General features: G+C 71.0%; 31 protein-coding genes and 1 tRNA gene (1 of these 32 cut by a window edge). 7 read left to right on the top strand and 25 right to left on the bottom strand.

The genetic code is table 11. The features are described 5' to 3' along the window. Positions 1-941: 941 nt before the first annotated feature. From ACIOC1_RS12040 to ACIOC1_RS12025, 4 genes are all read right to left on the bottom strand, one after another. Positions 942-1,538, bottom strand: a complete 597-nt coding sequence (locus tag ACIOC1_RS12040; protein ID WP_355336971.1) for a sigma-70 family RNA polymerase sigma factor — start codon at positions 1,536-1,538, stop codon at positions 942-944. A gap of 276 nt (positions 1,539-1,814) precedes the next feature. Then, the gene (locus ACIOC1_RS12035) at positions 1,815-2,969 is read right to left on the bottom strand and encodes an alpha-lytic protease prodomain-containing protein (protein WP_391160533.1); all 1,155 of its coding nucleotides are present in this window, start codon (positions 2,967-2,969) and stop codon (positions 1,815-1,817) included. A gap of 421 nt (positions 2,970-3,390) precedes the next feature. Continuing rightward, entirely contained in the window at positions 3,391-5,190 is a 1,800-nt protein-coding gene (locus tag ACIOC1_RS12030; protein ID WP_391046937.1) for a discoidin domain-containing protein, read from the bottom strand. 328 nt (positions 5,191-5,518) lie between these two features. Continuing rightward, positions 5,519-7,078 carry a cellulose binding domain-containing protein gene (locus ACIOC1_RS12025; RefSeq protein ID WP_391046934.1) on the bottom strand — a complete coding sequence of 520 codons (1,560 nt, stop codon included), beginning with the start codon at positions 7,076-7,078 and terminating at the stop codon, positions 5,519-5,521. A 264-nt stretch (positions 7,079-7,342) separates the two neighbouring features. Between ACIOC1_RS12025 and ACIOC1_RS12020 the strand changes: the two genes are divergently transcribed. Next, a complete protein-coding gene (locus tag ACIOC1_RS12020) occupies positions 7,343-10,270 on the top strand; it encodes a glycoside hydrolase family 48 protein (RefSeq protein ID WP_401304796.1) in 2,928 nt (975 codons plus the stop codon). Between the two features lie 78 nt (positions 10,271-10,348). Here ACIOC1_RS12020 and ACIOC1_RS12015 read toward each other — a convergent pair. From ACIOC1_RS12015 to ACIOC1_RS12005, 3 genes are all read right to left on the bottom strand, one after another. Continuing rightward, positions 10,349-10,424, bottom strand: a tRNA-His gene (locus tag ACIOC1_RS12015). Between the two features lie 136 nt (positions 10,425-10,560). Beyond that, positions 10,561-11,163: an oligoribonuclease gene (gene orn, locus ACIOC1_RS12010; protein WP_401853602.1), complete on the bottom strand. Its 603-nt coding sequence runs from the start codon at positions 11,161-11,163 to the stop codon at positions 10,561-10,563. Positions 11,164-11,168: 5 nt separating this feature from the next. Continuing rightward, positions 11,169-12,467: a helix-turn-helix domain-containing protein gene (locus ACIOC1_RS12005; protein WP_355336981.1), complete on the bottom strand. Its 1,299-nt coding sequence runs from the start codon at positions 12,465-12,467 to the stop codon at positions 11,169-11,171. An 831-nt stretch (positions 12,468-13,298) separates the two neighbouring features. On the opposite strand from ACIOC1_RS12005, the gene ACIOC1_RS12000 reads away from it, so the two are divergent. Beyond that, positions 13,299-13,820 (top strand): universal stress protein, encoded by a 522-nt coding sequence (locus tag ACIOC1_RS12000; RefSeq protein ID WP_355336983.1) that lies wholly within the window; start codon positions 13,299-13,301, stop codon positions 13,818-13,820. Between the two features lie 181 nt (positions 13,821-14,001). On the opposite strand, the gene glmS is transcribed toward ACIOC1_RS12000, so the two are convergent. The 10 genes from glmS to ACIOC1_RS11950 form a co-directional block, all read right to left on the bottom strand. Then, positions 14,002-15,816, bottom strand: a complete 1,815-nt coding sequence (gene glmS, locus ACIOC1_RS11995) for a glutamine--fructose-6-phosphate transaminase (isomerizing) (protein ID WP_401853599.1) — start codon at positions 15,814-15,816, stop codon at positions 14,002-14,004. Positions 15,817-15,935: 119 nt separating this feature from the next. Then, on the bottom strand, positions 15,936-16,211 hold the full coding sequence (locus ACIOC1_RS11990; protein WP_188280294.1) for a hypothetical protein: 276 nt from the start codon (positions 16,209-16,211) through the stop codon (positions 15,936-15,938). A 168-nt stretch (positions 16,212-16,379) separates the two neighbouring features. Next, positions 16,380-18,308 (bottom strand): IucA/IucC family protein, encoded by a 1,929-nt coding sequence (locus tag ACIOC1_RS11985; RefSeq protein ID WP_401853596.1) that lies wholly within the window; start codon positions 18,306-18,308, stop codon positions 16,380-16,382. Next, positions 18,305-18,907: a GNAT family N-acetyltransferase gene (locus tag ACIOC1_RS11980; protein ID WP_401853594.1), complete on the bottom strand. Its 603-nt coding sequence runs from the start codon at positions 18,905-18,907 to the stop codon at positions 18,305-18,307. Before ACIOC1_RS11980 ends, ACIOC1_RS11985 begins: the two co-directional genes overlap by 4 nt. Continuing rightward, the gene (locus ACIOC1_RS11975) at positions 18,904-20,238 is read right to left on the bottom strand and encodes a lysine N(6)-hydroxylase/L-ornithine N(5)-oxygenase family protein (RefSeq protein ID WP_401853592.1); all 1,335 of its coding nucleotides are present in this window, start codon (positions 20,236-20,238) and stop codon (positions 18,904-18,906) included. The genes ACIOC1_RS11980 and ACIOC1_RS11975 overlap by 4 nt, the downstream gene beginning before the upstream one ends. Further along, positions 20,222-21,670, bottom strand: coding sequence for a pyridoxal phosphate-dependent decarboxylase family protein (locus ACIOC1_RS11970; protein WP_401853590.1), 1,449 nt, complete (start codon positions 21,668-21,670; stop codon positions 20,222-20,224). The genes ACIOC1_RS11975 and ACIOC1_RS11970 overlap by 17 nt, the downstream gene beginning before the upstream one ends. 112 nt (positions 21,671-21,782) lie before the next feature. Continuing rightward, entirely contained in the window at positions 21,783-22,949 is a 1,167-nt protein-coding gene (locus ACIOC1_RS11965) for an acyl-CoA dehydrogenase family protein (RefSeq protein WP_401853589.1), read from the bottom strand. 2 nt (positions 22,950-22,951) lie between these two features. Then, positions 22,952-23,890, bottom strand: coding sequence for a hydroxymethylglutaryl-CoA lyase (locus ACIOC1_RS11960; protein WP_355337226.1), 939 nt, complete (start codon positions 23,888-23,890; stop codon positions 22,952-22,954). A 101-nt stretch (positions 23,891-23,991) separates the two neighbouring features. Continuing rightward, positions 23,992-26,112, bottom strand: coding sequence for an acetyl/propionyl/methylcrotonyl-CoA carboxylase subunit alpha (locus ACIOC1_RS11955; RefSeq protein WP_401853668.1), 2,121 nt, complete (start codon positions 26,110-26,112; stop codon positions 23,992-23,994). 47 nt (positions 26,113-26,159) lie between these two features. Next, entirely contained in the window at positions 26,160-27,788 is a 1,629-nt protein-coding gene (locus ACIOC1_RS11950) for a carboxyl transferase domain-containing protein (protein WP_355336998.1), read from the bottom strand. An 84-nt stretch (positions 27,789-27,872) separates the two neighbouring features. Here ACIOC1_RS11950 and ACIOC1_RS11945 point away from each other — a divergent pair, with 84 nt between their 5' ends. From ACIOC1_RS11945 to ACIOC1_RS11935, 3 genes are all read left to right on the top strand, one after another. After that, the gene (locus ACIOC1_RS11945; RefSeq protein ID WP_355337000.1) at positions 27,873-28,493 is read left to right on the top strand and encodes a TetR/AcrR family transcriptional regulator; all 621 of its coding nucleotides are present in this window, start codon (positions 27,873-27,875) and stop codon (positions 28,491-28,493) included. A 67-nt stretch (positions 28,494-28,560) separates the two neighbouring features. Next, positions 28,561-29,718 (top strand): acyl-CoA dehydrogenase family protein, encoded by a 1,158-nt coding sequence (locus ACIOC1_RS11940; RefSeq protein WP_355337002.1) that lies wholly within the window; start codon positions 28,561-28,563, stop codon positions 29,716-29,718. Between the two features lie 50 nt (positions 29,719-29,768). Continuing rightward, complete coding sequence (locus ACIOC1_RS11935) at positions 29,769-30,653, top strand: acyl-CoA thioesterase domain-containing protein (RefSeq protein WP_391160509.1); 885 nt, start codon at positions 29,769-29,771, stop codon at positions 30,651-30,653. Positions 30,654-30,764: 111 nt separating this feature from the next. On the opposite strand, the gene ACIOC1_RS11930 is transcribed toward ACIOC1_RS11935, so the two are convergent. The 3 genes from ACIOC1_RS11930 to ACIOC1_RS11920 form a co-directional block, all read right to left on the bottom strand. Then, complete coding sequence (locus ACIOC1_RS11930; protein ID WP_401853585.1) at positions 30,765-32,066, bottom strand: sensor histidine kinase; 1,302 nt, start codon at positions 32,064-32,066, stop codon at positions 30,765-30,767. Positions 32,067-32,068: 2 nt separating this feature from the next. Then, the gene (locus ACIOC1_RS11925; protein WP_355337008.1) at positions 32,069-32,758 is read right to left on the bottom strand and encodes a response regulator transcription factor; all 690 of its coding nucleotides are present in this window, start codon (positions 32,756-32,758) and stop codon (positions 32,069-32,071) included. Between the two features lie 90 nt (positions 32,759-32,848). After that, a complete protein-coding gene (locus ACIOC1_RS11920; protein ID WP_401853582.1) occupies positions 32,849-33,667 on the bottom strand; it encodes a phosphatase in 819 nt (272 codons plus the stop codon). 172 nt (positions 33,668-33,839) lie between these two features. On the opposite strand from ACIOC1_RS11920, the gene speB reads away from it, so the two are divergent. Then, positions 33,840-34,799: an agmatinase gene (speB, locus tag ACIOC1_RS11915; protein WP_355337012.1), complete on the top strand. Its 960-nt coding sequence runs from the start codon at positions 33,840-33,842 to the stop codon at positions 34,797-34,799. Between the two features lie 208 nt (positions 34,800-35,007). Further along, complete coding sequence (locus ACIOC1_RS11910) at positions 35,008-38,967, top strand: ABC transporter ATP-binding protein (protein ID WP_401853579.1); 3,960 nt, start codon at positions 35,008-35,010, stop codon at positions 38,965-38,967. Positions 38,968-39,063: 96 nt separating this feature from the next. Here ACIOC1_RS11910 and ACIOC1_RS11905 read toward each other — a convergent pair whose 3' ends face one another. The 5 genes from ACIOC1_RS11905 to ACIOC1_RS11885 all read right to left on the bottom strand — a co-directional run. Further along, complete coding sequence (locus ACIOC1_RS11905; protein ID WP_401853576.1) at positions 39,064-39,681, bottom strand: hypothetical protein; 618 nt, start codon at positions 39,679-39,681, stop codon at positions 39,064-39,066. 112 nt (positions 39,682-39,793) lie between these two features. After that, a complete protein-coding gene (locus ACIOC1_RS11900; protein WP_401853574.1) occupies positions 39,794-40,717 on the bottom strand; it encodes a LysR family transcriptional regulator in 924 nt (307 codons plus the stop codon). Between the two features lie 5 nt (positions 40,718-40,722). Then, positions 40,723-41,520 (bottom strand): sugar phosphate isomerase/epimerase, encoded by a 798-nt coding sequence (locus ACIOC1_RS11895; RefSeq protein WP_188280311.1) that lies wholly within the window; start codon positions 41,518-41,520, stop codon positions 40,723-40,725. Between the two features lie 85 nt (positions 41,521-41,605). Continuing rightward, positions 41,606-42,316, bottom strand: coding sequence for a VWA domain-containing protein (locus ACIOC1_RS11890; RefSeq protein WP_401853570.1), 711 nt, complete (start codon positions 42,314-42,316; stop codon positions 41,606-41,608). A gap of 54 nt (positions 42,317-42,370) precedes the next feature. Next, positions 42,371-43,227 carry the 3' portion of a GNAT family N-acetyltransferase gene (locus ACIOC1_RS11885; protein WP_401304758.1) on the bottom strand. It continues 109 nt past the right edge of the window, so only the last 857 of its 966 coding nucleotides appear in the window; its start codon lies off the right edge, out of view — the gene reads right to left on this strand; it ends in the stop codon at positions 42,371-42,373.

The following is a 43,227-nucleotide window of genomic DNA, read 5'->3' as shown; positions in this document are numbered from 1 at the left end:
ATTGAGACGTCAGACATCTCGATCAACAGCCCAGGGGCCTCGCTCGTTTCGCCTCATGACCGTCACCCGATCGGTGGCCGTCTCGAAGAAGCTCATTGAAATGTCTCGCCGAGAGGATTTCGATCAAGACGTCGTCCGAGGGATTCTCCGTGAGATGGAAACCTCTGAGGTGTTGTCCGTGCAGGTTCGGGATCAAGCGCGGTGCGCAATTGAATAGAATTTCCCTGTGAACGGCTCATCGGATTTCACTATCACGGGAATTCTGTAGCGTGGAACTGCTGCTCGGCGGGGTTGCGGGGGGCGTGGCCGAGGAGGCCGGTGCCGACGAGTTGGCCGTTCGACATGGCGTGAGTCGCTATGAGGTTACCAATAGGTGGGGACAGCGGTGATTGGAGCCGCCCATTGGATTCCCCGTCAACGGGTCTGAAGTACATTTGGCCCTTGCTGACACTTCGTGTCGTCACGTCTGACGTGAGCTCTGCCATCCGTCGATGTGCCCGTTGCTCGACGACCCCCTCGCGTCGGGCAACGGGCACGTTCGGGATACGGATCAGCGCCCCCGCGTGCCGCCGACCGGTACCCATTCCCCCTGGTGTTCCCCCGGGTGTTCCCGTGGTGCGCCGGCGACGTCCTCCCCGGTCGTCGGCGCGTCCGCCGTGGCCCCCGCCACGATCCGGACTGCCTCCGCGGTCGCCATGAGTCCCCCGTACAGCTCATGCCAACCGGTCGTGCCCCCAACGCCCTTGCCCCCCTCGGGCTCGGGCGGGTCGTTCATCGTGCGGTCACTCTCGTTCAGGTATGCCAGCATCCTTTCGTGCGGTGAATCCCCTCGATTCGGTTTCGACACGTGCATCCTCCCTGTCTCCCCCTGTTCTTCGTGTCGGGATTAGATCCCGACTCGGGACCACGGTGAAAGTGATCCGTGGTCCCGAGAAGCAGACCTATTCCGCGCGCCATTCCTCCTCCGGGCCGATGCCTAAGGCCAGTCGGGTGGCCTTCTTCAGGTCCTTGCTGACGGTCGCGGGCGAGACGCCCAGGTGGGCGGCGATCTCGACCCCGCTCAGGCCCCATACATGGGTCAATTCCCATATGGTGTACGGGCGTTCGTGGCCGATCGCGGCTCGTACGGCGGCGAGGAGTTCGATGAACTCCAGTGAGGCCGTGAGATGGTCCGCGGCGGGGCGGCCGGGAACGCCGGGCCACGGGACGCCTTCGGGGAGTTCCCCGGTCGGGTCCTCGTAGCGCGTACCGAGCCGGTTGTAGTGCGACTTGAGCTTGTTGCGGGCGACCACCGTCGCGAAGACGATCACCGGCTTCTCGAAGACGGTGCCCTTGCGGTACTCCAGGATGACGGCGATGCACGCCTCCTGCGTGATGTCCTCGGCGAGGACCGCGTCCCGGGTCAGTCGCCTGACCGCCCTGAGCAGGCGGGGATGTACCTCCTTCAGTTCTGCCTCGATGAGCCCTTCCAGCTCCTCCGACAGCCGTTTCGGCGGCGGTACGGCGCTCGTCGTCATGGCCCCCGAGCCTTGTCCCATGTCCTCCGCTCCATTCGATCTGCGGGTCGCCCCGCGTTGCCGGACATGGAGTAGGACGCGCGAGGCGCCGGATTCTTTCCACCGCCCCCGAAGGGGCTGGGCTTCAAGAATCCGGCGCCTCACACGCCCCTAGAGGCATGGACACACGACATGCGACCGACTCCGCCGACCCGGCCGAAGTCCTCGCCGACTTCGCACCAGGCGCAGCTGTCACGCATCACCTGTCACGCATCGCCTGTCACGCATCACCGGGACCGCGGCGGGTCCCGTATCCGGTCAGGCGGTGACCAGGGTCAGCCCGTAGCGGCTCAGGATCGGGTTGACCGGCTGGAACCAGGTCTGGCCGCCGCTGGTGCAGTTGCCCCAGCCGCCGGAGGTCACGCCCTGGGCCTGGTCGCCGGTGATGAACGAGCCGCCGGAGTCGCCCGGTTCGGCGCAGACGTTGGTGCCGGTCAGGCTGTAGACCGCGCCCTGGGCGTAGTTGACGGTGTCGCCCTGGGACAGGACAGTGCCGCAGTGCCAGTGGGTGGTGGAGCCGGAGCGGCAGATGGAGGAGCCGACCGGGGCGACGTTGGAGCCGCGGACCAGGACGTCGCTGACGGTGCCCCAGCCGAGGACGACCGGGACGGTCCACCAGCCGTTGCCGATGGAGATGTAGGAGTAGTCGTTGCCGGGGAAGGTGGAGCCGACGAAGGTGCCCATCGCCGAGCCGTCCCAGCCGGCCACGGAGCTGCCCGGCGTGCCGCAGTGCCCGGCGCTGACGAAGCCGCCGACCACCGAGAAGCCTATGGAGCAGCGGGTGTTGCCGTTGATGTAGTACGGGTCGCCGCCGACGGTCCCGGCCGAGAAGGTGCGGGGCGCGGGGGAGTTGTCGGCCTTGACGGTCAGCAGCCCGGCGGCGCGGGCGGGCGCGAGGAAGGCCGCCACGTCGGCGCGGTTCTCCGCCCCCGCCTGTACGTCGGCGACGACGCGGTTGGTCGTGACGTCGACGCGCCAGCTCCGCACCGCGGCGGGCGCACCGGCCGACGACTTGGCCGCGGTGTCGAGCCCGGCCTTGGCCGAGTCCAGCGCGGCCGCGGTGTGCGCGACCTTCACCGTCGAAGCGCCGGTCGCGCGTACGGCCTCGGTCGCGGCGCTGTCGGTCACCCCCACCACCAGCTTGCCGGAGGCGGCGTCGAACCACTCGCCGCCGAACGCCTTTCCGGCCGCGCGCCGGGCGGTGGGCGCCAGCGTGGTCGCTGTCGCCTCGGCCTTCAGTCGCGCGGTCGCCTGCGTCTGGGTCAGCCCCAGGTCCCGCTGCATGGCGCTCACCAGTCCCGGCGACAACGGCTCGGAGGCCGACGCCGAGGTCACCGGCGCCAGCCCCAACGCCCCTACTCCCAAAGCCACTACGGCGGACAGACACCAGCCCGTACGAGTCATACGTCGCATCGACGCGCTCCTTTGCACCTTCTCGCGAGCGAGAAATCGTGGGGGGACAACACACTCGAACAGCGCCCGGCAGTCCAGCGCGCCTCCACCGCACGAGAGCGCTCTCACCACCGGCCGTCCCCCACCATCAAACGATGTCGAGCACATGTCAACACCGCCTCACGCGTAACACCCGTTTCGTCCACGGATATCCGGAGGTAAAACGTCCGCCATGGCGAGATATCCGAGTCGCAAAGAAGCCGGACCCGCGCGCCGCCGGACCCGGACCCGCCACGGGCCCCGAACCGGCGCCGGACCCGACCCGCCGCCGGACCCGGACATGCCGCCGGGGGCGGCCGGCGGCCATGAACGGCCGCCGCCCGCCCCCGGCTTGTGGGGGGAGGAGAAAAGAACGGTGAGAAGGAAGGAGCGGCAGCGGGTGCTACCAGCCCACCGCGATCTCCATCCACTGCGGGTTCTGGAGCGAGGCGTACGCGGCCTGCCCGGCCACGTCGTCGTACGGGAACCCGTAGGCGAGGTGGTTGATCGCGTGGTCGTGCCAGAACTTGGCGTACCAGTTGGCCGGGTCGCCGCCCGTGTAGAACTTGGTCGGGTCCTCCCACTGGCTGGACGGGAGGTTGGCGGTGTGCCGGTTGAGCGCGGCGCACATGCCGGGGTTGCCCGCCAGCGAGCCCGCGCAGCCGAAGATGTTGGACGTGGGCTCGTTGACACCGACCGAATTGGCGTACGCCGTGAAGTAGTTGGCGTTCGCGCCGCCCGCGCGGAAGCTGGGGTCGCTGCCCGGCGCGATGATCCGGTACGGGGCCTGGGTCTGGGCCAGCACCTTGAACTGCTGCGGTACGGCGGCCTGGAACTGCGCGAAGGTCGCCTCCCGGCTCTGGTTGAACAGGTCCTGGCTGTCACCGAGTTGGACGTCCTGGCCGTCGTGCGTGTGCAGCCGGATGGCCAGCGGCAGGCCCCAGGCGTCGACCCGGGTGGTGTTCCCGTTGAAGACGTTGGCGCCGATGGTGAACTCGATGAAGTCGTAGTACTGGCTGTTCGGCGAGCCGAGGTAGAAGTACATCCGGCCCGAGGAGTTCGCCGGCATGTCGAAGTACGGCTGCTCGGCGATCGAGTGGACCGTGCCGTTGAAGCTCCAGTACACCTGGCTGTCCGGGTACTGGCCGTTGGTCCGGTTGAGGATCTTCAGTTCCATCACATTGTGCGCGGCCGGAATGTCGTCCGTCGTGCCCCAGAAGCTGTCACTGGGCGGTGTGGTGGGGGGAGTCGTGGTGCCGCCGCCGGTGGTGTTGACGGTCAGCTCCCACAGCGAGTAGCCGTACGCGGTGGCGCGGGCGGTGCCGTTGACCCGCAGGTAGCGGCCGGTGCCGGTGACGTTGAGCGCCTGGACGCCGCCGGTCCCGGTGGTGGTGGAGTAGATGTTCGTCCAGCCGCCGGTACCGCTGTCGGACACCTGGATCTGGAAGCCGGTGGCGTACGCCGCCTCCCAGTTGAGGCCGACCTTGCAGATGGTCTGCGAGGAGCCGAGGTCGACCTGGAGCCACTGCGGGTCGCCGAAGGCGCTGGACCAGCGGGTGCCGGTGTTGCCGTCGACCGCCGCCGAGGCGGGGGTGGTCGCGTTCTCGGTGGAGGACGCGGTGGCCGGGTGGTTCAGCGCGGCGTTGGCCGTGCCGCAGGCGGCGGGCGGCGTCGTACCGCCGTTGCCGTACACCTGGAACTCCCACAGGGAGTAGCCGTACTGGGTGGCGCGGACCGTGCCGTACACCCGGACATAGCGCCCGGAACCGTTTACGGTCAGCGTCTGGTTGCCGCCCGTTCCGGTCGTGGTGGAGTAGATGTCGGTCCAGGTCGTGCCGTTGGCCGACGTCTGGATCTTGAAGGATTTCGCGTACGCCGCCTCCCAGTTGAGGGCGACGGAGGTGATCGTCTGCGAGGAGCCGAGGTCGACCTGGAGCCACTGCGGATCGGCGGCGGCGCTCGACCAGCGGGTGCCGGTGTTGCCGTCCACGGCGGCCGACGCGGGGGTGCCCGCGTTCTCCGTCGAGGACGCGGTGGCCGGCTTGCCCTGGGAGAGCAGGGTGTCCGCCGCGCGGGCCGGGGACTGGGTCCAGACGAGCGCCAGGCTCGCCAGCAGGGCCGCGAGGACGGTGAAGATCAGAACCGGCCGGCGCCCGCCGCGCCATGGCCGTTGGCGCACCGACAGGGTAGTGCTGCCTGACATGTGTTCTCCTCAACCGGGTGGGGGTCCGTGATGGAGGCCGGAGGGAGCCGGAGTGCATTGAGAGCGCTCTCCCGGCGAGGTGATGTTTACAAGCGCCGAACAGCCGCGTCAATGAGTTGTTCAATAATGGTCAGTTGGCCCCGTGCCCGATTTCGAGAACCGAACGCGAGCGGACGCCGAACCCGCAGCTCACACCCCGCGCGCCGTCGTTCGCGCCTCGCACTCCCGCGCGCCGTCGTTCGCGCCTCGCACTCCCGCGCGGCGCGAAGGAGCGGCCCCGCACACGCCATCCATGCGCGGGACCGCTCCGGCTCGTCACGTCACCGGGCTACCCCAGCGACGCCAGGTGATCGCGCAGCCCGATCCCGTACGCCGTCGGCGTCCCGTCGTACGCCGAGATCAGCGACGGTCCCGAGGAGCAGTCCCAGGTGTTCCAGGTCCACCCCAGATACGACAGCTTGTGCGCGTCCAGCCAGCTCATGAACTGGTCGATGAAGCCGTGCGAGCAGGTGTTCTCGCCGATCTCACCGGCCACCAGCGGGACCTGCGCCGCGACCGGCGCGACCTGCGAATCCCAGCAGGCCGCCGAGGAGCAGGTGTTGAAGTTGTAGACGTGGAGCGAGGCGCCCAGATTGCCCGTCGGGTCCGTGGGCTTGTGCGCCAGCCAGCCGGTCAGGTCGTTGGAGTACGCCAGACCGCCCGCCAGGATCACGTTCTGCGCGCCGGTGCCGCGTACCGCGTTGATCATCGACTGCATGCCGGCCACCTGGTAGCCGATCCCCGGGCAGGTGCCGCCGTCCCGCCAGCAGGTCCACGCCTGCTCGGTGGTGGAGGTGGCGCGGTCCGGGTAGGGCTCGTTGAACAGGTCGAAGACCACCGAGGTGTTGTTCTTGAACGCGTTGGCCACGCCGGTCCAGAACGGGATCGCGTACTGCGCGTCCGGCATCGGCTTCTGGCAGGTCGCGTTGACGTCCGAGCAGCCCGCCGAGTTGCCGGTGTACGTGCCGTGGCTCCAGTGCAGCTCCACGATCGGCGTGATGCCGTGCGCGACCAGCCGGTTGACCCAGCCGGTGATCGCGGAGACGTAGTTGGCGCCGCCGTACGCGGCGGGCACGTACGAAAGGCCCTGCCAGCAGTCCTCGTTGAGCGGGACGCGGACCGCCGTGACGTGCCAGCTCTTGATCGCGTCGATCGCCGCGTCGTCCACCGGGCCGTCGAAGACGCCGTAGCCCTGCGCGCACATGAACTCGGTGCCGGAGCGGTTGACGCCGTGCAGCACGACGTTCTTGCCGGTGGAGTCGACGAGCTGGTTGCCGGAGACGTGCAGCTTGGGCGGCGCGGTGTCACCACCGGGCGGAGTCGTCGGCGGCGTTGTCGGTGGCGTTGTCGGTGGTGTCGTCGGGGGAGTGGTCGGGGGTGTCGTGGGCGGGGTCGTCGGGGGCGTGGTGGGCGGCGTCGTGCCGTTCACATTGCACGTGGTCCCGTTGAGTTTGAAGACCGTCGGCGCCGGGTTGGAGCCCGACCAGTTGGCCAGGAATCCGGCGCTCACCGAACCGCCCGTGGCGATCGTCCCGTTGTACGACATCGAGGCGACGCTGACGGTCTTGCCGGACTGGGTCCAGGTGCCGTTCCAGCCCTGGGTGACCTTCTGGCTGCCGGGGAAGTCGAAGCTCAGATTCCAACTGGTCGTCGCGGCGGCGTTGTTGGTGATCACCACATCGCCCTGGAATCCGGCGTCCCACTGGCTGGTCACCGAGTAGGCCACCGAACAGGCGGGGGCGGCACCCGACGCGGTCGCGCCGAGCGCGGCGGGTAGTAGCGCGGCGGCGGTCGCGGCCGTCGTGACGGCCGCGATCCCGAATGCCGCGGTGCGCGTGGGTCGTCGCATGTGCGACTCCTCGTAAGTGGGGGGATCGAGAAGTGGACGCGCTCCCACTGGTCCGCCGCAGACCATAGCGGCAAGTCGGCGAGGGCGGTAGGGGTTCGGTGACGACCGTGTCGACTTCTGTAGCGACTCCCCGGTGATAGCGGCATGAACATGCCGTTCTGCTTCACCTCTTGACAGTGCGCTCACAGCGCCTTGATTGTGGGAGCGCTCCCACTGGTTCAGATGTTTCCATCCCCCCACAGAACCGCGAGGAGGGCTTCTCGCATGCCCAGAGGAAGACCGTTCAGCAAGCGGATCCGCAGGCTGGTGACGGCTTTCGCCGTCGCGCTGTCCCTGCCGCTCGCCCTGACCGTGGCAGGCGGCGGAACCGTCGCCCACGCGGCCACTCTCCAGTGCAGCGTCGACTACTCGGCCAACGACTGGGGTTCGGGCTTCACCGCCAACGCCACCATCACCAACCGCGGTACGGCCGCGATCGACGGCTGGACACTGACGTACGCCTACGCCGGCAACCAGACGCTCCAGAGCGGCTGGAACGGCACCTGGTCGCAGACCGGGAAGAACGTCACCGTCAAATCGCTCGACTGGAACAAGACGATCGCGCCGAACGCCGGTGTGACCACGAGCGCCAACTTCAACTACAGCGGCACGAACGCGGCGCCGACCGCTTTCGCCGTCAACGGCACCGTATGCGGGGGCGCTCACCAGCCACCGCTCACCGTGCTCACCAGCCCGTCGGCCGGGGCCACGTACACCGCCGGCGCCAGCATCCCGCTGGCGGCCACCGCGGTCGCGGCGGACTCGGCGACCGTCAGCAAGGTGGAGTTCTGGAGCGACACCACGCTGCTGGGCACCGACACCACCTCGCCCTACACCTTCACCTGGCCCGCGGTCGCGGCCGGTGACTACTCGGTCTACGCCAAGGCGTACGACAGCCTGGGCGCGTCCGGCGAATCGACCCCGGTGGGCGTGCACGTGGCCGCCGGGCCCTCGATCGTCGCCTCGCCCACGCAGGTCTCGGTCACGCAGGGCGGCACCGGCACCTTCGGTGTCAAGCTGTCCGGCGCGCCGTCGGCCAATGTCACGGTCGCCGTCGCGCGCACCTCGGGGAACACCTCGCTGACCGTGAAGTCCGGCGCCAGCCTGACCTTCACCCCCGCCAACTGGAGCACGGCGCAGACGGTCACCGTCGCCGCCGCGGCCACCGGCAGCGGAGCGGCGACCTTCTCCGCGACCGCCACCGGCTTCGCCAAGGCCGACGTCACGGTGACGGAGGTGACGGGCACCAGCGGCACGTACGACTCCCGCTTCCTGAACCTCTACGGCAAGATCACCGACCCGGCCAACGGCTACTTCTCCCCGCAGGGCATCCCCTACCACTCGGTGGAGACCCTGATCGTGGAGGCGCCGGACTACGGGCACGAGACGACGTCGGAGGCGTACTCGTACCTGATCTGGCTCCAGGCGATGTACGGCCGGATCACCCAGGACTGGAGCAAGTTCAACGGGGCCTGGGCGCTGATGGAGAAGTACATGATCCCCACCTCCGCCGACCAGCCCACGAACAGCTTCTACGACCCGAGCAAGCCCGCCACGTACGCGCCGGAGCACCCGCTGCCCTCGGACTACCCGTCCAAGCTCGACACGAGCGTCCCGGTCGGTCAGGACCCGATCGCGAACGAGCTGAAGTCGGCGTACGGCACGTCCGACATCTACGGCATGCACTGGCTCCAGGACGTGGACAACACCTACGGGTTCGGTGACACGCCCGGCGGCGGCTGCGAGCTGGGCCCGACGGCGGCCGGTCCCTCGTACATCAACACCTTCCAGCGCGGCGCGCAGGAGTCGGTGTGGGAGACGGTGCCGCAGCCGACCTGCGACGCCTTCAAGTACGGCGGCACCAACGGCTATCTGGACCTGTTCACCGGCGACTCGTCGTACGCCAAGCAGTGGAAGTACACCGACGCCCCGGACGCCGACGCGCGCGCGATCCAGGCCGCCTACTGGGCGGACACCTGGGCCAAGGCGCAGGGCAAGGGCGCCGATGTGGCGACCACGGTCGCCAAGGCCGGAAAGATGGGCGACTACCTGCGGTACTCGTTCTTCGATAAGTACTTCAAGAAGATCGGCAACTGCACGAGTCCGTCCTGCCCGGCGGGCACCGGCAAGGACAGCGAGCACTACCTGCTGTCCTGGTACTACGCCTGGGGCGGTTCCAGCGGTACGGGCGGCGGCTGGTCCTGGCGGATCGGTGACGGCGCCTCGCACTTCGGCTACCAGAACCCGCTGGCGGCCTACGCGTTGACCACCGACCCGGCGATGGCCCCCAAGTCGGCCACCGGCAAGCAGGACTGGTCGACCAGCCTCACCCGGCAGTTGGAGTTCTACACCTGGCTCCAGTCCAAGGAGGGCGGCATCGCGGGCGGTGCCACCAATAGCTGGGACGGCGCCTACGCCCAGCCCCCGGCCGGCACGCCGACCTTCTACGGGATGGCGTACGACTGGGAGCCCGTCTACCACGACCCGCCGTCGAACCAGTGGTTCGGCATGCAGGCGTGGTCGATGGAGCGCGTCGCCGAGTACTACCAGCAGACCGGTGACGCCAAGGCCAAGGCGGTGCTCGACAAGTGGGTGACCTGGGCGATCTCCCAGACCACCATCAACCCCGACGGCACCTTCAAGATCCCGTCCGACCTGGCCTGGACCGGCGCTCCCGACACCTGGAACGCCGCCTCGCCGGGCGCCAACGCCAACCTGCACGTCACGGTCACGTCCTACGGCAACGACCTCGGTGTCGCCGCCGCCCTGGCCAAGACCCTGTCGTACTACGGCGCCAAGTCCGGGAACGCCGCCGCCAAGACCACGGCCAAGGCGCTGCTGGACGGCATGTGGAGCAACAACCAGGACGCCCTGGGCATCGCGGTGCCGGAGACCCGTACGGACTTCTCCCGCTTCAACGACCCGGTCTACGTCCCGTCCACCTTCTCCGGCGCCATGCCGAACGGCGACAAGATCAACTCCAGCTCGACCTTCCTGGAGCTGCGTTCCTTCTACAAGAACGACCCCAACTGGTCCAAGATCGCCACCTACCTCGGCGGAGGAGCCGCCCCGACCTTCACCTACCACCGCTTCTGGGCCCAGGCGGACATCGCGCTGGCGATGGGCTCGTACGCGCTGCTCTTCAACGAGTGAGGCGGCGTACGACCACCCCTGATGTGACGTGAGTCACGCGAGAGGCCCGGTCCGCTTCCGCGGGCCGGGCCTCTCGTATGGGGTGAGTGACGGGACTTGAACCCGCGGCCACCTGGACCACAACCAGGTGCTCTACCAACTGAGCTACACCCACCATGTCCGGCGCTTTCAGGCGCCGACCTGAAGAAGTGTACAGGGTGCGGGGGCGTGCTCGCGCATCCCTTTTGGCGAGCTTTCGCGGCCGCTTCCCGCGGCCTTTCCTGGCCGCTCAGCAGGGCCTTCCGGCCGCGCTACTCCGCCGGCAGGACGTGCTTGGCCGCGATGGCCCGCACGGTGTCGGTGTCCGGCCCCGGCTGGGGGACGAAGACCGCCTCGCGGTAGTAGCGCAGCTCCGCGATCGACTCGCGGATGTCGGCCAGCGCCCGGTGGTTGCCGTTCTTCTCCGGGCTGTTGAAGTACGCGCGCGGGTACCAGCGGCGGGCCAGCTCCTTGATCGAGGAGACGTCCACGATCCGGTAGTGCAGGTGCTGCTCCAGGGTCCCCATGTCGCGCGCGAGGAAGCCGCGGTCGGTGGAGACCGAATTCCCGCACAGCGGCGCCTTGCGCGGCTCGGCCACGTGCTCGCGCACGTACCCCAGCACGATCTTCTCGGCCTCATCGAGCGTGATCCCGCCGGGCAGCTCCTCCAGCAGACCGGAGGAGGTGTGCATCTCCCGCACGATGTCCGGCATGGTCACGAGCGCCTCGTCGGGCGGCCGGATGACCACGTCCACCCCGTCCCCGAGCACATTCAGCTCGGAGTCCGTGACGAGCGCGGCCACCTCGATCAGCGCGTCGTGGGCCAGCGACAGCCCGGTCATCTCACAGTCGATCCACACCATCCGGTCGTTCATACGCCTCACCCTACGGGGCGATCCCGTGAGCCGGGCAGTGCGGCGCCCAGGCTGCGTGGGGCGCGCAGCCGCCCCCGGGACGCGCTCTCGGCCGCCTCGGCCCTGCTGCCGGGCTGCTCGGGCACACGGGCGGCGACGTAGGCGTCACTGTCCGTCTTGCCGGGTGCGGCCAGGATCTGGGAGACCGGGCCGCGCCGGGGCGGCGGCAGGTCGGGTGCGGGCGGCGTGCGGTCCGGCTCGTCCTGCGGCCTGCGGGCGCGGTAGGCCGCCCGGTAGGACGCGGGGGAGGAGCCGAGCTGCCGCCGGAAGTGCCCGCGCAGCGCGACGGGCGAGCGGAAGCCGCAGCGGCCCGCCACCTCGTCGACCGAGTAGTCCGACGTCTCCAGCAGCCGCTGCGCCTGGAGCACCCGTTGGGTGATCAGCCACTGCAACGGCGCGCTGCCGGTGAGCGAGCGGAACCGCCGGTCGAACGTCCGACGGCTCATGTACGCGCGCGCGGCCAGCGCCTCGACGTCGAACTGCTCGTGAAGATGCTCCAGCGCCCAGGCGACGACCTCGGCCAGCGGGTCGGCGCCGATCTCCTCGGGTAAAGACCGGTCGAGGTGTCGCTGACCGGTCTGCCAGTCCGCCCGGCGGGGCGGTACGACCAGGCGTCTGGCCAGCGCCGCCGCGGCCTCGCCGCCGTGGTCGGTGCGCACCACGTGCAGGCACAGGTCGATCCCGGCGGCGGTCCCCGCGGAGGTGAGGACGTCGCCGTCGTCCACGAACAGTTCCCTGGGGTCCACGTGCACCGAGGGATACCGTTTGGCGAGCGTGGGCGCGTACATCCAGTGTGTGGTGGCCGGGCGGCCGTCCAGCAGCCCGGCGGCGGCCAGCACGAAGGCGCCGGTGCACAGTCCGATGATCCGGGCACCCTCCTCGTGGGCGCGGCGGATCGCGTCCAGCGCCTCGGGCGGCGGCGCCTGGGAGATCGAGCGCCAGGTGGGCACGACGACCGTGCCGGCCCTGGAGAGTGCCTCCAGGCCGTAGGGCGCGGTCAGTTCGAGTCCGCCGGTGGTCCGCAGCGGGCCGTCCTCCCCGGCGCAGACCAGCAGCCGGTAGCGGGGCACGCCCGCGTCCTGCCGGTCTATGCCGAAGACCGAGAGCGGTATGGAGCTCTCGAAGATCGGTCCGCCGCTGAAGAGCAGCACGGCGACGACTTCCGGTCGGCGTCGCGCGGAAAGTTTACGAATGGCGCGAGGCGATGCCGATGGTGCTTGCGACGGACTGTCCGCCGCCGTAACGGAACTGGACTCCTGGCTCATGGAGCTCAAGCCCCCCTCGAATCGACGCGTCGTCCCCTCGGTCCTGCATGTTTTCCCCCATGAGGCCACCCATGATCAAATCTACTGTGTCAGGTGGGGCGTTAGTGACTAGTTCACCATCTGACGCTAAGTCGACAAGACAACGTGGCGTAAAGCATTCGATCACGAAGCGTTTCACTCGCTGAGCCCGCTGGGAAGTACGCCTCCCGCCACACGGGCCACCAAACGCCCCCTCCGCGTCTTTGGGCATCGTAGAACCGCAGGTGGTGGGGGTGTTAATGATCCGGAAGCCCAATCGGCGCGCAGGGAAGAGAAGTTGGCCGAAAAACGTCGTTCGGCGGGCCGGTGTGCGTAAAGGGCGCCGGGTGGTGCGCCCACCGCGTGCGGGGAGCGGTGCGCGGCGCGCGGCCGGCCGGCGCGCCTGCCGGAGCCCGAACACGTCGTTCACGTGCGCCGGAGGTGTCCTGCGCACCGGTCCGAGGTCCCTGCGGCGGGGTTCCGAGGCGTTCCGGAAGAGCCACGGACGGGTGATCCCGATGCGCCCCCACGGTGCGCCGGTGCGCTGAACCGTGCCGCCGGTTGGCGTGATGGCGTTGCACTCTGGGCCCGGCTCCGGCATTCTTCCGGAAACTCCGGGTACCTGCCGGGTACGACAGGGCTGTGGAGCCCCGGCAAGCCTGTGCAGGCGGTCTCCGCGGCCGTACTCTGGAGTCAGTGGGACGGGAAGTGGCGAACTGGCCGAAACCGGCTGGTTCCGGCGGCCCGCCCCGCGCGCACCGTCCTTGTCCGCCGCTCGGCGCGTCAGCGCCGCCCTCGCCGAGAATCCGCATCATGGCCGGTCATGAGTTTCCCGAGCCCGCCGACGGCAGGCCGCTCGCCGAGTCGGCGGCGCTGCCCGAGCAGGCTCCAGCGCTGCGGCACGCCTGCGATCCTGCCTTCCGGCACGGGGTCGTGGTGGGCTTCGACGGTTCCCTCTCCAGCGAGCGCGCCCTGTCCTACGCCATCGGCATGGCCCGCAGGACGCACTCCGCGCTGATCATCGTGCATGTCGCCAACCGGCTTCCGGCCACCGTGTGGGCGGGCTGCGAACCGCCGGTCTTCGTGGACGTGCCCGACCACCGCACCGAAGTCCTCGGCCTCGAACTGGCCTGCGCGGACCACCTCGCCGAGATCTCCTGGGTGTTGGTGGAGCGCGGCGGCGACATCTGCCACGAGTTGGAGGAGGTCGGCCGGGAGTACGAGGCCGACGCCATCGTGGTGGGCGGGACGCACGGCCTGGTCGGCCGGATCTTCGGCTCGGTTGCCGGGCGGCTCGCGCGGCGGGCGCAGCGGCCCGTGGTGGTCATTCCGTAGGGCGCGGAGGGTCGCGGTGGCTCGCGGAGGGTCGCGACGGGTCACGGAGGGTCGTGGCGGGTCGCGGCGGGCGGTCGCACGTTCCGTGCGGGATCGTCCCGTACGGACATTTACGAAGGCCCCCGCCGGGCTGGCGGGGGCCTTCGCCGTATGCGCGACCGGCGACGAGCCGATCGCTCGGCTACTCGACGGTCACGGACTTCGCCAGGTTACGCGGCTTGTCGATGTCCCGGCCCAGCGCGAGGGCCGTGTGGTACGCGAAGAGCTGGAGCGGGATGCCCATCAGGATCGGGTCCAGCTCGTTCTCGTTCTTCGGTACGACGATGGTGTCGTCGGCCTTCTCCTGCGGCTGGTGCGCGACCGCGAGGATGCGCCCGCTGCGGGCCTTGATCTCCTCCAGGGCCGCCCGGTTCTTCTCCAGCAGGTCGTCGTCCGGCACGATCGCGACCGTCGGCATGGACGGGTCGATCAGGGCCAGCGGCCCGTGCTTCAGCTCCGAGGCCGGGTACGCCTCCGCGTGGATGTACGAGACCTCCTTGAGCTTCAGCGACGCCTCGCGGGCCACCGGGTAGCCGCGTACCCGCCCGATGAACAGCATCGACTTGGCGTCCGCGTACCGCCTGGCCAGCGCCTTGATCTCCGGCTCGGTCTTCAGGATCTCGTCGATCTGGCCGGGCAGCCGGCGCAGGCCCTCGATGATCCGCTTGCCGTCGGCGACCGACAGGTCGCGGATCCGGCCCAGGTGCAGGGCGAGCAGCGCGAAGGCGACCACGGTGTTGGTGAAGCACTTGGTGGACACCACGCAGACCTCGGGCCCGGCGTGCACATAGGTGCCGCCGTCCGCCTCGCGGGCGATGGCCGAGCCGACCACGTTGACCACGCCCAGCACCCGCGCGCCCTTGCGCTTGAGCTCCTGGACGGCGGCCAGCACGTCGTACGTCTCGCCGGACTGGGAGACCGCGACATAGAGGGTGTCGGGGTCGACCACCGGGTCGCGGTAGCGGAATTCCGAGGCGGGCTCGGCGTCCGCGGGGATACGGGCCAGCTCCTCGATCAGCCCGGCGCCGATCTGCCCCGCGTGGTAGCTGGTACCGCAGCCGAGGATCTTGATCCGGCGCACCCGGCGGGCCTCGCCCGGCTCCAGGTTCAGGCCGCCCAGGTGCACGGTGGAGAACCGGTCGTCGATCCGGCCGCGCAGCACGCGGTCGACCGCCTCCGCCTGCTCGGAGATCTCCTTGTGCATGTACGTGTCGTGGCCGCCCATGTCGTACGACTCGGCCTCCCACTCCACGGTGGTCGGCGTCGCCGTGGTCAGCGAGCCCTCGGTGGTGTACGTCCGGAAGTCGTCGGCCTTGAGGGTGGCCATCTCGCCGTCCTGCAAGGTGACGACCTGGCGGGTGTGGGCGACGAGCGCGGCGACGTCGGAGGCGACGAACATCTCCTTCTCGCCGATGCCGAGGACGACGGGGGAGCCGTTGCGGGCCACGACGATACGGTCGGCGAAGTCGCGGTGCAGGACGGCGAGGCCGTAGGTGCCCTCGACCGAGCGCAGCGCCTCGCGGACCTTCTCCTCCAGGGTCTCCGCCTGGGCCCGGCCGATCAGGTGGGCCAGCACCTCGGTGTCGGTCTCCGAGGCGAAGGTGACGCCGTCGGCGGAGAGCTTGGCGCGCAGCTCGGACGCGTTGTCGATGATCCCGTTGTGGACGATCGCGACCTTGCTGTCCCCGTCGAGGTGCGGGTGCGCGTTGTGGTCGCTCGGGGCACCGTGGGTGGCCCAGCGGGTGTGCGCGATGCCGGTGGTGCCCGCGAAGCGCTTGGGGATGCGGGCTTCCAGCTCGCGCACCCGGCCCTTGGCCTTCACGGTCCTCAGCTCGCCGGACTTTCCGGTGATCACGACGCCCGCGGAGTCGTAACCCCGGTACTCCAGCCGCTGCAACCCTTCGAGAAGCAGCGGTGCCACGTCACGCCTGCCGATGTATCCGACGATTCCGCACATATGGTCGTCCCTCGTCCCTGTGTCTGTCCGTGTTCTGTTCTGTTCTTTTCGGCCCCCGGGTGCCCTGTCCCGGTGGCCGACGGTGCGCGGCGGCTCGGCCGCATCGTTGGCTCGGTCGCTCAGCCGTAGACGATGCGGCGGAGCTGGCGCTGCGAGAGGGCCGAGGGGGCCACCGCGCGGTGCGGCAGCTCCTCGGCGATCCGCTCGAAGATGTCCGCGTTGACCAGGCCCTTGGCCTGGAGTTCGCGGTGTCTCCTGCGGACGAACTCCTCCGTCGTCTCGTCGAAGTACGCCAGCACGTCCAGCACCACCCGGCTCGCCTCGCCGCGGTGCAGCGGCGTGGAGCGCACCAGGTGGTCGATCAGGTCCTCGTAGGACGTCCGGCGTTCGAGCACCCGTCGATACTGATGTGATCATCTGCGCTTTGCAAGAATCCTGCCCGATTTCGGGCAGGGAAAGCGGCCAAGGGGGTGAAAATTCGGCCGTTACGGACGAAGACGGCACTGCTGCGGGCGCGGACGGCCCGGTCGGCCCGGTTGGCCCGGTTGGCCCGGTTGGCCCGGCTACGGGTGCGGCCGGTGGGCCGCCAGGGGGTTGGGGAGGGTGCCCGCGAACTGGAGGGCGGCCGACGGGTCGGCGAGGTCGATCATCTGCTGGTTGTCACGGAGCTGGAGCCGGTTGAGGCAGGACAGGGTGAATTCCGGCGCGAAGAGGTCGTACCGCTTGAACCGGTCGGCGAGGTCGGGGTGGGCGGCCTGGTAGTCGGCGACGCACTCGGCGACCGTCCGCCAGAACACCGTTTCGTCCAGGATCTTCCCGGTGTGGAGGATCGCGCTGAGGAAGCGGAAGAAGCAGTCGAAGACATCGGTGAAGACGGCGAGCACCCGCTCGTCCTCCGGGACCTCGGCCCTGATCCGCTCCACCTCGGGCGGCAGCGGCGTCTCCGGGTCCATGATCACGATCTCCTCCGCGATGTCCTTGAACACCGCCCGCCGCACCGTCCCGGTCTCGTCCAGCACCAGGATCACGTTCTCGCCGTGCGGCATGAAGGCCAGCCCGTAGGCGTAGAGGCTGTGCAGCACCGGGACGAGATACGCGTCCAGGTAGCGCCGCAGCCAGGTCTCGGCGGGGAGGCCGGAGCGGGCGATGAGGGCGCCCGCGAAGGAGGTGCCCGCGTCCGTGCGGGTGCCTGTGTCCGTACCCGTACCCGTACCCGTGCCTGTGTCCGTACCCGTGCTCGTGTCGGCGTCGGTGTGCAGCAGCGACGCCATCGTGGCCAGGTGGTGGCCCGGCTCCAGGTCCGCGACCGGGCTCTCCCGCCACAGCGCGGCCAGCATCTTCCGGTACGGGGAGCCGTACGCCGTGGCCGCCTCGTACTGCCGGTGGTGGTAACCGATCGCCGCCCGCTCGCGGATGATCGAGAAGCGGGCGGCGGTGAAGGTGGGGTCGGCGGCGATCAGCTCGGCGAGCCAGTCGTTGATCGCCGGGGTGGCCGCCATGTACGCGGCGGACAGGCCGCGCATGAAGCCCATGTTGAGGACGGACAGCGCCGTCTTCACATAGTGCCTGGTCGGGACGGTGGTGTTGAAGAACGTACGGACCGACTGCTGCGCCAGATACGCGTCGTCGCCGGGGCCGAGGCAGACCAGGTGCTGCCGGGCGACCTCGCCCGCGAAGGTGACCGAGAGCTTGTTCCACCACTGCCAGGGGTGGACCGGGATCAGCAGATACGCGGCCGGGTCGAGGCCCCGGCCGGTCAGCACGGCGGCGAAGCGCCGGAGCTGCTCCCGGCCCAGTTCGGCGGTGAGGAAGTCCTCGTAGTCGATGCCCGCGCCCGCGCTGAAGGTGGTGCGGTCGCGGCGCGCGGCCAGCCAGATCAGCCGGACGGGGGAGGCGGCCTCGGGCGCGTACCGCGGGTGGTCGTCCGCGCCGAAGCCGAGCCGGCCGCTGTTGGCGACGAAGCAGGGGTGGCCCTCGGTCATCCCGGTCTCGATGGCCTGGAATCCGGCGCGGGTCAGCTCCGCCGCGCTCACCGGCGCGCGGTCGCGGGCGGCGAGCCTGAAGGCGGCGGCGGAGAGGGTCGCGCTGATCTCCTCCAGGTAGACCGGCAGGACGCTGTCGCTGATGGCGAGGGTGGTGCGCAGCTCGGTGATGAAGTCGAGCGCGTCGAGGGGGAGTTCGGCCTCCTGCCGGTGGCGGGTGACGGTCGCCGGGTCGATCCGCCAGTGGTCGAGGGCCAGGCGGCGGGCGGCGAAACGGTACGTCGTGGCGCCGTCGTCGCTGCGGACGAGGTAGCTGTCGTGGTCCTTCTGACCGTGCCGGGCGTCCTGGGCGTCCGGGGCGGGCTGACGGTCCTGGCCGTGCTGGGCGTCCTGGCTCGAGGGCTCCGGGGTGAGCAGCCGTTCGTGGGCGAATTCGGCGAGGGCCTTGGCCACCAGGTGGCGGGTGGCCCGCTCCCACAGCTCCGGGGTGAGGTGGTCGACGTCGGTCATCGGGTGGCCTCGAAGCGCTCGCGGGTGCAGATGCTCAAGAAGGCGTCCTTCTCCGGCTTCTTGATCCGCTCGATGATCTCGAAGCCGACCGTCTCGTTGAGTACGTGCACCGCCGTGTTGCGGACGTCGGGCTCCACGATCACCCTGCGGGTCGCGGGATCGGCGAAGAGTTCGGCCATCACCGCCCTGATCACCGCGCGGGTGAAGCCGTGCACGGGGGTGTCGCAGGGCGCGACCAGGAAGTGCATGCCGACGTCACCGGGCCGCGCCGGGTAGAGCCCGACGAGTTCGACCCGCGCGGGGTCGTACCGTTCCATCAGGAAGACGGGCCGTCCGTCCTGGAGGCCGAGGAACGCCGCCTCGTACGGGGCCTGCGCGATCTCGGTGTACGCGCGCTCGACGTCGTAACGGCTCGCGTCGCCCATCAGCCAGAAACCGGCTTTCGGGTGCGTCACCCAGGTGTGCAGCAGGTCGGCGTCGGCGAGGGGGTCGACCGGGCGGAAGGTGAAGTCGAGGTCTGTGCTGGTGCTGCTCGCGCTGTGCGCGGTGCTTGCGGTCCTCGCGGTGCTTGCGCCGCTCATGCTGTTCGTGCTGCTCATGCGGTGAACTCCTGGAAGGCGATGGCCTTTTCCACGCGGTAGTGCTCGCGGCCGAGCAGCTCCCGGATGATGCGGGAGTTGCGGTAGGCCGCCATGCCGAGGTCGGGGGAGACGAAGCCGTGCGTGTGCAGTTCGGCGTTCTGCACGTAGATCGCGCGCTCGGTGACGTCGATGGCGTAGTCGCGGGTGACGTCGTAACGGCCCTGCTCGTCCCAGCGGATGCGGTCCCGGACGGGGGCGAGGAATTCCGGCACCTGGTAGCGGTAGCCGGTGGCGAGGACCAGGCCCTCGGTGTCGATCGTGAACTCCCCGCCCTGCTCGCGTTGGCACAGTCCGAGGGTGTACGTGCCGCTGTCGGCGTCGTACCGCGCGCTGTCGAGCGAGGTGTTGGTGAGCAGCCGGGTCGGGACCTTGCCGCGCCGGTTCTTCAGATAGAGCAGGTCGAAGATGTCATTGATCAGCTCGGAATTGATCCCCTTGTAGAGGTTCTTCTGCGACACGTTGAGCGAGTCGCGGACCGGGGACGGCAGGGAATGGAAGTAGTCGACGTATTCGGGCGACGTCATTTCCAGCGTGAGCTTGGTGTATTCGAGCGGGAAGAAGCGCGGCGAGCGGGTCACCCAGTTCAGCGCGTAACCGTGCGCGTCGATGTCCTGGAGCAGGTCGTGGTAGATCTCGGCGGCGCTCTGCCCGCTGCCGACGATCGTGATGCTGCGCTTGCGCTGGAGGTCGCTCTTGGCCGCCAGATAGCGGGAGTTGTGGATGAGGTCGCCGCCGAGCCCTTCGCAGGCGGCGGGGACGTACGGCGGTGTGCCGGTGCCGAGGACCAGTCGGCGCGTACGGTGCGCCGCGCCGCTCGCGGTCCGTACGACGTAAGTCCCGCCGTGCGTGTCCTCGTACGTTGCGCCGTCCTCGTAGGTCACCTCGGTGACCGTCTGTCCGAAGCGGATCGACGGGATGCGGGCGGCGGCCCAGCGGCAGTAGTCGTTGTACTCCTCGCGCAGCGGATAGAAGCTCTCGCGTATGTAGAAGGAGTACAACCGCCCCGATTCCTTGAGGTAGTTGAGGAAGCTGAAGGGCGAGGTGGGGTCGGCGAGGGTCACCAGGTCCGACATGAACGGCGTCTGGAGGGTGCTGCCCTCCAGGAACATGCCGGAGTGCCAGTCGAAGTCCGGTTTGGCCTCCAGGAAGAGGCCGTTGAGGTCGTCGATCGGCTCGGTCAGGCAGGCGAGGCCCAGATTGAACGGGCCGAGGCCGATCGCGATGAAGTCGAACTCCGGTTCCGGCGCGGCGGGTTCGGATGCCGAGTCCGGGTCACGAGGCGTGGACAAGTGCGTCTCCCAGGTACTGGTCCGCGTGCTCGGCGAGCAGGTCGAGGACGGTGGCGATGTCGGCGGGGGTGGTGCGCGGGTTGAGCAGGGTGAACTTCAGGTAGTGGCTGCCGCGTACCTTCGTGCCCGCCACGACGGCCTCGCCCGAGGCGAACAGCGCCTTGCGGGCGTGCAGGTTGGCGCGGTCGATCAGCGCCGGGCTGGTGACGGCGGCCGGGATCCAGCGGAAGACCAGCGTGGACAGGGTCGGCGGGGCGACCACTTCGAAGCGCGGGTCGGCGTCGAGCAGCTTCCAGCCCTCGGCGGCCAGGTCCACGACCTCGTCGAAGAGCTGGCCGACGCCGTCGGCGCCCATCACGCGCAGCGTCATCCACAGCTTGAGGGCGTCGAACCGCCGTGTGGTCTGGAGCGACTTGTCCACCTGGTTGGGGATGCGCTCGGTGGTGGTGCGGCGCGGGTTGAGGTAGTCGGCGTAGTACGTGGCGTGCCGCAGCGTGGTGCGGTCGCGGACCAGGAGGGCGCTCGAACTGACGGGCTGGAAGAAGGACTTGTGGTAGTCGACGGTCACCGAGTCGGCGCGCTCGATGCCGTCGAGCAGGTGGCGGCGGGTGGGGGAGACCAGCAGGCCGCAGCCGTACGCGGCGTCCACGTGCAGCCACACGCCGTGGCGCTCGCACAGGTCGGCGATGGCGGGCAGCGGGTCGATGGAGCCGAAGTCGGTGGTGCCCGCGGTGGCGACGACGGCCATCGGGGTCAGGCCCTCGCGGGCGCAGCGGTCCAACTCGCGGGCGAGCGCGAGGCTCTGCATCCGCTTGTTCTGGTCGCAGGGGACGGCGATGACGGCGTCGGCGCCGAGGCCGAGCAGCTTCGCGGACTTCTGGACGCTGAAGTGGCCGCACTCGGAGGCGAAGATGCGCAGCCGCGAGGAGGCGGCGCCGCGGGTGACGGCTTCCTCGCGGGCGAGCAGCAGCGCCTGGAGGTTGGACTGGGTGCCGCCGCTGGTGAAGACGCCGTCGGCCGCCGGGCCGAGGCCCGCGCGCTCGGCCGTCCAGTCGATCATGCGGCGCTCGATGAGGGTGGCGCCGGCGCTCTGGTCCCAGGTGTCGAGAGAGGAGTTGACGGCGCTGAGCACGGCCTCGGCGGCGACGGCCGGTATGACGACCGGGCAGTTGAGGTGCGCGAGGTAGCGGGGGTGGTGGAAGTAGACGGCGTCGCGCAGATAGACCGCTTCGAGTTCGTCCAGCGCGGCGGCGGTGTCGCCGAGCGGCTGGGCGAGGTCGATCGCGTCGATCCGGGGCGCGAGGGCTTCCGGGGTGATACCGGTGAAAGGCCGGTCGGTCGCGGCGAGGGTGGCCGCCACCCGCTCGACTCCCTGGGAGACGGAGCGCAGATAGTGCTCCGTCGTGGCGTCGTTGAGCAGGTGTGAGCGCATGGGCAGACCTCTCGTTGAGCGGCTGAGTTAGGTTAGCCTAACCTAACTCACCGCTTCAACGGTCCTGTGTCCCAGTTGTCTCAGGGATCACTCTTCCCCGCAGGCGGGTGTTCTAGCCCACCAGCCCCAACTCCCGTGCGATCAGCATGCGCTGCACCTCGCTGGTGCCTTCGCCGATCTCCAGGATTTTGGAGTCCCGCCACATACGGGCCACCGGGTATTCGTTCATGAAGCCGTAGCCGCCGTGGATCTGCGTGGCCTCACGGGCGTTGGTGACCGCGATCTCGGAGGAGTAGAGCTTGGCCAGCGCCGCCTCCTTCTTGAACTCGTCGCCGTGCACCAGCCGCGACGCCGCGTCCCGCCACGCCAGCCGCGCCGTGTGGGCCCGCATCTCCATGTCCGCGATCTTGAACTGGATCGCCTGGTTGTCACCGATCGGACGCCCGAAGGCGTGCCGGGTCTTGGCGTACGACAGCGACTCGTCCACACAGCCCTGCGCCAGACCGGTGGACAGGGCCGAGATCGCGATCCGCCCCTCGTCCAGGATGCGCAGGAACTGCGCGTAGCCCCGGCCCTCCTCGCCCAGCAGATTCGCCGCGGGCACCCGGCAGTCGACGAAGGACAGCTCGCGGGTGTCCGACGCGTTCCACCCGACCTTGCTGTACTTCTTCGACACCGTGAAGCCGGGCGTCCCCGACGGCACGATGATCGAGGAGATCCGCGGCCTGCCGTCGTCCTTGCGGCCGGTCACCGCCGTCACCGTGACCAGCCCGGTGATGTCGGTGCCCGAGTTGGTGATGAAGCACTTGGTGCCGTTGATCACCCACTCGTCGGTCGCCTCGTCCAGCCGCGCGGTGGTACGGGTTCCGCCCGCGTCGGAACCGCACTCCGGCTCCGTCAGCCCGAACGCGCCCAGCATCTCGCCCGAGCAGAGCTTCGGCAGCCAAGTGCGCTTCTGCTCCTCGGTGCCGAACCTGAACACCGGCATCGCGCCCAGCGACACCCCGGCCTCCAGGGTGATCGCCACCGAGGAGTCCACGCGGGCCAGCTCCTCCAGCGCGATGCACAGCGCGAAGTAGTCGCCGCCCATCCCGCCGTACTCCTCGGGGAACGGCAGCCCGAACAGGCCCATCCGCCCCATCTCCCGCACGATCTCGTACGGGAACTCCTGCTGCTCGTAGAACTCGCCGATCTTCGGCGCGATCACGTCCTTGGCGAACTCCGCGACCGTGGCGCGCAGTTCCTCGTACTCGGCGGACAGACGGTGGTCGATCGACATGGCTACTGCTCCTGGTGGGTCAGGGCGCGGACGGTACGGGACGGGCTCGGCCGTCCCAGGTGCTCCGCCATCCACACGCTTGTGGCGCTGAGGCGGTCCAGATCGACCCCGGTACGGATGCCGAGGCCGTGCAGCATCCAGACGAGGTCTTCGGTGGCGAGGTTTCCGGTGGCGCTCTTGGCGTACGGGCAGCCGCCGAGGCCGCCCGCGGAGGCGTCCACGACGGTGACGCCCCGCTGGAGCGCGGCCAGCGTGTTGGACAGCGCCTGGCCGTAGGTGTCGTGGAAGTGCACGGCGAGCTTGTCGACCGGGACGCCGTTGCCGCCGGAGCCGCCGGTCAGTTCGTCCAGCAGCGCCGTGACATGGCCGGGCGTCGCCACCCCGATCGTGTCGCCGAGGCTCAGCTCGGTGCAGCCCAGTTCGTACAGCCGCCGGGCCGCGGCGGCGACCTGCCCGATCGGGACCGGGCCCTCCCAGGGGTCGCCGAAGCACATCGACAGATAGCCGCGGACGGTGGCGCCCGCGTCCCTGGCCCTGGTCACCACCGGGGCGAACATCGCCAGCGACTCCTCCACCGTCCGGTTGAGGTTGGCGCGGGCGAAGGACTCGGTGGCGCTGCCGAAGACCGCGATCTCCCGGACGCCCAGCTCCAGCGCCCGCTCCAGACCCCGCTCGTTCGGCACCAGCACCGGCAGCCGCACCGCCGGGTCCAGGTCCGCGAGCAGCGGCATCAGCTCGGCCGCGTCGGCCAGTTGGGGCACCCACTTGGGGTGGACGAAGCTGGTCGCCTCGATCGTGCCGAGCCCGGCCGCGGCGAGCCGGTGCACGAATTCCGCCTTCACGGCGGTCGGCACGGTCGCCTTCTCGTTCTGCAATCCGTCCCGCGCGCCGACCTCGTGGATCCGCACGGCCGTCGGCAGCCCGGCCGCGGGTACGGCCATCGGCAGTCCGGCGGGCAGCGCGCCGCCGGTCGCGTCCGTCGTCGTACCCGCGGCGGCGCTGGTGGGTGTCCCGGACGCGGCCGGGCTCCGGTCGGCGGTGCTCATGACGCCTCCCCGGCAGTCGGCGCGGAAGCCCGCGCGGTGGTCTGACCGGCAGCGGGTGCGGTGGTCCGCGCGGCGGTCGGTCCGGCGGGCGGCTCGGGCGCTGTTCCGGCGGCTGCCGCGGGTGTTGCCGCCTCGGCCGGGTCCTGCGGGGCCGACGGGGTGACCACCGCCAGCACCTGGTCCATCGCCACGGTGCTGCCCGCGGTGACGTCGATCTCGGACACCGTCCCGTCGTGCGGGGCGGTGATCACGTGCTCCATCTTCATGGCCTCCACCACCAGCAGGCTCTGGCCCGCCACGACCTCGTCCCCCTTGCCGACCTTCACCACCGTGACCGTGCCGGGCATCGGCGCGGTCAGCGCGCCGCCCCCGCCCCCGCCCGCGGCGCCGCGCAGGGCCGCGGCCACCGGGTCGTATGCCCGTACCCACCAGCCGTCGCCGTCCCGGCCCAGCCACTCGCCCGCGTGCCGGAAAGCGGTCACCGTGCCCTCGCGGTGCAGCAGCGCGCGCGGTCCGTCCAGCGTCAACCGGGCCGCCGTGGCCGGTCCTTCGCCGATCCGCACCAGGCCGTCACGGACCCGTACCGTCACCGGCTCCCGGCCGGGAACCCGCAGGTGGTGCACCGTCCAGGCCGCCTCGCCGCCCAGCCGCCAGCCGCTCGGCACCGAGAACGGGTCGGTCCAGCCGCCCGCGTCCGGGGCCGGGGCCAGCGCGGCCTGCCGCAGCAGCGCCGCCGCCGCGTACACCTCGTCCGGCACGCCGGGCGGCAGCAGTTCGGCGGCGTCCCGGTCGATCAGCCCGGTGTCCAGCTCGCCCGCGACCACCGCCGGGTGGGCCAGCAGCCTGCGCAGGAAACCGGTGTTGGTGTCCAGGCCCAGCACGACGGTGTCCGCCAGCGCGGCCCGCAGCCGTCGCAGCGCCGTGGCCCGGTCGGGGCCGTAGGCGATCACCTTGGCCAGCATCGGGTCGTAGGCCGTGCCCACCTCCGTGCCGACCGCGAGACCCGAATCGACGCGCACTCCGGGGCCGGTCGGTTCGGCCAGCGCCACGACGGTGCCCGCGGACGGCAGGAAGTCCACCCGGCCGTCGCCCGCTCTGGCGGTCTCCGCGCAGATCCGCGCCTCCATGGCGTGGCCGGTCATGGCGATGGCCCGCTGTCCGAAGCCCAGCCGCTCGCCGCACGCCACCCGGAGCTGCCACTCGACCAGGTCGAGCCCGGTGACCAGCTCCGTCACCGGGTGCTCCACCTGGAGGCGGGTGTTCATCTCCATGAAGAAGTACGCGCCGGGGTCGGCGCCGGGGACGATGAACTCCACCGTGCCCGCGCCCGTGTAGCCGCACGAGCGGGCGGCCTGCACCGCGGCCTCGCCCATCGCCTGCCGGGTCGCCTCGTCGAGCAGGACCGAGGGGGCCTCCTCGATCACCTTCTGGTGCCGTCGTTGCAGCGAGCACTCGCGCTCGCCGAGGTGCACCACCGAGCCGTGGCCGTCGGCCAGGACCTGGATCTCGATGTGCCGCGGCCGGTCGATCCACCGCTCCACCAGCAGCGTGTCGTCGCCGAAGGAGCCGCGCGCCTCGCGCCGGGCCGCCGCGATCTCCTCGGCCAGCAGGGCCTCGTCGCGCACCAGCCGCATGCCCTTGCCGCCGCCGCCCGCCGAGGGCTTGAGCAGCACCGGCAGGCCGATCTCCCGTGCCGCGTCGGCCAGTTGGTCGTCGGTGAGCCCACTGCCCGTGCTGCCGGGCACGACCGGGACGCCCGCGGCCCGGACCGTCTCCTTGGCGCGGATCTTGTCGCCCATCAGCTCGATGGCCTCGGCGGGCGGTCCGATGAAGACCAGGCCCGCCTCGGCGCAGGCGCGGGCGAAGGCCGCGTTCTCCGCCAGGAAGCCGTAGCCGGGGTGGACCGCCTGGGCACCCGCCTCCACGGCCGCCCGTACCTGCTCGGCGGCCGACAGATAGTTCTCGATCCGTACCGCGGTGTCCGCCTCGCGTACGTGCCGGGCGTCGGCGTCGGCGTCGGTGAAGACGGCGGCCGAGCGGACGCCCAGCTCCCGCAGGGTCCGCAGCACGCGGACGGCGATCTCGCCGCGGTTGGCGACCAGGACGGTGTCGAACATGGGGCTCGCGCTCCCGGCGGTTGCGGTGTTCATGGTCGGCACGCCCCTCACATCCGGAAGACGCCGTAGCCGGGCGCACCCGGATCGGCGGTCGGAAGGGGGGCGTTGGCGCAGGCGGTGAGGGCCAGGCCGAGGACGGTACGGGTCTCCAGCGGGTCGATCACACCGTCGTCCCAGAGCCTGGCGGTGGCGTAGTAGGCGTTGCCCTGCGTCTCGTACTGCTCGCGGACCGGGGCCTTGAACGCCTCCTCCGCCTCCTCGCTCCACTTCTCGCCCGCGGCGGCGAGCTGGTCGCGCTTGACGGTGGCCAGCACGGACGCGGCCTGCTCGCCGCCCATCACCGAGATCTTGGCGTTGGGCCACATCCACAGGAAGCGCGGGCTGTAGGCCCGGCCGCACATCGAGTAGTTGCCCGCGCCGTAGGAGCCGCCGATCACCACGGTCAGCTTGGGCACGCGCGCGCAGGCGACCGCCGTGACCATCTTCGCGCCGTGCTTGGCGATGCCGCCCGCCTCGTACTGGCGGCCGACCATGAAGCCGGAGATGTTCTGGAGGAACAGCAGGGGGATGCCGCGCTGGTCGCACAGCTCGATGAAGTGCGCGCCCTTGAGGGCGGATTCGGCGAACAGGATGCCGTTGTTGGCCACGATGCCGACCGGATGGCCCTGGATGTGGGCGAAGCCGGTGACCAGCGTGGTGCCGTACTCCGCCTTGAACTCGGCGAAGCGGCTGCCGTCCACCAGCCGCGCGATGACCTCGCGGACGTCGTACGGGGTGCGGGAGTCGACCGGTACCGCACCGGTCAGCCCGGCCGGGTCCACGGCGGGCGGCTCCGCGGGCCGTACCGTCCACGGCGGGGCGCCGCGCGCGGGCAGGGTGGCGACGATGTCGCGGACGATGTCCAGCGCGTGGGCGTCGTCCTCGGCGAGGTGGTCGGTGACGCCGGAGACCCGGGAGTGCACCTCGCCGCCGCCCAGTTCCTCCGCGGTGACGACCTCGCCGGTGGCCGCCTTCACCAGCGGCGGGCCGCCGAGGAAGATCGTGCCCTGATTCCGTACGATCACCGCCTCGTCGCTCATCGCCGGGACGTAGGCGCCGCCCGCGGTGCACGAGCCCATGACGGCGGCGATCTGCGGGATGCCGCGCGCGGACATGGTGGCCTGGTTGTAGAAGATCCGGCCGAAGTGGTCGCGGTCGGGGAAGACCTCGTCCTGCCGGGGGAGGAAGGCGCCGCCGGAGTCGACCAGGTAGACGCACGGCAGCCGGTTGTCCAGGGCGATCTCCTGGGCGCGCAGATGCTTCTTGACCGTCATCGGGTAATAGGTGCCGCCCTTGACCGTGGCGTCATTGGCGACGACCACGACCTCACGCCCCGCGACCCGGCCGATCCCGGCGATCACCCCGGCGGCCGGTGCCTGCCCGTCGTACATCCCGTCCGCGGCCAGCGGCGCCAGCTCCAGGAAGGGCGAGCCGGGGTCGAGCAGCCCGTCCACCCGGTCTCTGGGCAGCAGCTTTCCGCGCGCGGTGTGGCGGGCGCGGGCTCTCTCGCCGCCGCCGAGCCGCGCGGCGGCCAGCTTGTCGCGCAGGTCCGCGGTCAATGCGGCATGAGCCTGCGCATTGGCCTGATACGCCTCTGACGCCGGATCTGCGGCGCTGGACAGGGCGGGTGCTGCCATGGTTCGGCCCCCCGGATGTTAGCGAGCGTTAACGTGATGACTCCACGTTAACGCTCGCTAACTCGGTTGTCTAGACTCGATCTCATGAACCCGACGAAGACGGCGGAGAACCGTCGCGAGCAGATTCTCCGAGAGGCCGCCCGGCTCTTCGCCGAGCGCGGCTTCCACGGGGTCGGTGTCGACGAGATAGGCGCCGCGGTCGGCATCAGCGGCCCGGGTCTCTACCGGCATTTCGCGGGCAAGGACGCCATGCTCGCCGAGCTGCTGGTGGGCATCAGCGGCCGGCTGCTGACCGCGGGCAAGATGCGGGTCGCCGAGGCGACCGGGCCCGTCGAGGCGCTCGACGCGCTGGTCCGCGGCCATATCGACTTCGCGATCGACGACCGGCCGCTGATCACGCTGCACGACCGCGAGCTGGACCGGCTGCGCGACTCCGACCGCAAGCTGGTCCGCCAGCTCCAGCGGCAGTACGTCGAGGAGTGGGTCGCGGTCGTGCGGCTGGTCCATCCGGGCGCCACCGAGCTGGAGGTGCGCGCGGCCGTGCACGCCGTCTTCGGTCTGCTCAACTCCACTCCGCACCTCGGCGAGCGCGGCGGACTGCCCGGCAGGACCGCGATGGCGGCCCTGCTGCACCGGCTCGCCCTCGGGGCGCTGGACGCGCTGGACGGTCTGGACAGCACGGCCGACTGGCGGGTAACTTACTGAGCGCTTGCTTAATGCTCGATTGTCGACCGCCCCGGCAGCGGACCCGGTCGCGGATGGGAGGCGCGCTGTGCGTCGTACGGTGTTCAACGAGGACCACGAAGCGTTCCGCGAGACGATACGTGCCTTCATCGAGGCCGAGGTCGTCCCCGTCCACGACGAGTGGCTGGCGGCGGGCCTGGTCCCGCGCGACTTCTACTACAAGCTCGGCGAGCTGGGCGTCTTCGGCATCGAGGTGCCCGAGGAGTTCGGCGGCGCGGGCGAGCACAGCTTCAAATTCCAGGCCGTCATCAGCGAGGAGTGCGCCCGCGCGGGCGTCAGCTTCGGCGGCAGCGGGGTCCACGTCGGCCTCTGCCTGCCCTACGTGATGGCCTACGCCACCGACGAGCAGAAGAAGCGCTGGCTGCCCGGCTTCGTCAGCGGCGAGACGATGTTCGCCATCGCCATGACAGAACCCGGCACCGGCTCCGACCTGGCGGGCATGAAGACGACGGCCAAGCTCTCCGCCGACGGCACGCACTACGTGCTCAACGGCGCCAAGACCTTCATCACCGGCGGCGTCCACGCCGACCGCGTCATCGTCTGCGCCCGCACCGCCCCCGCCACGCCCGAGGACCGCCGCGCGGGCATCTCCCTGTTCGTCGTGGACACCAAGGCCGACGGATACGCGGTCGGCCGCAAGCTCGACAAGCTCGGCCTGCGCACCTCCGACACCGCGGAACTCTCCTTCTCCGACGTCAAGGTCCCGCTCGAGGACCTGCTCGGCGAGGAGGGCAAGGGCTTCTCCTACCTCGGACAGAATCTCCCGCAGGAGCGGCTGGGCATCGCCGTCGGCGCGTACGCCCAGGCCGCCGCCGCGATCCGCTTCGCCCAGGCGTACGTCCAGGACCGGACCGTCTTCGGCCAGACCGTCGCGTCCTTCCAGAACACCAAGTTCGAACTCGCCGCCTGCAAGGCCGAGGTGGACGCCGCGCAGGCCGTCGTCGACCGCGCCCTCGAAGCGCACGACAAGAAGGAGCTGTCGGCCGCGGACGCCGCCTCCGCCAAGCTCTTCTGCACCGAGGTCGCCGCCCGCGTCATCGACCGCTGCCTCCAGCTCCACGGCGGCTACGGCTACATGAACGAGTACCCGATCGCCCGCCTGTACGCCGACAACCGCGTCAACCGGATCTACGGCGGCACGAGCGAGGTCATGAAGTCCATCATCGCCAAGTCGATGGGCCTGTGACCGTAGACCCATCCGTGAGAAGCGGCGGACGCGTGAATGCCGAAGGACCCGTGAACGACTCCCGGGATCCGCTCCAGTCCCTGCTCGATCTGCTCGACCTGGAGCGGATCGAGCGGGACATCTTCCGCGGTGTCAGCCGGTCGGCCGTGGTGCCCCGGGTCTTCGGCGGCCAGGTCGCCGCACAGGCCCTGGTCGCCGCGGGCCGCACGGCGCCCGAGGACCGCGGCGCGCACTCGCTGCACGCCTATTTCCTGCGGCCCGGCGACCCCGGCGCGCCGATCGTCTACCAGGTCGACCGGATCCGCGACGGCCGCTCCTTCACCACCCGGCGGGTCGTCGCGATCCAGCACGGCCAGCCGATCTTCCACCTCTCGGCGTCCTTCCAGGTCCACGAGGAGGGCCTGGAACACCAGGAGCCGATGCCGTACGCGCCCGACCCGGAGACGCTGCCGACGGCCGAGGAGATGCTGCCCGTACACGCCGCGCGGTTCCCCGACCCCACCGTGGTCGACCGGATACTCGAGACCCGCGCGGCCGTCGACCTGCGTTACGTCGAGGACCCGCCGTTCCTCACCGCGGGTGTCATCCGCGAACCGCGCTCCCAGGTCTGGTTCCGCGCCCGCGGCAAACTGGCCGACGACCCGCTGCTCCACGTCTGTCTCGCCACCTATGTGTCGGACATGACCCTGCTCGACTCGGTCCTGCTCGCCCACGGCCGCGGCGGCTGGACGGTCGGCGACGTGGTCGGCGCGAGCCTGGACCACGCCATGTGGTTCCACCGGCCCTTCCGGGCCGACGAATGGCTGCTCTACGACCAGCAGAGCCCGTCCGCCTCCGGCGGTCGCGGCCTCGGCACCGCCCGGATCTACACCCGCGACGGGCAGCTCGCCGTCTCGGTGATCCAGGAGGGCCTGGTGCGGGTGCCGCGCGACTGACGCTCACCCTTTCGGGTGAGCGCGGATTTCCGCTCCCGGATACCAGACACGCGGAGCATTCCGGCGCGGTGGCTCCCGAGGCGCGCCCCGGCTCTGATCGGACGGCTCCGCCTACGCCGCCTCGACCGCCGGTCCGACCGGCAGCGTCGCCCGTACGAGAAAGCCCCCGGTCGCCGCGGGCGACGCGATGAATTCGCCGCCGAGCTGCACCGCCCGCTCGCGCAGCCCGGCGAGACCGTGGCCGCCCGAGGGCAGGGCCGGTCCCGGCGCCGCCGACGCGGGTCCGTTGCGCACCTCCACCACCAGCACGTCGCCGCTGTGCCGCACCAGGACGCGGGTTTCCGCGCCTGGCGCGTGCTTGCGGATGTTGGTGAGCGCTTCCTGCACGATGCGGTACGCGGCGTGCTGGACGTCCCACGGCAGGCGGGCGACGTCGGCCGGGGCCATGGCACCGGGCAGTTCGCCGTGCGTGCCGGGTCCCGCGGCGGCGACCAGCGCGGGGATGCCCGCGAGGCCGGGGCCCGCGTCCAGCGTCTGCCCCGACGTCACCGGCAGCCGCAGCAGCCCCACCATCCGGCGCAGCTCGTCCAGCGCGTCCCGGCTCAGCTCGCGCACCGCCCCGGCCGCCGCCCGCGCCTGCGGTCCCCGCGCGGTCGCCTCCAGGGCACCGGACTGCACGGCGATCAGGCTGATGTGGTGCGCCACGGTGTCGTGCATCTCGCGGGCGAGCCGGGCCCGCTCCCGTACCACCGCCTGTTCCGCGGCCAGCTCTCGCTCCCGTTCCCTGCTGGCCGCCAGCTCCTCCAGCCGCCCGGCCAGCTCGCGCCGCGAGGCGGCGAACAGGCCCAGCGCGGTCGGCGCCAGGGCCAGCAGCGAGGACAGCATCACCGCGAGGATCGTGTCCGACAGCCCCCAGGGCGCCGGGGCGCGGAACGGCCAGGGCACGCAGGAGACCGTCGCCGCGAGCAGCGCGCAGCCACCGATCAGCAGGGCGCGGCGAGATATCACGCGCTCACCCGAACGGGTGAGCGTGGCCGATGAGGTAGCGGCCGTCGTCCCGGGTGGTACGAGAGCCGCCCGGGCAGAGGAACCGGCGGGCGGCGTACCGGAGGGCGCGCTCTTCGAGGGCCGGGCCGGAGAAAACGGCCACCCTTGTGCGCGGTGACGGTCGGGGCCGCCCGCGGCGATCTCGTAGAGCGCGCCCATCGGCGAGAACCAGATGTAGCCGAGCGAGAGCGCGGGCAGGGTCGCGGCGAAGGCGATCAGCGGGAAGCGGTGCCGGAACAGCAGCGCCAGCGTGCCCAGGGCCGCGAAGGCGAACGAGACCGGGCCGCCGAAGGAGCGCGTCGCCCACACCTCGGTCGCGGAGAGGGCGAACAGCGCGGCGTCCGGCAGGGCGACACGTGGCTTCACGATCACTTCGGCACCCGTACCAGCCCGGCCTGGTGCGCGACGACGGCGGCGGCCACCCGGTTGGGCGCGGCGAGCTTCCGCAGCACCGCCCGCACATGGTCCTTGACGGTGCCGACCGAGATCCCCAGCTCCGCGGCTATCCGGGCGTTCGGCAGCCCGGCCGCCAGCAGCCGCAGCACCTCGGTCTCGCGGTCGGTCAGCGGCGCCAGGGCCGCGGCGTGGGCGGACGCCTCGGGCGTACCGGGCCCCTTCGCGCCGTCGGAGCCGGGCGGACCGCCCAGGAAGCCGTCGACGACCGCGCGGCCCACGGTGGGGGTGAAGACGGTGCCGCCGCGCGCCATGACGCGTACCGCGTCGATCAGGGTGCCGACCGCGGTGTCCTTGAGCAGGAAACCGGTGGCGCCCGCCGCCATCGCCGCGCGCAGATGGGCGCTGGTGTCGAAGGCGGTCAGCATGGCGACGGCGGGCGGCGAGGGCAGTGCCCGCAGGGCGCGCAGGACGGTCAGTCCGTCGTCGGGCGGCGGCATCACCGCGTCCAGCAGGACGAGGCCGGGACGCGTCGCGGTCACCGTCCCGACGGCGTCGTGCCCGTCGCAGTCCGCGACCACCCGGATGTCGCCGGAGGATTCGAGGATGCTTCGCAGGGCGGCCCTGACCAGTGCTTCGTCATCGACGATCACGACCTGGACCACTGCGCCTGCCTTCCTCGCCCCCTCTTGACCCTGATGTTCCTTTTGTTCCTTCATTGATGGTAGCGAGCGTAGCGACGGACCGGGACCGCGTCAGTTCCGCGCGGCCTGATCTGCGGCGGTCAGATCGGCGGTCGCCAGCAGATACGCGGTCAGCGGCGCGTAGTGCTGCGGCGGCACATTGTCGTCCAGCGGGACGGTCACCAGCAGGCTGCCCTCCGCCTCGCCGACGAAAAGGGCCGGGTCGTTGCAGTCCGCGAAGCCGACCGTTTCGATGCCGCGCTCGCCCGCGTACCCCGCCCAGCCGTGGTCGGCGATCACCAGATCGGGCAGCGGCTCGCCGTCGCGCTCCAGCGCGTCCAGGATCTCCCGCATCGGGTCGGGCGAGTGGGTGTGCACCAGACCGCCCGCCCGGTGGACCATGGAAACGGACGCCAGGTGCCGGATCTCACCGCCGTCCGCGTACAGGCGCTCCGACGGGGTGATCAGCGTGCAGCCCGCCTCGCGCAGCGCGGCGGCCAGCTCCCAGTGGACGGCGAACAGACCCGCCGGGTGACCGGTCGCCACCAGCACCCTGGAGCCGTTTTCCGCCGCCTTGTGCAGCACATCGGCCATCCGGTCGAGCGCGTCGATCGTCAGCTCGGGATCGATGGTGTCCTGCCCGTGCCGGTGCCCGGGATCGGCGACGACACCGCACCGCTCGGCCATCAGCTCCAGCACCGCCGCCTGGTCGTCCCAGCGGTCACCCAGCTCCAGGCCGAACCAGTAGTAGCGATTTCCCTCGGCCAGCGCCCGGAAGTGGTCGAGGTTGTTCTCGCGGCTGGTCGCCACGTCGCCGGCTATCCGGGTGCTGGTCAGATGGGCGACGAGGGCCTGGCGGGTGGGTGCTGCGGCAGCTGGATCCATGGGCATGCGCACATTGTCCCGCTCCGCCGCTCGGACGTGCGTCCGGCCGGGGATCGACGCCGAGGCGTAATCGGAACCCCCGATTGGAGGAAACGTACATTCCGGTGGCTTCCGGCGGCCACGTAGGGTCGGCCTCGCCCCTCAGGCGGGCGATCCCCAACGAAAGAGGCAGCCACCCATGAGCAGCGCAGAGCCGCGCGGCCCCGTCGACTCCTCGCGTATCCCGCGCTACGCGGGACCGGCCACCTTCGCGCGCCTGCCGCGCCTGGACGAGGTCGGCGCCGCCGACGTCGCGGTCGTCGGCGTGCCCTTCGACTCCGGCGTCTCCTACCGGCCCGGCGCGAGGTTCGGCGGCAACGCGATCCGCGAGGCGTCACGGCTGCTGCGCCCGTACAACCCGGCGCAGGACGCGTCGCCCTTCGCGCTCGCCCAGGTCGCGGACGCGGGCGACATCGCCGCCAACCCGTTCGACATCAACGAGGCCGTGGAGACCGTCCAGGCCGCGGCGGACGACCTGCTGGACACCGGTGCCCGGCTGATGACGCTCGGCGGCGACCACACCATCGCGCTGCCCCTGCTGCGCGCCGTCGCGCGCAAGCACGGCCCGGTGGCGCTGCTGCACTTCGACGCGCACCTGGACACCTGGGACACCTACTTCGGCGCCGAGTACACCCACGGCACGCCCTTCCGGCGCGCGGTCGAGGAGGGCATTCTCGACACGTCGGCGCTGTCGCACGTCGGCACGCGCGGCCCGCTGTACGGCAGGAAGGACCTGGACGACGACGAGAAGATGGGCTTCGGGATCGTGACGTCCGCCGACGTCATGCGGCGCGGTGTCGACGAGGTCGCGCAGCAGCTCAGGGAGCGTGTCGGGAACCGTCCGCTGTACATCTCGGTCGACATCGACGTGCTGGACCCGGCGCACGCGCCCGGCACCGGCACCCCGGAGGCCGGCGGCCTCACCTCCCGCGAGCTGCTGGAGATCCTGCGGGGCCTGGCCGACTGCCACCTGGTGTCGGCCGATGTCGTCGAGGTCGCCCCGGCCTACGACCACGCCGAGATCACCTCGGTCGCGGCCTCGCACACCGCCTACGAGCTGACGACGATCATGTCCCGGCAGGTCGCCGCGGCCCGCTGACGGCCCCTCCAGGGCCGCCCCGCGGGCCTGTTCGCGGCCCCTCGGCGGCCTGGCCGGCGTCGCCCCGGGGACTACGACCAAGGTCGCACCGCCCCGCGACCTTGGTCTCCCATTTGTTGCGGGAGGATGAAACGCGCACGCCGGAGCGTTGCAGCCTCCGGCGGCAACGGGTGGACGGACGGGCTGGAGGACGCGGGTGGCAAGGTCGTTGACCAGGGCGAGGACGACGAAGGAAGGTCCTGTCCCCGGTGAGGGGGCGGCGGCGCGGACGCCGAAGGAGCGGGGCTGGCTGTGGCGGCTGACCACGTACTGCTGGCGCTACCGCCGCAATGTGCTGCTCGCGATGGGCGCGTCACTCGGCGGCATGGCGGTGACCGCGCTGGTCCCGCTGGTGCCGAAGCTGATCATCGACGACGTGATCGTCAGGCACGACAAGCCGCTCGCGCCCTGGGCGTTCACCTTGATCGCGGCGGCCGTCGTCGTCTATGTGCTCACCTATGTGCGGCGCTACTACGGCGGACGGCTCGCCCTGGACGTCCAGTACGACCTGCGCAATGAGATGTTCCGCTCGATCATGCGCCTGGACGGCCGCCGCCAGGACGAGTTGAGCACCGGCCAGGTCGTCGGCCGCGCCACCAGCGACCTCCAGCTCATCCAGGGTCTGCTCTTCATGCTGCCGATGATGATCGGCAATCTGCTGCTGTTCGTGCTCTCGCTCGTGGTGATGCTCACGCTGTCGCCGCTGCTCACCCTGGTCGCGCTCGCGGTCGCCCCTGCCCTGTGGTTTATCGCCGACCGGTCGCGTAAGCGGCTGTTTCCCGCGACCTGGTACGCGCAAGGTCAGGCGGCGGCCGTCGCGGGCATCGTCGACGGCTCGGTCACCGGTGTGCGCGTGGTGAAGGGCTTCGGCCAGGAGCAGCAGGAGATGGACAAGCTGGAGACGGTCAGCCGCAAGCTGTTCGCCGGCCGCCTCCGTACCATCCGCCTCACCGCCCGCTACAGCCCCGCGCTCCAGGCGGTGCCCTCCCTCGGCCAGATCGGCATGCTGGCGCTCGGCGGCTGGATGGCGACCCGCGGCCAGATCACCCTCGGCACCTTCGTGGCCTTCTCCACCTACCTGGCGCAGCTCACCGGCCCGGTCCGGATGCTGACGATGATGCTCACCGTCGGCCAGCAGGCGCGGGCCGGGGTCGAGCGGGTCTACGAACTGATCGACACCGAGCCCACGCTGACCGACGGCACCAGGACGCTGCCTGCGGACGCCCCCGCCACCGTCGACTTCGACCACGTCACCTTCGGCTACACCGAGGACCGGCCGGTCCTCGACGGCTTCGACCTGCGCGTCGAGCCCGGCGAGACCGTCGCCGTCGTCGGCTCCTCGGGCTCCGGCAAGTCCACGGTCTCGCTGCTGCTGCCGCGGCTGTACGACGTGACCGGCGGCGCCGTACGCGTCGGCGGCGTGGACGTACGGGAGCTGACCTTCGAATCGCTGCGGTCCGCGATCGGCATGGTGCCCGAGGACAGCTTCCTGTTCTCCGACAGCGTGCGGGCGAACATCCTCTACGGCCACCCGGACGCCACCGAGGAGGAGATGCTCGCCGCCACCCGCGCCGCGCAGGCGGACGGCTTCATCTCCGACCTGCCCGACGGCTACGACACGGTCGTCGGCGAGCAGGGCCTGACCCTGTCCGGCGGCCAGCGCCAGCGCGTCGCCCTGGCCCGCGCGATCCTCACCGACCCCCGGCTGCTGCTGCTCGACGACGCCACCTCGGCGGTCGACGCCCGGGTGGAGGCGGAGATCTTCGACGCGCTGCGCGAGGTGATGCGCGGCCGTACGACGCTGCTGATCGCCCACCGCCGCTCCACGCTGGCGCTCGCCGACCGGATCGCCGTACTGGACGCGGGACGCCTGGCGGACGTCGGCACGCATGAGGAGTTGCAGGAGCGCTGCCCGCTCTACCGCGCGCTGCTCACCGACCCGGACGCGCTCGGTGCCGACGTGGTCGATCTCGACCCGGCGGGGCGGATCGAGTGGGAGGCGGCGCAGACGGACATGGCCGCGGCGCAGGCCGAACTGGCGGGGGCGCGGACCGAGGGCTGTACGGACGGCCTCGACGGCTTCGAGTGCCCGCTCGACGAGGACGACCCGGCGCGGGGCGACGGCGCTTGTCCCGACGCTGCGACTCCGGGGGCGGTGACTCCGGAGCTGTGGCCTGCCGACCGGCGGGCCGCGGCCGAGGACGACGACCGGCGGAGCGCCGGCGCGGGCGCCTCCGGGCCGGCGCGGGTCGCCCCCGCCCAGGGCGGCATGGCGGGCGCGCTGGCGGGCATGCCCGCCACTCCCGACCTGCTCGCCAAGGTCGCCGCGCTGCCGCCCGCCCTGGACACCCCGGAGGTCGACGAGGACCGGGCGCGGACCGCCGAGGAGAAGTTCGGCCTCGGCAGCCTGCTGCGCGGCTTCCGCACCCCGCTGCTGCTCAGCCTGGCGCTGGTTGCCGTGGACGCCATCGCGGGACTGCTGCTGCCGGTGCTGATCCGGCACGGCATCGACGCGGGCGTCCGGCAGGCGGCGCTCGGCGCGGTCTGGGTGGCGTCGCTGCTCGGCCTGGTCCTGGTGATCGCGCAGTGGGCGGCGGAGTGGGGCTCGACCCGGCTGACCGGCCGCACCGGCGAACGCGTCCTCTACACCCTGCGCGTGAAGATCTTCGCGCACCTGCACCGGCTCGGCCTCGACTACTACGAGCGCGAGCTGACCGGCCGCATCATGACGCGGATGACCACGGACGTGGACGCGCTGTCGACGTTCCTCCAGACCGGGCTGGTCACGGCGCTGGTCAGCGTCCTCACCTTCCTCGGCATCCTGGTGGCGCTGCTCGCCATCGACGTCCAGCTCGCCCTGATGGTCTTCGCCACGCTGCCGATCCTGATCGTCGCCACCTGGGTCTTCCGCCGTAAGTCGGTGAAGGCGTACGAGTTGGCGCGCGAGCGGATCGCCGTCGTCAACGCCGACCTCCAAGAGCACGTCGCGGGTCTGCGGATCGTGCAGGCGTTCCGGGGGGAGCGGCGCGGGGCGGAACGATTCGCCGAACGCGGTGACGACTACCGGACGGCGCGGGTGCGCGGCCAGTTCCTGATCTCCGTCTACTTCCCCTTCGTTCAGCTGCTGTCCAGCGTGGCGGCGGCGCTCGTCCTGATCGTGGGCGCGCACCGGATCAGCGCGGGGACGCTCACGGCGGGCGCGCTGGTGGCGTATCTGCTCTACATCGACCTGTTCTTCTCGCCCGTGCAGCAGCTCTCGCAGGTCTTCGACGGCTACCAGCAGGCGTCGGTGTCGCTCGGCCGGATCCGTGAGCTGCTGCACGAGCCGACCGCCACCCCGGCCGCCGCCCGGCCGCGTGAGGTCGGAAGGCTGCGCGGCGAGATCGCCTTCCGCGACCTGCACTTCAGGTACGGCGGCGAGGGGGCCGAGGGCGCGGAGGCGCTCAGCGGCGTGAATCTGCGCATCCCCGCCGGACAGACCGTCGCCTTCGTCGGCGAGACCGGCGCGGGCAAGTCCACCCTGGTCAAGATGGTCGCGCGGTTCTACGACCCGACCGACGGCGCGGTGCTGGTCGACGGCACCGACATCCGCGAACTCGACCTCACCGCCTACCGGCAGCGCCTCGGCGTCGTCCCCCAGGAGCCGTACCTCTTCGCGGGCACGGTGCGCGACGCCATCGCGTACGGACGGATGGGCGCGACCGACGCGGAGGTCGAGGCGGCGGCGCGGGCCGTCGGCGCGCACGCGATGATCGCGACGCTGGAGGGCGGCTATCTCCACCAGGTCGCCGAGCGGGGCCGCAATCTGTCGGCGGGACAGCGGCAGTTGATCGCCCTGGCCCGCGCCGAACTGGTCGACCCCGCCGTCCTGCTTCTCGACGAGGCGACCGCGGCCCTCGACCTGGCCACCGAAGCCCTCGTCAACCAGGCCGCCGACCGGCTCGCCACCCGGCGTACGACGCTGGTCGTCGCGCACCGGCTGAGCACGGCGGCCCGCGCGGACCGGGTCGTCGTCCTCGACCACGGGCGGGTCATCGAGGACGGCACCCACGCGGCGCTGCTGGCCCGCGACGGCCGCTACGCCGAGCTGTGGCGCACCTTCACGGGCGAGGTACGCGCGGTGGCGTGACGGGAGGACCCGTCGCCCGTGCGACGAACCGGCGGGTCCCGCCTTCCTGGCCTGCCGTCCTTCTGCCCTTCTGGGCTCCTGGCGTCCCGCCTTCGGTCAGCCGAAGGCGGGACGCGCCGGGATCCGGTCCTTCGGCACCTCGAACACCACCGTCACGCGGAAGTCCGTCAGGCACTCCGCCGTCGGCGTCGGCTGCTCGACGCGCAGCTTCAGCGAGTTGCCCGCCACGCCGAGCGTCGCCGACGTGGCCGCGCTGCACCCGGTCGACTCGGTCCAGCCGACCAGCACGTACCGCCCGAAGTCCGTCGCCGCCCCGCCCGCCGAGATCTCCGCCGCCGTCTTCCCGTCGCTGTGCGCCGCGGTGGTGGCGAAACGGTCCAACTCGCCCCGGTCGCGCAGTACCTCGTGCGTCCCCGCGACGGCCCGCACCGACGACGAGAAGTACACGACGCGACTGGCGATCGACCCCGTCCCCGACGTCGTCCCGCCCGTGGTGGGGCCACCGGTCGTCGGCGTCGCGGTCGTCGGCTCGGTGGTCGTCGGCGGCGCGGTGGCCGTGTCGCCGCTCGGCGTCACGGGCCCGGTCGTGCTGGACGGCGCGCCGTCCGCCGCGTCCGAGGTGCCGCTCCCGCAGGCGACGGCACCCAAGGTCAGCGAAACGGCCAGTGCCACGGCCCAGGCCGCTCCGCGCTGATTCACCTTCACGGTCAGCATGCCGGTGTGACGGTCCCCGACCCCGCACGGTTCCGCGATGGCCTCAGGGGCATGGTCACCGCCCGGCTGCGGGCGCGGCGGACGGTGCGGAAATCGTGGGCGCATGCCCCGATCATCCGTCCTCGGCGGCCGATCCGGGCCCAGCCGCCCAATGCGACCTCAACGTGTCGACCGCCGCGACGATCGAGGGCCTGCGCGCGGCCCCCGTCCGCCACAGCGCGTACAGCCGCCGCACCGGAGCGGGCTCCAGCGGTACGACCGCGACGCCCTCGGGCACCGGTCCCCGCCCCAGCCTCGGCACCAACGCGATACCGAGCCCCGCCCCCACCAGCGCCAACTGCGTCCCGTACTCGCCGACCTGGAAGGCCATGTCCGGCTCCGTCCCGGCCTCCCGCAACGTCCGCACCAGCCAGTCGTGGCACACCGACCCCGGCGGCTGGCAGATCCACCGCTCGTGCGCCACATCCGCCCGCGTCAGCGACGCCCGCTCGGCCAACCGGTGCCCGGCAGGGACCAGCACGTCGCACCGGTCGTCCCCGATGACCGCCCGCTCCAAGCCAGGCGGCGCGGGCAGCGGCGCGATGTCCCAGTCGTGCGCCACGGCCAGGTCCACCGCCCCGCGCGCCACCAGGTCCACCGACAGATGCGCGTCCACCTCCAGCAGCCGGAGCTCCAACGCGGGGTGCGCCGAGGTCAGTTCCCCCAGCACTCCGGGCAGCAGCCCGCAGGCCGCCGTCGGGAACGCCGCCAGCGTCAGTCGTCCCGTGGGCCGTCCGCGCTGCTCCTCCAGCGTGACCTCGGCCGCCTCCACGATCGACATCAGCCGTTGCGCGGTCTCCACCAGCAGATGCGCCGCGTCCGTGAGCGCCACCCCGCGCCCGTGCCGCTCCAGCAGCACGGACCTGGTCTCCCGCTCCAGCTTGGAGATCTGCTGCGAGACCGCCGACGGCGTGTAGCCGAGCGCTTCGGCCGCCGCGCCCACCGACCCGTGGACGTGCACCGCGTGCAGCGCCCTCAGCCGCGCCAGATCGAGCATGCCCTTCAGGCCGAGTCGGCCAGCAACCGGGACAGGTGCTCGCGCGCCGGGCCGAGCAACCCCGCCAACTCCGGCACCTGCGGATACCAGCGCTTCTCGTACTCCCAGCACAGCCAGCCGTCCCAGTCCGCCCGGCTCAGCACCTCGACGGTCTCCGCCAGCGGCAGCACCCCGGCCCCCAGCGCCAGCGGCGTGGTGTCCGCCGCCGAGGCGATGTCCTTGACCTGGACATAGCCCAGGTACGGGGCCAGTGCCGGATAGGTCGTGGACGGCTGCTCACCCGCCAGCCAGGTGTGCATCACGTCCCAGATCGTGCCGACCCCCTGGTGTCCGACCAGGCCCAGGATCCGCGCGACATCGGCGCCGCCGCGGTGCGAGTCATGGGTCTCCAGCAGTACCCGCACCCCGAGGTCGGCGGCGACCGGCGCCACCGCTGCGAGCCGGCGCGCGGCGACCGCGTCCGCCTCCTGCGACTCGGTGTCGCCTCCGCCGGGGAACACCCGCACGTAGGAGGCCCCCAGATCGGCCGCGAGGGTCATCGCAGCGCCGATCTCGTCGAGCACCGGCTGGTCGTCCCCGGGCGCGGCCACCTTGGCGTAGGCGGCCACGGTGAGGATCTCGACCCCGGCCTTGCCGAACTGCTCCACCACGTCGGCGCGTTCACCGGCCGAGAGACCGGGGTGGACCGGTTCCTCGTCACTGGCACGCAATTCGACGCCGTGGAAGCCGTTTTCCGTCGCGAGCCGCACCACCTGCTCGATGGGCAGGGCCGGGACGCCGAGAGTGGAGAAGGCGAGTTTCATTCGCCGGACACTAGGCACCGCTTCCTGCCGGGTCAACCGCGTTCGGCCCCGCCCGACCCGTGTTCAGCCCCTGCTCGGCACCTGTTCAGCCGCGAACGATGCCCTGCGCGCGGGCCGCCGCCAGCCAGTCGGGGAACTCCGCCATGAGCTGGTCGTACAGCACCGCGTCCGATATCGATCGCGGGTCCTTGCCCGCGGGGAAGAACCCCGCGTTGTCCACCACCCGTTTGGCGGGTACCGGCAGTTCGTCCAGCCGCCGCAGGAAGCGGAATTCGTCGTCCCCGAATCCCACGAACTGCCAGAAGATCGGCAGCTTCGCCGCCTTGCACAGCACCTCGATGGTCGCGCCCTTGTTGATCGGCCCGCCGTCGGTCTGGAACACCACGAACGCGGGCGCCGTCGACCCCGACCGCTGATAGTGCTCGATGACCGCTTCCATGGCAGCCGCGTAATTGGTGCGACCCATATGGCCGTACGCCTCATTGAGCTTGTTGATCCGGCCGCCGTACCGCGTCAGCGACACCTCGTCCACACCGTCGACCTCGGTGGAGAAGAACACGACGGGGACGATGCCGTCGTCGTCGAAATGCGCGGCCAGGCCGAGTGTCTGCTCGGCGAGATGCTGGACGGTGCCGTCGTTGTAGAACTCCCGCATGCTCCCCGAGCGGTCGAGCACCAGATAGACCGCGGCGCTTTCGCCCGACAGCCGGTGCTTGTCCAGGCTGACGGCCGCCTGCTTGTAGAGGCTGACCAGACCGGGCGCGGTCTGCTCCACCTTCTGCATCGAAATCGCCATGGAATCCCCCTATACCGTGTCTGCGATGTCGTGTCGGCCCTGCGGCGCTTTCCCCTACAGCGCCAAGTGCCAGTCCTGCCCCATGAGTTCGCGGCCGAAGCTGTGATGCCGCTGCTCCGCGACGAGTTCGAATCCCGCGCGCTGATAGATCGTTCGGGCGCCGGCCAGTATGTCATTGGTCCACAGGACCAGATCGGTGTAGCCGGCGGAGCGGGCGAAGGCGATGCATTCGTCCACCAACAACTTGCCTATGCCGTGTCCCCGGGCGGCCGGATCGACCAGCAGCAGCCGTAGCCGCGCGGTGCCCGGCTCCTTGTCGCGTACACAGAAGACGCAGCCCGCCCGCTGTCCGTCGAGTTCGGCGATCCACACCGCGTCGCGCTCCGGATCGCGATGGGCGGCGAAGTCCGCGACGATCTGGGCGACCAGCGCCTCGTACTCCTCGTTCCACCCGAACTCCGTCGCGTAGACCTCCGCGTTGCGCTCGATGGACCACCCCAGATCGCCGGGGCGCGCGCCGCGCAGCACGACCCGCGACGCGGACGGCTCGCCGCCGGTGGCCGGGGCACGGCCGTCGCCACCGCTGTCGCCGCTGACGGTGTTGTCGCGCAGTATTTCCCGAACCGTCCGCATCGCCTCGGACAGCCGCGGCCGGTCCTGCGGACGTATGCGGTCCACCAGCGAGCCCACGGCTTCCTCCGACCGCTCCTCCAGCAGCGACGCGGCCTGCCTCCCGTGCGTGGTCAGCTCTATCCGCTGCCGCCTGGCGTCCTGTTCTGACGGGCCGCGGGTGACCAGTTGCCGCTCCTCGAATTTGGCCAGCATCCGGCTGAGATGGCCCGCGTCAAGCGACAACTCCACCCGCAGGTCGGCCGCGTCGGTCCGCGGGGCGTGCGCCAGCTCGTACAGCA

It is taken from the genome of Streptomyces sp. NPDC088197, assembly GCF_044741185.1.
Lineage (GTDB): Bacteria > Actinomycetota > Actinomycetes > Streptomycetales > Streptomycetaceae > Actinacidiphila.
The sequence above is the reverse complement of the archived record's forward strand: the minus strand, read 5'-3'. Positions and strand labels throughout refer to the sequence as shown.

What these genes read in the sequence shown, in the direction of transcription:
- ACIOC1_RS12040 (WP_355336971.1), bottom strand. Translation starts at nt 1,538, where the DNA reads ATGGGACAAGGCTCGGGGGCCATGACGACGAGCGCCGTACCGCCGCCG.
- ACIOC1_RS12035 (WP_391160533.1), bottom strand. Translation starts at nt 2,969, where the DNA reads ATGCGACGTATGACTCGTACGGGCTGGTGTCTGTCCGCCGTAGTGGCT.
- ACIOC1_RS12030 (WP_391046937.1), bottom strand. Translation starts at nt 5,190, where the DNA reads ATGTCAGGCAGCACTACCCTGTCGGTGCGCCAACGGCCATGGCGCGGC.
- ACIOC1_RS12025 (WP_391046934.1), bottom strand. Translation starts at nt 7,078, where the DNA reads ATGCGACGACCCACGCGCACCGCGGCATTCGGGATCGCGGCCGTCACG.
- ACIOC1_RS12020 (WP_401304796.1), top strand. Translation starts at nt 7,343, where the DNA reads ATGCCCAGAGGAAGACCGTTCAGCAAGCGGATCCGCAGGCTGGTGACG.
- orn (WP_401853602.1), bottom strand. Translation starts at nt 11,163, where the DNA reads ATGAACGACCGGATGGTGTGGATCGACTGTGAGATGACCGGGCTGTCG.
- ACIOC1_RS12005 (WP_355336981.1), bottom strand. Translation starts at nt 12,467, where the DNA reads ATGAGCCAGGAGTCCAGTTCCGTTACGGCGGCGGACAGTCCGTCGCAA.
- ACIOC1_RS12000 (WP_355336983.1), top strand. Translation starts at nt 13,299, where the DNA reads ATGGCCGGTCATGAGTTTCCCGAGCCCGCCGACGGCAGGCCGCTCGCC.
- glmS (WP_401853599.1), bottom strand. Translation starts at nt 15,816, where the DNA reads ATGTGCGGAATCGTCGGATACATCGGCAGGCGTGACGTGGCACCGCTG.
- ACIOC1_RS11985 (WP_401853596.1), bottom strand. Translation starts at nt 18,308, where the DNA reads ATGACCGACGTCGACCACCTCACCCCGGAGCTGTGGGAGCGGGCCACC.
- ACIOC1_RS11980 (WP_401853594.1), bottom strand. Translation starts at nt 18,907, where the DNA reads ATGAGCAGCACGAACAGCATGAGCGGCGCAAGCACCGCGAGGACCGCA.
- ACIOC1_RS11970 (WP_401853590.1), bottom strand. Translation starts at nt 21,670, where the DNA reads ATGCGCTCACACCTGCTCAACGACGCCACGACGGAGCACTATCTGCGC.
- ACIOC1_RS11965 (WP_401853589.1), bottom strand. Translation starts at nt 22,949, where the DNA reads ATGTCGATCGACCACCGTCTGTCCGCCGAGTACGAGGAACTGCGCGCC.
- ACIOC1_RS11960 (WP_355337226.1), bottom strand. Translation starts at nt 23,890, where the DNA reads ATGGCCGTACCCGCGGCCGGGCTGCCGACGGCCGTGCGGATCCACGAG.
- ACIOC1_RS11955 (WP_401853668.1), bottom strand. Translation starts at nt 26,112, where the DNA reads ATGTTCGACACCGTCCTGGTCGCCAACCGCGGCGAGATCGCCGTCCGC.
- ACIOC1_RS11950 (WP_355336998.1), bottom strand. Translation starts at nt 27,788, where the DNA reads ATGGCAGCACCCGCCCTGTCCAGCGCCGCAGATCCGGCGTCAGAGGCG.
- ACIOC1_RS11945 (WP_355337000.1), top strand. Translation starts at nt 27,873, where the DNA reads ATGAACCCGACGAAGACGGCGGAGAACCGTCGCGAGCAGATTCTCCGA.
- ACIOC1_RS11920 (WP_401853582.1), bottom strand. Translation starts at nt 33,667, where the DNA reads ATGCCCATGGATCCAGCTGCCGCAGCACCCACCCGCCAGGCCCTCGTC.
- speB (WP_355337012.1), top strand. Translation starts at nt 33,840, where the DNA reads ATGAGCAGCGCAGAGCCGCGCGGCCCCGTCGACTCCTCGCGTATCCCG.
- ACIOC1_RS11905 (WP_401853576.1), bottom strand. Translation starts at nt 39,681, where the DNA reads ATGCTGACCGTGAAGGTGAATCAGCGCGGAGCGGCCTGGGCCGTGGCA.
- ACIOC1_RS11900 (WP_401853574.1), bottom strand. Translation starts at nt 40,717, where the DNA reads ATGCTCGATCTGGCGCGGCTGAGGGCGCTGCACGCGGTGCACGTCCAC.
- ACIOC1_RS11895 (WP_188280311.1), bottom strand. Translation starts at nt 41,520, where the DNA reads ATGAAACTCGCCTTCTCCACTCTCGGCGTCCCGGCCCTGCCCATCGAG.
- ACIOC1_RS11890 (WP_401853570.1), bottom strand. Translation starts at nt 42,316, where the DNA reads ATGGCGATTTCGATGCAGAAGGTGGAGCAGACCGCGCCCGGTCTGGTC.